General features: G+C 73.1%; 55 protein-coding genes (1 of these 55 only partly in view). 16 read left to right on the forward strand and 39 right to left on the reverse strand.

What is annotated here, in order from left to right:
* Positions 1 to 12 precede the first annotated feature (12 nt).
* The 4 genes from ACFYUZ_RS25140 (at position 13) to ACFYUZ_RS25155 (ending at position 3,620) form a co-directional block, all read left to right on the forward strand.
* The gene (locus tag ACFYUZ_RS25140) at positions 13 to 642 is read left to right on the forward strand and encodes a type III effector protein (protein ID WP_389312758.1); all 630 of its coding nucleotides are present in this window, start codon (positions 13 to 15) and stop codon (positions 640 to 642) included.
* A 181-nt stretch (positions 643 to 823) separates the two neighbouring features.
* Positions 824 to 1,237: an SsgA family sporulation/cell division regulator gene (locus ACFYUZ_RS25145; protein ID WP_389312760.1), complete on the forward strand. Its 414-nt coding sequence runs from the start codon at positions 824 to 826 to the stop codon at positions 1,235 to 1,237.
* Between the two features lie 220 nt (positions 1,238 to 1,457).
* A complete protein-coding gene (locus ACFYUZ_RS25150; RefSeq protein ID WP_389312762.1) occupies positions 1,458 to 2,060 on the forward strand; it encodes a TIGR03086 family metal-binding protein in 603 nt (200 codons plus the stop codon).
* Positions 2,061 to 2,363: 303 nt separating this feature from the next.
* Positions 2,364 to 3,620 (forward strand): extracellular solute-binding protein, encoded by a 1,257-nt coding sequence (locus ACFYUZ_RS25155; RefSeq protein WP_389312764.1) that lies wholly within the window; start codon positions 2,364 to 2,366, stop codon positions 3,618 to 3,620.
* Between the two features lie 4 nt (positions 3,621 to 3,624).
* Here the strand turns inward: ACFYUZ_RS25155 and ACFYUZ_RS25160 are convergent, their stop codons facing one another.
* The 12 genes from ACFYUZ_RS25160 to gvpO form a co-directional block, all read right to left on the reverse strand.
* Positions 3,625 to 4,512, reverse strand: a complete 888-nt coding sequence (locus tag ACFYUZ_RS25160) for an SDR family oxidoreductase (protein WP_389312766.1) — start codon at positions 4,510 to 4,512, stop codon at positions 3,625 to 3,627.
* Positions 4,513 to 4,587: 75 nt separating this feature from the next.
* Positions 4,588 to 5,211, reverse strand: coding sequence for a flavodoxin family protein (locus tag ACFYUZ_RS25165; RefSeq protein WP_389312767.1), 624 nt, complete (start codon positions 5,209 to 5,211; stop codon positions 4,588 to 4,590).
* Between the two features lie 88 nt (positions 5,212 to 5,299).
* Complete coding sequence (locus tag ACFYUZ_RS25170; protein ID WP_389312769.1) at positions 5,300 to 7,435, reverse strand: SpoIIE family protein phosphatase; 2,136 nt, start codon at positions 7,433 to 7,435, stop codon at positions 5,300 to 5,302.
* 144 nt (positions 7,436 to 7,579) lie between these two features.
* The gene (locus ACFYUZ_RS25175) at positions 7,580 to 7,891 is read right to left on the reverse strand and encodes a MarR family transcriptional regulator (RefSeq protein WP_389312771.1); all 312 of its coding nucleotides are present in this window, start codon (positions 7,889 to 7,891) and stop codon (positions 7,580 to 7,582) included.
* A 158-nt stretch (positions 7,892 to 8,049) separates the two neighbouring features.
* The gene (locus ACFYUZ_RS25180; protein ID WP_389312773.1) at positions 8,050 to 8,436 is read right to left on the reverse strand and encodes a gas vesicle protein K; all 387 of its coding nucleotides are present in this window, start codon (positions 8,434 to 8,436) and stop codon (positions 8,050 to 8,052) included.
* Positions 8,426 to 8,668 (reverse strand): gas vesicle protein, encoded by a 243-nt coding sequence (locus tag ACFYUZ_RS25185; RefSeq protein ID WP_389312775.1) that lies wholly within the window; start codon positions 8,666 to 8,668, stop codon positions 8,426 to 8,428. Before ACFYUZ_RS25185 ends, ACFYUZ_RS25180 begins: the two co-directional genes overlap by 11 nt.
* Positions 8,655 to 9,554 carry a GvpL/GvpF family gas vesicle protein gene (locus ACFYUZ_RS25190; protein WP_389312777.1) on the reverse strand — a complete coding sequence of 300 codons (900 nt, stop codon included), beginning with the start codon at positions 9,552 to 9,554 and terminating at the stop codon, positions 8,655 to 8,657. Before ACFYUZ_RS25190 ends, ACFYUZ_RS25185 begins: the two co-directional genes overlap by 14 nt.
* The gene (locus ACFYUZ_RS25195; RefSeq protein ID WP_389312779.1) at positions 9,551 to 10,033 is read right to left on the reverse strand and encodes a gas vesicle protein; all 483 of its coding nucleotides are present in this window, start codon (positions 10,031 to 10,033) and stop codon (positions 9,551 to 9,553) included. The genes ACFYUZ_RS25190 and ACFYUZ_RS25195 overlap by 4 nt, the downstream gene beginning before the upstream one ends.
* Positions 10,034 to 10,084: 51 nt before the next feature.
* Positions 10,085 to 10,333 (reverse strand): gas vesicle protein GvpG, encoded by a 249-nt coding sequence (locus tag ACFYUZ_RS25200; RefSeq protein ID WP_389313176.1) that lies wholly within the window; start codon positions 10,331 to 10,333, stop codon positions 10,085 to 10,087.
* 46 nt (positions 10,334 to 10,379) lie between these two features.
* Entirely contained in the window at positions 10,380 to 11,093 is a 714-nt protein-coding gene (locus ACFYUZ_RS25205) for a GvpL/GvpF family gas vesicle protein (protein WP_389312781.1), read from the reverse strand.
* A 2-nt stretch (positions 11,094 to 11,095) separates the two neighbouring features.
* Positions 11,096 to 11,554 carry a gas vesicle structural protein GvpA gene (locus ACFYUZ_RS25210; RefSeq protein WP_389312783.1) on the reverse strand — a complete coding sequence of 153 codons (459 nt, stop codon included), beginning with the start codon at positions 11,552 to 11,554 and terminating at the stop codon, positions 11,096 to 11,098.
* Positions 11,555 to 11,581: 27 nt separating this feature from the next.
* Complete coding sequence (gene gvpO, locus ACFYUZ_RS25215) at positions 11,582 to 11,941, reverse strand: gas vesicle protein GvpO (protein ID WP_389312785.1); 360 nt, start codon at positions 11,939 to 11,941, stop codon at positions 11,582 to 11,584.
* Between the two features lie 201 nt (positions 11,942 to 12,142).
* Between gvpO and ACFYUZ_RS25220 the strand changes: the two genes are divergently transcribed.
* Both ACFYUZ_RS25220 and ACFYUZ_RS25225 read left to right on the forward strand, forming a co-directional pair.
* Positions 12,143 to 13,123: a histone protein gene (locus ACFYUZ_RS25220; RefSeq protein ID WP_389312787.1), complete on the forward strand. Its 981-nt coding sequence runs from the start codon at positions 12,143 to 12,145 to the stop codon at positions 13,121 to 13,123.
* Positions 13,124 to 13,127: 4 nt separating this feature from the next.
* The gene (locus tag ACFYUZ_RS25225) at positions 13,128 to 14,243 is read left to right on the forward strand and encodes an SRPBCC family protein (RefSeq protein WP_389312789.1); all 1,116 of its coding nucleotides are present in this window, start codon (positions 13,128 to 13,130) and stop codon (positions 14,241 to 14,243) included.
* Between the two features lie 94 nt (positions 14,244 to 14,337).
* Here ACFYUZ_RS25225 and ACFYUZ_RS25230 read toward each other — a convergent pair whose 3' ends face one another.
* Complete coding sequence (locus ACFYUZ_RS25230) at positions 14,338 to 14,511, reverse strand: CsbD family protein (protein ID WP_389312791.1); 174 nt, start codon at positions 14,509 to 14,511, stop codon at positions 14,338 to 14,340.
* 282 nt (positions 14,512 to 14,793) lie between these two features.
* The gene (locus ACFYUZ_RS25235) at positions 14,794 to 15,060 is read right to left on the reverse strand and encodes a GlsB/YeaQ/YmgE family stress response membrane protein (RefSeq protein WP_190155997.1); all 267 of its coding nucleotides are present in this window, start codon (positions 15,058 to 15,060) and stop codon (positions 14,794 to 14,796) included.
* Between the two features lie 320 nt (positions 15,061 to 15,380).
* Between ACFYUZ_RS25235 and ACFYUZ_RS25240 the strand changes: the two genes are divergently transcribed.
* Together ACFYUZ_RS25240 and ACFYUZ_RS25245 are read left to right on the forward strand one after the other, a co-directional pair.
* Positions 15,381 to 16,580, forward strand: a complete 1,200-nt coding sequence (locus ACFYUZ_RS25240) for an NAD(P)/FAD-dependent oxidoreductase (RefSeq protein WP_389312792.1) — start codon at positions 15,381 to 15,383, stop codon at positions 16,578 to 16,580.
* An 18-nt stretch (positions 16,581 to 16,598) separates the two neighbouring features.
* Entirely contained in the window at positions 16,599 to 17,558 is a 960-nt protein-coding gene (locus tag ACFYUZ_RS25245; RefSeq protein ID WP_389312794.1) for a sigma-70 family RNA polymerase sigma factor, read from the forward strand.
* Between the two features lie 24 nt (positions 17,559 to 17,582).
* Here ACFYUZ_RS25245 and ACFYUZ_RS25250 read toward each other — a convergent pair whose 3' ends face one another.
* The gene (locus ACFYUZ_RS25250) at positions 17,583 to 18,770 is read right to left on the reverse strand and encodes an aromatic amino acid transaminase (RefSeq protein WP_389312796.1); all 1,188 of its coding nucleotides are present in this window, start codon (positions 18,768 to 18,770) and stop codon (positions 17,583 to 17,585) included.
* Complete coding sequence (locus ACFYUZ_RS25255; protein WP_389312798.1) at positions 18,763 to 19,770, reverse strand: DMT family transporter; 1,008 nt, start codon at positions 19,768 to 19,770, stop codon at positions 18,763 to 18,765. Before ACFYUZ_RS25255 ends, ACFYUZ_RS25250 begins: the two co-directional genes overlap by 8 nt.
* Positions 19,771 to 19,928: 158 nt before the next feature.
* Between ACFYUZ_RS25255 and ACFYUZ_RS25260 the strand changes: the two genes are divergently transcribed.
* The 3 genes from ACFYUZ_RS25260 to ACFYUZ_RS25270 all read left to right on the forward strand — a co-directional run bounded on the left by ACFYUZ_RS25260 (position 19,929) and on the right by ACFYUZ_RS25270 (position 25,846).
* Positions 19,929 to 20,417, forward strand: coding sequence for an Lrp/AsnC family transcriptional regulator (locus ACFYUZ_RS25260; protein ID WP_389312799.1), 489 nt, complete (start codon positions 19,929 to 19,931; stop codon positions 20,415 to 20,417).
* Between the two features lie 87 nt (positions 20,418 to 20,504).
* A complete protein-coding gene (locus tag ACFYUZ_RS25265) occupies positions 20,505 to 23,879 on the forward strand; it encodes a pyruvate carboxylase (RefSeq protein WP_389312801.1) in 3,375 nt (1,124 codons plus the stop codon).
* A 167-nt stretch (positions 23,880 to 24,046) separates the two neighbouring features.
* Entirely contained in the window at positions 24,047 to 25,846 is a 1,800-nt protein-coding gene (locus ACFYUZ_RS25270) for a SpoIIE family protein phosphatase (protein WP_389312803.1), read from the forward strand.
* A gap of 89 nt (positions 25,847 to 25,935) precedes the next feature.
* On the opposite strand, the gene ACFYUZ_RS25275 is transcribed toward ACFYUZ_RS25270, so the two are convergent.
* The 3 genes from ACFYUZ_RS25275 to ACFYUZ_RS25285 all read right to left on the reverse strand — a co-directional run bounded on the left by ACFYUZ_RS25275 (position 25,936) and on the right by ACFYUZ_RS25285 (position 29,971).
* Positions 25,936 to 27,105, reverse strand: coding sequence for an esterase-like activity of phytase family protein (locus ACFYUZ_RS25275; protein ID WP_389312805.1), 1,170 nt, complete (start codon positions 27,103 to 27,105; stop codon positions 25,936 to 25,938).
* Between the two features lie 138 nt (positions 27,106 to 27,243).
* Positions 27,244 to 28,845: a M4 family metallopeptidase gene (locus ACFYUZ_RS25280; protein ID WP_389312807.1), complete on the reverse strand. Its 1,602-nt coding sequence runs from the start codon at positions 28,843 to 28,845 to the stop codon at positions 27,244 to 27,246.
* Positions 28,846 to 28,990: 145 nt separating this feature from the next.
* Positions 28,991 to 29,971, reverse strand: coding sequence for a LysR family transcriptional regulator (locus ACFYUZ_RS25285; protein ID WP_389312809.1), 981 nt, complete (start codon positions 29,969 to 29,971; stop codon positions 28,991 to 28,993).
* A 268-nt stretch (positions 29,972 to 30,239) separates the two neighbouring features.
* Here ACFYUZ_RS25285 and ACFYUZ_RS25290 point away from each other — a divergent pair, with 268 nt between their 5' ends.
* The 4 genes from ACFYUZ_RS25290 to ACFYUZ_RS25305 all read left to right on the forward strand — a co-directional run bounded on the left by ACFYUZ_RS25290 (position 30,240) and on the right by ACFYUZ_RS25305 (position 34,918).
* The gene (locus ACFYUZ_RS25290) at positions 30,240 to 30,860 is read left to right on the forward strand and encodes a carbonic anhydrase (RefSeq protein ID WP_389312811.1); all 621 of its coding nucleotides are present in this window, start codon (positions 30,240 to 30,242) and stop codon (positions 30,858 to 30,860) included.
* Between the two features lie 8 nt (positions 30,861 to 30,868).
* Entirely contained in the window at positions 30,869 to 31,513 is a 645-nt protein-coding gene (locus ACFYUZ_RS25295; RefSeq protein ID WP_389313178.1) for an L-threonylcarbamoyladenylate synthase, read from the forward strand.
* Between the two features lie 230 nt (positions 31,514 to 31,743).
* A complete protein-coding gene (locus ACFYUZ_RS25300) occupies positions 31,744 to 33,291 on the forward strand; it encodes a FadD3 family acyl-CoA ligase (RefSeq protein WP_389312813.1) in 1,548 nt (515 codons plus the stop codon).
* Between the two features lie 13 nt (positions 33,292 to 33,304).
* Positions 33,305 to 34,918, forward strand: coding sequence for a flavin-containing monooxygenase (locus ACFYUZ_RS25305; protein WP_389312815.1), 1,614 nt, complete (start codon positions 33,305 to 33,307; stop codon positions 34,916 to 34,918).
* Between the two features lie 72 nt (positions 34,919 to 34,990).
* Here ACFYUZ_RS25305 and ACFYUZ_RS25310 read toward each other — a convergent pair whose 3' ends face one another.
* The 10 genes from ACFYUZ_RS25310 to hsaA (ACFYUZ_RS25355) form a co-directional block, all read right to left on the reverse strand.
* Entirely contained in the window at positions 34,991 to 35,905 is a 915-nt protein-coding gene (locus ACFYUZ_RS25310) for an alpha/beta hydrolase (protein WP_389312817.1), read from the reverse strand.
* Complete coding sequence (locus tag ACFYUZ_RS25315; RefSeq protein ID WP_389312818.1) at positions 35,902 to 36,666, reverse strand: glucose 1-dehydrogenase; 765 nt, start codon at positions 36,664 to 36,666, stop codon at positions 35,902 to 35,904. Before ACFYUZ_RS25315 ends, ACFYUZ_RS25310 begins: the two co-directional genes overlap by 4 nt.
* Positions 36,666 to 37,436: a glucose 1-dehydrogenase gene (locus tag ACFYUZ_RS25320; protein WP_389312820.1), complete on the reverse strand. Its 771-nt coding sequence runs from the start codon at positions 37,434 to 37,436 to the stop codon at positions 36,666 to 36,668. The genes ACFYUZ_RS25315 and ACFYUZ_RS25320 overlap by 1 nt, the downstream gene beginning before the upstream one ends.
* A gap of 8 nt (positions 37,437 to 37,444) precedes the next feature.
* On the reverse strand, positions 37,445 to 39,124 hold the full coding sequence (locus ACFYUZ_RS25325) for an FAD-dependent oxidoreductase (protein WP_389312822.1): 1,680 nt from the start codon (positions 39,122 to 39,124) through the stop codon (positions 37,445 to 37,447).
* A 233-nt stretch (positions 39,125 to 39,357) separates the two neighbouring features.
* Complete coding sequence (locus ACFYUZ_RS25330; protein ID WP_389312824.1) at positions 39,358 to 40,227, reverse strand: MaoC/PaaZ C-terminal domain-containing protein; 870 nt, start codon at positions 40,225 to 40,227, stop codon at positions 39,358 to 39,360.
* Positions 40,227 to 40,715 carry a flavin reductase family protein gene (locus ACFYUZ_RS25335; RefSeq protein WP_389312826.1) on the reverse strand — a complete coding sequence of 163 codons (489 nt, stop codon included), beginning with the start codon at positions 40,713 to 40,715 and terminating at the stop codon, positions 40,227 to 40,229. Before ACFYUZ_RS25335 ends, ACFYUZ_RS25330 begins: the two co-directional genes overlap by 1 nt.
* Entirely contained in the window at positions 40,703 to 41,596 is an 894-nt protein-coding gene (locus tag ACFYUZ_RS25340; protein WP_389312828.1) for a VOC family protein, read from the reverse strand. Before ACFYUZ_RS25340 ends, ACFYUZ_RS25335 begins: the two co-directional genes overlap by 13 nt.
* 26 nt (positions 41,597 to 41,622) lie before the next feature.
* Positions 41,623 to 42,492, reverse strand: coding sequence for a 4,5:9,10-diseco-3-hydroxy-5,9,17-trioxoandrosta-1(10),2-diene-4-oate hydrolase (hsaD, locus tag ACFYUZ_RS25345; protein WP_389312829.1), 870 nt, complete (start codon positions 42,490 to 42,492; stop codon positions 41,623 to 41,625).
* A 12-nt stretch (positions 42,493 to 42,504) separates the two neighbouring features.
* The gene (gene hsaA, locus ACFYUZ_RS25350) at positions 42,505 to 43,671 is read right to left on the reverse strand and encodes a 3-hydroxy-9,10-secoandrosta-1,3,5(10)-triene-9,17-dione monooxygenase oxygenase subunit (RefSeq protein ID WP_389312831.1); all 1,167 of its coding nucleotides are present in this window, start codon (positions 43,669 to 43,671) and stop codon (positions 42,505 to 42,507) included.
* Between the two features lie 118 nt (positions 43,672 to 43,789).
* Positions 43,790 to 44,959, reverse strand: a complete 1,170-nt coding sequence (gene hsaA, locus ACFYUZ_RS25355; RefSeq protein WP_389312833.1) for a 3-hydroxy-9,10-secoandrosta-1,3,5(10)-triene-9,17-dione monooxygenase oxygenase subunit — start codon at positions 44,957 to 44,959, stop codon at positions 43,790 to 43,792.
* A gap of 182 nt (positions 44,960 to 45,141) precedes the next feature.
* Here hsaA (ACFYUZ_RS25355) and ACFYUZ_RS25360 point away from each other — a divergent pair, with 182 nt between their 5' ends.
* On the forward strand, positions 45,142 to 46,020 hold the full coding sequence (locus ACFYUZ_RS25360) for an IclR family transcriptional regulator (protein WP_389312835.1): 879 nt from the start codon (positions 45,142 to 45,144) through the stop codon (positions 46,018 to 46,020).
* Here the strand turns inward: ACFYUZ_RS25360 and ACFYUZ_RS25365 are convergent.
* The 10 genes from ACFYUZ_RS25365 to ACFYUZ_RS25410 all read right to left on the reverse strand — a co-directional run.
* Entirely contained in the window at positions 46,004 to 46,477 is a 474-nt protein-coding gene (locus ACFYUZ_RS25365; protein ID WP_389312836.1) for an SRPBCC family protein, read from the reverse strand. The genes ACFYUZ_RS25360 and ACFYUZ_RS25365 overlap by 17 nt on opposite strands.
* Before the next feature lie 109 nt (positions 46,478 to 46,586).
* Positions 46,587 to 47,363, reverse strand: a complete 777-nt coding sequence (locus tag ACFYUZ_RS25370; RefSeq protein WP_389312838.1) for an SDR family oxidoreductase — start codon at positions 47,361 to 47,363, stop codon at positions 46,587 to 46,589.
* Positions 47,364 to 47,376: 13 nt separating this feature from the next.
* Complete coding sequence (locus tag ACFYUZ_RS25375; RefSeq protein WP_389312839.1) at positions 47,377 to 48,423, reverse strand: 2Fe-2S iron-sulfur cluster-binding protein; 1,047 nt, start codon at positions 48,421 to 48,423, stop codon at positions 47,377 to 47,379.
* Positions 48,416 to 48,718 carry a ferredoxin gene (locus ACFYUZ_RS25380; RefSeq protein ID WP_389312841.1) on the reverse strand — a complete coding sequence of 101 codons (303 nt, stop codon included), beginning with the start codon at positions 48,716 to 48,718 and terminating at the stop codon, positions 48,416 to 48,418. The genes ACFYUZ_RS25375 and ACFYUZ_RS25380 overlap by 8 nt, the downstream gene beginning before the upstream one ends.
* A gap of 1 nt (position 48,719) precedes the next feature.
* A complete protein-coding gene (locus ACFYUZ_RS25385; RefSeq protein ID WP_389312843.1) occupies positions 48,720 to 49,874 on the reverse strand; it encodes a Rieske 2Fe-2S domain-containing protein in 1,155 nt (384 codons plus the stop codon).
* 26 nt (positions 49,875 to 49,900) lie between these two features.
* Positions 49,901 to 50,923 carry a 4-hydroxy-2-oxovalerate aldolase gene (gene dmpG, locus ACFYUZ_RS25390; protein WP_389312845.1) on the reverse strand — a complete coding sequence of 341 codons (1,023 nt, stop codon included), beginning with the start codon at positions 50,921 to 50,923 and terminating at the stop codon, positions 49,901 to 49,903.
* 12 nt (positions 50,924 to 50,935) lie between these two features.
* Positions 50,936 to 51,847, reverse strand: a complete 912-nt coding sequence (locus ACFYUZ_RS25395; protein ID WP_389312847.1) for an acetaldehyde dehydrogenase (acetylating) — start codon at positions 51,845 to 51,847, stop codon at positions 50,936 to 50,938.
* 7 nt (positions 51,848 to 51,854) lie between these two features.
* Complete coding sequence (locus ACFYUZ_RS25400) at positions 51,855 to 52,637, reverse strand: 2-keto-4-pentenoate hydratase (RefSeq protein WP_389312849.1); 783 nt, start codon at positions 52,635 to 52,637, stop codon at positions 51,855 to 51,857.
* A 677-nt stretch (positions 52,638 to 53,314) separates the two neighbouring features.
* Positions 53,315 to 54,226, reverse strand: coding sequence for an SDR family oxidoreductase (locus tag ACFYUZ_RS25405; RefSeq protein WP_389312851.1), 912 nt, complete (start codon positions 54,224 to 54,226; stop codon positions 53,315 to 53,317).
* A 39-nt stretch (positions 54,227 to 54,265) separates the two neighbouring features.
* Positions 54,266 to 54,312: the 3' portion of an SDR family oxidoreductase gene (locus tag ACFYUZ_RS25410; RefSeq protein ID WP_389312853.1), read on the reverse strand. 730 nt of this gene lie beyond the right edge of the window; only the last 47 of its 777 coding nucleotides appear in the window; its start codon lies off the right edge, out of view; it ends in the stop codon at positions 54,266 to 54,268.

Genomic DNA, 54,312 nt, shown 5'->3' on the forward strand with positions numbered 1-54,312 from the left:
AGGGAGATGCCCATGACCACGGCCGACCGACCGGAACAGTCCGGCGACGACGCGCAGAGCCCGGCGTCGTTCCTCGCCGCCGCGGCGGCTCTCCGGGCCATAGACGAGGCCCTGCAGGCCGCTCGGCACACGGCCCCCCGCGGCGGCGAGACCCCTGCCGTCGGCACGGACCAGGCCCTGGCCTCGCTGCTGCTGCTGCGGCAGGTGCGCGAGGAGCTCGCCGGATGGGAGACCGGCTTGATCGAGACCGCCCGCCACGCGGGCGCCAGCTGGGCCGACCTCGCCCACCCCCTCGGCGTCGCCAGCCGCCAGGCCGCCGAGCGCCGCTACCTGCGCAACCGGCCCGGACCGGTGGGAACGACCGGCGAGCAACGCGTCCAGGCCACCCGCGAGCGCCGCGCGGCCGAGCGCACCACCGCCACCTGGGCCCGGCGCAACGCGGCGGACCTGCGCAGCATCGCCGGCCGGATCACCGCCCTCACCGACCTGCCGACAGCGGCCGAAGTGCCGCTGAGCCGACTCCACACGGCCCTCGCCCACAACGACCCAGCGGAGCTCGTCGACCCCCTCGCCGCCACCCGCCCCCATCTGACCGCCCATCCCGAACTGGCGGCGCGGCTCGACGGTCTGACGCCCCCTTGAACCCGCCGGGGCCCACCTCGCGCGGGGCCCCGACGGGGTCCGGGAGGGCTCGGGTGCGGATCTTCTCCACAGGATCGCGACAGGGTCATCGCATCCGCCTCACGAAGGCGAGGAGTAAGGAGGGATCGAGGGGTGAGGAGCACACCACACCCGCTTCCGACGCACGAAGCCGGAGAACCTCATGTTTCAGTCGCCCCCCGCGGTGAAGACCTTCACGCGGAGCATGTCCATGGACCTGCTCACCCCGGACACCACGGTCCGGATCAACACCACTCTCGGCTACACCTCCCGCAATCCCCATGCGCTGAGCATCACCTTCCATCTCCTGGATCCCGATCCCGTCGTCTGGCACCTGGACCGGGAGATGATCGTCATCGGCTCGCTCGCGCCGACCGGTGACGGGGAGGTCCATCTGCGGCCCGCCGCCGACGGCATGCTGCTGCTCCGGCTCGGTCCCGCCGGGCACCGCGCCGACGTCCTGGTGGACGCGAACCGGCTGACCGCCGTGGTGCGGGAGACGTTCGCCCTGGTCCCCCAGGGCACGGAGGAGCACCACATCGACTGGCGCCCCCTGCTCGCCTCGCTCGGGCGCTGACCGCCGACCGGTGCCGGTCCCCGATCCGGCCGACGGTACGACCCCTGGGCCGTCCGGAAGAAGACGGCCGTCATCCGCTTGTCCCACGAGGTCGGAGTCGGGCAGGACGTCGTCCGGGATCCCGTGGTCGCGGCCCCGGGCAGGTCCGCGGTACGGCGGGGCCCGAAGCGCGCCGGGGCGTGGAGCGATGAGTTTCAGGCGCCTCGGCGGTCCACCCCGCATGGAGAACACCACACGCACGGAGCCCATCGACCTGGGGGCGGCCGCCGAGCGCGTCGCCCGGCTCGCGGAGGGCATCGACGACGAGCGGCTCGACGATCCGACGCCCTGCCCCGAGTACGCGGTACGGGAGGTGCTCGCCCATGTCGCCGGGCTCAGCGTCGCCTTCCGCGACGCGGCCCGCAAGCACGTCGGGCCCACCACCGCCACGCCGCCCGGCTCGTTCCGTCCGGTGCTGACGGAGGACTGGCGGACGGCCCTGCCGCGGGCGCTGGGCGAACTGGCCGCCGCCTGGCGGGAGCCGGGCGCCTGGGAAGGGGACACCCAGGCGGGCGGGGTCCGCCTCCCGGCCGCCGTCATGGGCCGGGTCGCGCTCGACGAACTGCTGGTCCACGGCTGGGACCTGGCACGGGCGAGCGGTCAGGCGTACGAGGTGAGCGAGGAGGAACTCAGGGTCTCCGAAGCCCTGCTGACCCCGGCCGACGACTCCTCCGACGAGGGCTTCTTCGGCCCCGTCGTCGCGGTGCCGGACACCGCGCCCCTGTTGGACCGCGTGATCGGCCTCAGCGGCCGTCGGCCCGACTGGCGTCCGGCCCCGTCCTGACCCGGAAGACGGGTCCCGGGCCGGGCGCCCCTCCGGCGGGCCGCGCGTCGAAGGCCGTGGCGCGCGGCCGTTCGCCCTGGCGTCAATGCTCCTCACCGGAGTCACGGTGGACTTGGTGGAAGGTTCTACGCGCGTCGGAATCGGCGCCCTCATGGGGGAAGACACCAGGGGGGATCCGCCTGGTTGGAGCTATGGCACAACCGTCGAGTAGGGGGCGAAATATGCCTCTGGCCAGGAGAGAATTCCGGACGCACTGTCCAAAAAGATCAAGAGGGAAGATCCGTGCGACCGAGAATCTCCGGCATGACCGCTTCAGTGGCCGCATTCGGACTGCTGAGCTCACTCGCCACCGCCTGCGGCTCGTCCGAGAGCGCCGGGACGACGCTGCGCCTGGTGGCCCCCGAGTACGGGGACAGCCCGGCGACCAGCTCCAAGGCGTACTGGGACAAGCTGACCGCCGCCTTCACCGCCGCCCACCCCGGCAAGAAGGTCGAGGTGACGCTCTACCCGTGGGCCGACGTCGACCGTGAGGTCACCCGCATGGTCAAGGAGGACAACGCACCGGACGTCGCTCTGATGGGCGCGTACTCCGACTTCGCCGCGGAGGGCCGCCTCTACCCCGCCGACGAACTGCTGTCGATCAGGGCGGAGGCGAACTTCCTGCGGCCGCTCGCGGCGGCGGGCTCGGTCGACAACACCCTGTACGGGCTGCCCTTCGTGGCCAGCAGCCGGCTGCTCTTCTACAACAAGGAGCTGTTCGACAAGGCCGGGGCCAAGCCGCCCAAGACCTGGTCGGACCTGAAAGAGGCGGCCGAGGCCCTGAAGAAGCAGGGCGTGCTCTATCCGTACGCCCTGCCGCTCGGCCCCGAGGAGGCGCACGCCGAAGCCCTGATCTGGGAGCTGAGCAACGGCGGCGGGTACACCGACATCAGCGGCCAGTACGCCATCGCCTCCGAGCAGAACACGGCGACGTTCCGCTGGATCAAGGACAACCTGGTCGTGCCCGGCCTGACGGGCCCGGTCCCGCCGGCCAAGCTCGACCGGCAGGACGCCTTCGACGCCTTCCTCCGCGGCGACGTCGGCATGGTCAACGGCTACCCGTCGCTCCTCCACGAGGCGAGGGCCAAGGGGATGAGGGTCGGCACCCTGAGCATGCCGGTGTCGGACACGCTGGAGGACGGGAGGACCCCGCCGGCGGCGGGCGTCGCCGACTGGATGATGGCCTTCAAGCGGGACGGCAACCGCGAACTCGTGGGCTCGTTCCTGGACTTCGTCTACGAGGACAAGAACCTCAGCGAGTTCGCGGGGCGCTACCACCTGTTGCCGTCGACGGTGTCCGCCGCCGAGGCGTCCCAGGGCGCGCAGGCCGATCCCGCCACCGAGCAGTTCCTGGACGCGCTGAACAGCGCGCAGCTCTACCCGGTCGATGAACCGTCCTGGCTGCAGATCAGCAACACCATCAAGCGGAACATCGGCAAGGCCGTCGCGCCGTCCGCCGACCCGAAGACCGTGCTGGAGGACATCGCCCAGCAGGCCCGGGAGGCCACGCGGCAGGAGTAGCGGCTCAGGGAAGCGGCGTCCCGCCCGTGGCGTTCACGATCTCCCCGGTGATGTAGCTCGCCCGGGGCGAGGCCAGGAAGACGTACGCGGGAGCCATCTCCGCCGGCTGGGCCGGACGTCCCAGCGGCGACTGTTCGCCGAAGTGCTTCGTCTCCGGCATCGTCGCGGGGATCAGCGGGGTCCACACCGGCCCGGGGGCGACCGCGTTGACCCGGATGCCGCGTTCCGCGACCATCTGGGCGAGGCCGTGGGTGAAGGAGATGATGGCCGACTTCGTCATCGCGTAGTCGAGGAGATGGGGGCTGGGCTGGTAACCCTGGACGGACGTGGTGTTGATGACGCATCCGCCGCGCGGCATGTGGGCCAGCGCCCGTCGGGTGAGCCAGAACATGCCGTACAGGTTGGTCTTCATCACCCGGTCGAACTGCTCCGTGGTGATCGCCTCGATGCCGTCGGGCTGTGACATCTGGTACGCGGCGTTGTTGACGAGGAGGTCGACGCGGCCGAGTTCGCCGACGGCGCGGTCGATCAGGTCGGCGCACTGCCGCTCGTCCCGGACGTCGCACGGCACGGCGACCGCGGTGCGGCCCGCTGCGCGGACCAGGCGGGCGGTCTCCTCGGCGTCGGCCTCCTCCTCGGGCAGATGCGTGAACACGACGTCCGCGCCTTCCCGTGCGAACGCCAGGCACACGGCCCTGCCGATCCCGGAGTCGCCCCCGGTGACGATCGCCGCCCTGTCGGTCAGCAGGCCGTGGCCCTCGTAGGAGTCCTCGCCGTGGTCGGGCCGCGGCTCCATGTCCTCGGTCGAGCCGGGGTGCCGCTGGTGCTGGTCGGGCTGGGGCGGAGCGGGGTGGCGGGTGGTGGGGTCGGCGGGGGCTCGCCGGTCGGACATCGCAGGTCCCTTCGTGCGGTCGTGCGCACGGGGCCGCGAGCGGCACCGTGCGCGGTCGTGGTCTCGGGCTCCAGGTCAGGAGGAGGGGTACGGAGCGCTCCGGAGGAGCCGGGCGAGGTGGGCGGTGTTGGCGGCGAGGGTCGCCGTCGTGGCCTCGGTCTTCTCGGGGGTCTTCTCCAGGTCCTGGTAGTCCGTGCCCTGCATGGCTTCGCCGACCCAGTAGGTGACGGCGTTGGGGGCGAGGGAGAAGCCCACGTCGTCGAGGCCCTGGAAGAGGTCCGCGCTGACCTTGTGGGCGCCGTCCTCGTTGCCGACGACGCAGACGGCGGCGACCTTCCCGTAGGTGAGCATGCGGCCCTCGTCGTCGGACTCCGAGAGCTCGGCGTCCAGGCGTTCGAGGACCCGCTGGGCCACGCTGGAGGGATGCCCGAGCCAGATCGGGGTGGACAGGATCAGGATGTCGGCGTCCAGGACGGCGGAGCGGATGGCCGGCCACTCGTCGCCCTCGCCCATGTCGGTCTTCACGCCGGGCTTCACGTCGTGGTCGGCGATCCTGATGGCCCTCCCCGTGACTCCGTGGCCGGAGAGCTCGTCCAGCACCTGCTCCGCCAGCAGCTGGGAGCTGGAGGGAGCGGGCGAAGGGGACAGCGTGCACACGAGCGCGACGGCACGGAGCGGGGCCTTGTCGTTGGCAGTCATATCCCCCGGCTACCCGCAGGACGCGGACGAATCCTCCGTATCCCCCGCCAATGCCCCGTACGGCTGCACGCGGCCCTCGCGAAGGCCGTCACCCGGGCCGCGGGGTGGTGCGCAGCAGGAGCACGGCGATGTCGTCGGTGTAGTGGGCGGTGGGCCGGGCCCGGTGCAGGAGCGTGTCGATCAGCCGGTCGAGGTCCTGTCCGCCGTGCTCGGCGAGGTGGACGGCCAGGTCTCCGGCCATCCGCTCCGGATCCACACCGGGCGCTTCGACGAGGCCGTCGGTGTAGAAGGCGAGCGTCGCTCCGGGGCCGAGGGGCAGCGTGGTGACGGGGTAGGAGAGGCCGGGGTCGATGCCCAGCAGCGGACCGGGGTCGAGTTCCACCGCGCGGGCCTGTCGGCCGGGGATGTGCAGCAGCGGGGGCGGGTGGCCCGCGCTGGCCAGGACGGCCTCCTGACGGGCGAGGTCGATGTGCGCGTACGTGCAGGAGACGAGGAGATCGGTCTCGAGGTCGGCCAGGACGTGGTTGGTCCGGGCGAGGACCTGCCCGGGCGGCCCTCCGGCGGTGGCGTGGATGGCGGTGCGGACCTGCCCCATGAGGGCGGCGGCCGCCGCGCTGTGGCCCTGGACGTCGCCGATCACCGCCGCGGCGGTGGTGCCGTCGAGGCGGATGACGTCGTAGAAGTCGCCTCCGATGTCCATCCCGTGGCTGGCGGGGAGGTAGCGGGCCGCCGTGGCCAGGCCGGGCAGGGAGGGCAGCCGGTGCGGCAGGAGGGCCTGCTGCAGGCCGTGGGCGAGGTCCCGGGCGGCGTCGTAGAGACGGGCGCGGTCCAGGGCCTGGGCGATCAGGCCGGCGAGGGAGGTCAGCACGGCCCGCTCGTCGGCGCTGAACTCGTGGGGCCGGTCGTAGGAGAGGATGCAGCAGCCGACGGGCCGGCCCGAGACGATCAGCGGCAGGAACGCCCATGCCTGCTTGCCACTGATCCGTGGCGCCCGGGGGTGGCGTCGCGCCATCTCCTCCTGGTCGGCGAAGAACGACGGGGCCCCGTCGGCCAGGGCCTGTCCGGCGGGGGTGAGATCCGTGTCGAGGGGGAGGCCGTCCAGCCGGTCGATCGTCTCCTGGTCGTATCCGTGGTGTCCGGTGATCTTGAGTCGTCCGGCGTCGGCCGCGGACAGCACCAGACCGTCGGCGCCGAAGGCGGGCAGCACCTGGTCGGAGACGAGCTCGACGACGTCGCGGACGGCGACCGTCTCGGTCAGGGCCGCCGCCAGGTGAACCAGCTGGTAGAGGCGTCCGACCTGCGCCGTACCGGAGGAGGTGGAGGCGGAGGGGGCGGGCCGGGGCGCGGCGGCGGCCTGGGGCCTGCCGGGCGCGGTCGCGTCGGCGCGGGTGATGCGGACGCTGATGCCGCTGGCGTCCGGGTAGAGCTGGAAGCGCAGCCAGGTCGACGGGGGGCGCAGGGACGCGAAGGCGACGGGATCACGGCTGATGACGGCGGTGCGGTAGCAGTCCTCGGCCACCGTGTCGTCCAGCCAGGGCAGGGACTGCCAGGGGCGGGTGCCGAGCAGTCGCCCGGCTTCGAGGCCGAGCAGCGACGCCGCCTCGGCGGTGAGGAAGGTGATCCTGCCCTCCAGGTCCAAGCCGAGGGCTCCCTCGGGCAGGCGCTCGGCGTAGTCCGCGGCGGCCCGGGACGGCCGGTCTCCGTACGGGCGGGCGGGCGGGGCGAGCGGAACGAGGCGGGGCTGCTCGGGAAGGGAGAGCGGCACGGTGACCTCGTCCAGGACGCGGGCCGTGCGCCGGGCGGCGGAGGCGATGTGGCCGCGCTCGCGGCGGGAGGCCTCGGCGGGGTGGCTGGCGGGCCAGAGGAGGAGGAGCGCTCCCCGGCAGCGGTCGCGCCCGGCCAGCGGGGCCGCGGCGAGGGCGAAGCGGTACGGCAGGCTGGCGGCCGCTCGGGGGTAGGTGCGGGCCATGTCGTTCTGCGAGCCCACCCACACCAGGCGGTTCTCGCGGACCGCGTCGCTCACCGGGACGGGCGCGTTCAGCGACACTCTCCGCCACGGCCACGCGACTTCCAGGGGCACGCCGCAGAGCGTCGTCATGGCCAGGATCCGGGCGGCCTCGTCGAGCAGGTAGACGGCCCCGGCGGAGGCCCCGGTGCGCCGGACCGTGTCGGCCAGCGTCTCGTCGAGCAGTCTGGTCCCGTCCGGATCCTCGGGCCCGTCCATCCGCCGCACCTCGCCTCCTCCGCCCGTACCCCGCGACGTCTCCGAGCGGTTGCGCGGGTGCCGACCGTCACGACCGTCGGGCGGACGGGGACGTCCCGACACGCCCGTATACCGACCATACGCCGGATGCGTCCCCTCACCAGGTCACGCCTCCCGGTCATCGCCCGGCACCAGGCCCGCGGGCCGGCGCCCGGCACCGGCGGCCCGGCGCTTCCCCGCGTCGGGCGGGGTCGGCCGCGGAAGCGTCGGGAGGCAGTCGATCTCGTACCGGGCCTCCGCGGGGTGACGGAAGAACGCGTGGCGGGCGACCTGGTGGTGGTTGCGCCGCCCGTGCCGGGAGCGGGTCAGGCAACCGGCACCCTCCAGATCGCTCACGACGGCCCGCACGGCCCGTTCGGTCACGCCGCACCCCGCGGCGAGATCCCGCAGGCGCGCCTCGGGGTCGCGCGGGATCATGACCAGCACCCGGGCGTGGTGGGCCAGGAACGTCCGGCTCGTCCGCGGCGCACGCCGCTCCGACAGGTACCCATCACGAACCGCGATTCCCGTTTTGCGATGCCTGTTTCCGCCTTCCGTCACCGGGACGCCGGGGGTCGCCCAGGACTCGGGAGCGCTCAGGACTCGGGGGGCGGGAGCAGGGGGCCGAGAGGGCCCAGGTCCAGATTGAGGTCCTCCAGGCTGAAGCCGTGCTGGGCGCACAGCTCGGTCATGCGGTCGTGGAGGGCCAGCAGGGTCGCGCCGAGTTCCTCTTCCTGGCCCTCGGTGAGGCCGCCTGCGTCGACACGGCGCAAGGCCTGGCGCTCGATGAGCTGACGGAGGAGCTCGACCACGGTCAGGACCAGCTTGACCAGGTCCTCCTCGACCGTGTCCGAGCCGGTGCGGATCCGCCGCGCGGGCGGCTGCCGGGTAGTGCCGGCGTCGGCCGGCGGGGCGGGCAGGAGCCGTACGGCGTCGGCCATCGCCTCGCCGACGGCCCGCACGTCGGGGGTCTCACGGCCCATCGAGCTCACCCCCGACCCGCCCTGCCGGGCGCGGGGCTGCGAGGTCGCCGACCGATTCGCTGACGGAGCTGACGAGGGCGCGGAGGGAGATCCGCACGAGGTCGATGTCCGCGATGGACAGGACGATGTCGCCGGTGATGACGACGCCTCCGGCGAGCAGCCGGTCGAGGAGGTCGACGAGCGCGACCTGTCGGCCCGGCAGGGCGGGGTCGTGGCGGTCAGCGGGGCTCATGACCGGGACCGGGCGGCGGGGGCTCAAGGGGCGGGGCTTCGGCGTCCGGGGCTTCGGGGATCGGAGCTTCGGAGGCCAGGGCTTCAGGGGTCGGGAGAAGGGCGGTGAACGAGTACGGGGCCCAGGGACCGGTCATTTCCAGCAGGATTCCGGGGAGGTCCTCCGCCGTGGCCTGGACCGCCCTGCGGAAGGCGTCGGCTTCGGCGTCGGGCACCAGGAAGGCGCCGTTGACCACGTTCTCCCCGGCCGAGGCGGCGGTCAGCGGGCCGCTCTGCGGTGGATGGGCGACGTGGTCGGCCGCGTACCGCCGGGCGATCTCGGCTATCCGGTCGGCCGCGGTCCTGGCCTGCCGGTAGTGGTCCTCGTGGGCGTCGCGCTGGGCTCGGCGGGCCTGGAGGTAGGCCTTGCCGGGGCTGCCGGAGGGCGCCGTCTCCGCGCTGTCCGGGGCGGCGGCGGGGCGTACGTAGATCTTGACGCCGTACTCGGTGTGGGCGGCGAGCCGGGCCAGCTGGGTGGCGAACTCCTGGCTCTGGCTCTGCAGGGCCCGCATGGCGCGGGTGTGGTCCTGGTAGAGGGTGGCCATGCGCAGGGGCAGGACGGTGGTGCGGGCGGCGAGGGTCTCGATGACCCGGTGGTGGGCGCGCGCGGTCTCCTCCAGCCAGCGCAGGTCCTCGAAGCGGGCGGGGAGCACCGCTTCCTCGAAGTCGGCGCGGGGGACGTCGCTGACGGCGAAGGCGACGGGCCCGGTGCCGTCGGGGACGGGGGCGAGGAGGGTGACCCGGCTGCCGGCCACCCCGGTCAGGGTGGGCAGGACGTCGTCCAGGGCGGGCGTCGGGGGTGTGACGGCGTAGACGTAGGTGAGCGTCTCCTTGGCGGGTCCGTTCATGTCCCGGTCCTCCGCTTCGTCGCACGGCGGGCCGGCGGGGCCTCGTCCTCGGTCCCCTCCTCGGTGCCGACCGCGTCGGGGGCCGGTTCGGAGCCGGTCGTGAGCCCGTCGCGGCGCAGTCGCGCGATCTCCTCCCGCAGGCGCCGGTTCTCGGCGGCGAGCGAGGCGGCGTCGTCCTGGGGGGAGGCGTCCAGGCGGGAGGAGTCGCGGCGGGACGGATCGTGGCGGGAGGAGAGGGACGGATCGTACTCCCACCAGTCGATGCCCATCTCCTTGGCCTTGTCCACGGAGGCGATCAGGATGCGCAGTTTGATGGTGAGGAGTTCGATGTCGAGCAGGTTGATGCGGATGTCGCCGGCGATGACGATGCCCTTGTCCAGGACCCGCTCAAGGATGTCGGCGAGACTGCCCGAGGAGCTCGGCGGATAGCCGGCCATCGGTCGATCGGCGCCGAACCTGCGGGCGAGGGGGTCGGTCACGAAGGTTCGCCTCCCACTGTCTGCCGTCGAGCTCGATTCGGGGTCGTCCGGTCAGGGGCCGCCCCTGCGGTACCTCTCGATCTCCTGGAGGCGGTCGATCAGGAGGTCCTCCTCGTGCTCGAAGGTCTCCTCGTCGATCTCGCCCGCCAGCAGCCGCCGTTCCAGTTCGGCGAGCCGGGCCATGACCGGTGCCGGGTCGTAGTACTCGGCCTCCGCCTCCTCCGCGACGCGCTGGGCGACCCACACCGCCCCGCGGACCGGGGCCAGCGGCAAGGTGACGAGTTTCCCCAGCAGTCCCATCGCGCTCACTTCTCCCTCGCTTCCTCCGCCCGGGCGCCGACGTGCCCTACGACATGAAGCTGTAGGGGGGCAGCGGCCCGGTCAGCCGGACCTCGACGCCGTCGCCGCGGTTCCCCGTGCGCTCGTCGAGGGCCTTCAGAGCCCCTTCGTCGTCCCGCCGCACGAGCAGGGACAGGGCGAGGAAGTCGTCGCCGCCGACGGGGTGGACGACGTACTCCCGCCCCAGCGGCGCCAGGGAGGAGAGCAGCGCCTCGGCCGCGTTCGCACGGCGCTGTTCGACCTCTTCGGCGACCATGCGCCCCAGCTCCACGGGCAGCCGGGGGTCCTCGGAGCCCTGGCGGATCGCGTCGTTGAGCTGACGCGCCTCGGGCAGGTCCTCGAGGATCTCCCGGAGCAGGAGGTCCTCCGCCCGGGAGGCCCTCACGTGGTACTCGGCGCAATCGGCGACGCGCTCCAGCGCCGCACTGTAGAAGTCCTCCTTCTCTTCGAGCGCCCGCACGACGGCGTCCTCGTCGGGGGCGGTGTAGCCGAACCGCAACGGCAGCGGGGTGCCGTCCTCCATCAACCGCTCCTGGACCGCCTGGTGGGCGGCCACGTCCCGTCGCTTCGGACGGATCTCTCCCTCGATGTCGCTCACCACGGCGCGCAGCCCGTCCGTGGACAGGACCCGCACCGTCGCTCCCTCGGAGCCCACCCCCGTCATTCCCTCGACCCGGCAGGGGTGCTCGCGCGTGGTCACCGCGTAGACGTAGACGGCCATAGTCATTCCCTCTCGCGCCGCGCCGTCCGCCGCGCCGGCTTCCGGCGTCGAGGAGCCTCCTGCTCCTCCTGCTCCTCGTCGTCCTCGTCCTCGTCCCCCCGGCCGGACAGCGACTGGGTGACGGCCTCCATCGCGCCGCTGAGGGCGCCCTTGGCCTTGCCCCGGCTACCGCCCTCGACCATCTTGTCCATCATGTCCGGAAGCTGCGTGGGCGCCTTGCGGCCGGATTCCAGGTCGAGGCGGTTGCACGCCTCCGCGAAGCGGAGGTACGTGTCGACACTGGCCACGACCACCCGGACGTCGATCTTGAGGATCTCGATTCCGACCAGGGAGACGCGTACGAACGCGTCGATGACCAGCCCGCGGTCGAGGATGAGCTCCAGGACGTCGTAGAGGCTGCCCGTACCGCCTTGGCCACCGCGACCGGGACTTCCGCTCGCTCCCTGCGGCATCACCGTCATGACGTTTCCCTTCGCGGTCCGGCCGCCTCAGCGGCCGGGCCGGTCGATCATGCCCCGGCTGTACCGCCGGGTGCGTTCGTAGGAGATCAGCTCGCCGGACGCGTCCAGCTCGACCCGGTAGCTGCCCATGACGCTGGTGGTCTCCGGGACGCGTTCGAGCTCGACCACCTCCACCACCGCCTCCCAGCCCTCGTCCGTGGGCTTCAGGGAGGTCACCGACTCCGGGGGCCTGCCGAGCAGTTCCGAGAGCTGCTCGGCCGCGGCCCGCAGCGCCGCCGCCGCGCCCTGCCTGCGGGAGGCCGCCTTGCGCGCGGGCCTGGTGGACCGCGGCGTGTCGTCGTCCCGTGCGGGACGGCGTCGCCGACGTTCTGGGTCCGGTGTGGTCATCTGATTCCTTCGTGAATCGGACTTCCCTTCGCCCCACGCGTCTCCCCCGGGGCCTCCACCCCCATTCCACCTCAAGAGAATTTTCTTCGCATACCCCCGCATATCCGGCGCGGTGTCGAGCACCCACCAGATGAGGCCCCGAGCGTCGGGGCCGGCCGTCACCTGACGTCGGCCACCCATCACCTGGGAAGGACGAGGCTGATGGAGGACACGACCAAGATCGCCCTGGCAGCCGCCGTTGCGGGAGGCTACATACTGGGGCGGGCGAAGAAGGGCCGCATGGCCCTGTCGCTCGCGACCTACATCGCGGGCCGCAAACTCGATCTCCAGCCCGGGCAGCTCGTGGCACAGGGGCTGCGGAAAATCGGGGAGATGCCCCAGACCGCCGAGCTCGGCCAGCAGCTCCGGGGCGAAGCGCTCCAAGCAGGCCGCAAGGCCCTCACCGCAGCCGCCAACCGTCAGCTCTCCGGCCTCGCCGACTCCATCCACCAGCGCACGCTCGACCTCGGTCGTCGCGGCGAGGAGTCCGACGAGGAGGACGAGGCGTACGAGGAGGAGCCGTACGAGGACGAGGACGAGGAACTCGACGAGGAGCCCTACGAGGAGGACGAGGAGGCGGGCCCGGACGAGGCACGGGGCGAGGAGGAGGAAGAGGAAGAGGAAGAGGAACCCTACGACGAGGAGGAGGAGCCGGAGGAAGAGGACGAGGAGGACCGGGAGCCCGAGGACGAGGAGGAGGAGGAGGACGAGACACCCCCTGAGCGGTCTCGCCGCGAGAGCTCACGGACGTCCACGACGGGCCGCGGCTCCCCCGCCCGCCGCTCGGCGCCCCGCAAGAGCACCGCGAAGAAGCCGGAGCCGGCGACCGCCAGGAAGACAGCGGCGAAGAAGACCGCGTCGGCCGGGAGCCGGGGCACCGCCAAGAAGAGCGCGCCGGCGAAGAAGACCACGGCTTCGCGCGGAGGCGGCACGGCGAAGAAGGCGCCGGCGAAGAAGACCGCCTCCTCCGGAAGCCGCACCGCGGCGAAGAAGACCACGTCGTCCCGGCCCCCCGCCAAGAAGGCGGCGGCAAAGAAGACCCCGGCGAAGAAGACCACCGCGCGCAAGCCGGCGGGCGGCAACGCCGGGAAGACCACGGCGGCGAAGAAGACGACGGCGCGCAAGCCGTCTACGCGGAGGTAGCGCCATGGCCAGCGATCGTGAACGCTCGGCGTCGAACTCCTCCTCCCCCATGGACCAGCTGTTCGACGAAGTCGGCGAATACCTGCGGGCGCAGGCGGACCGCCTGGCCGACAAGGCCGTGGACAAAGTGGAGGACCTCACCGGCCAGCTCTCCGAGGTGGCGGAGAACGGGGGATCCCTCGCCGGTCTCGGAGGCCGTCTCCTCAAGGGCGACTCGCCCCTGAAGGCCGTCGCGGGCACCACCTTCGACAGCGTCAAGGACAAGGTCAAGGACATCGGCGGCGGACTGCTCGGCAAGAAGGGAGGCAGGTCCCGCAAGAGCGGATCCAAGCCGACGCACATCTGCGAGTCGATCGACATCGGCGTCCCGCTGCGCACCGCGTACGACCAGTGGACGCAGTACGAGGACTTCAGCACGTTCGCCAAGGGCGTGCGCAGTGTCTCCCAGGGCGACGACACCACCTCCGACTGGAAGGTCAAGGTGGGTCCCTCCACGCGCAGCTGGAAGGCCAGCGTCCAGGAGCAGGTACCGGACGAACGCATCATGTGGAGCTCCGACGGCCCCAAGGGCACCACACGGGGATGTGTCAGCTTCCACGAACTGGCTCCGGCCCTCACCCGTGTGCTCGTGATCGTCGAGTACTACCCCTCCGGCCTCTTCGAGAAGACGGGCAACATCTGGCGCGCCCAGGGGAGGCGGCTGCGCCTGGATCTCAAGCACTTCGCCCGTCACGTGACCCTCTCCCAGGATGAGCCGGACGGCTGGCGGGGCGAGATCCGCGACGGCGAGGTGGTGCGCAGCCACGAGGAGGTCGTCGAGGAGGAGGAAGCCTTGCAGGACCAGGACCAGGACCAGGACCAGGAGCAGGACCAGGACGAGGACCAGGACCAGGACGAGGACCAGGAGCAGGACGAGGAGGAGTCCTCTCAGGACCAGCCGGAGGAGTACGAGGACGAGGAGTACGACGACGAGGAGGAGGGCGACGAGGAAGCGGGGAACGACGGCGAGGACGAAGGGGAAGACGAGTACGAGGACGAGGACGAAGGAGAGGGCGAGTACGAGGACGAGGGGGACTGGGACGAGGAAGAGGATCGCTCCGGCAGTCGGACGAGGCGCTGAGGCGAGACGAGGCGCTAGGCGAGAAAAGAACAAGAAAGGAGGCTGCCGTCCTTCGAGGACGGCAGCCTCCTTCGTCGACGCCTCGGCCGGGCATTCAGTGCTTCATCGTGTCCTTGGCCTTCTGCCCTGCCTGCTTGGCGTCCGCGGCCGCCTGTTCGGCCCTGCCCTTCATCTCCATGCTCTCGTTGCCGACGGCCTTGCCGGTGGCCTCCTTCACCTTGCCCTTCATTCCCTTGCCGACGTTCTTGGCCTTCTTGCCAGTGGCCATTTCCGTTCACCTCCGACATCTTGTCGTCTTCCCCGACCTCCCCGACTCAGGACGCCCCCAGGGGCGACCACGCCTCCAGCCGCAGCCGTCTCGGCAGCAGGGCCCACAACGTGGTGCGCACCATTCGGCCGGCCATCCACCGCCCGCCACGAGCCGTCATCCGCATCCCCCACCACGACGCCCGCACGGCGCCGCGGCACGCCACGGCGTGGGGCGTCCAGTGGGCGAGCCCGCGGCGACGGCCCCACGTCCGGCGATGCCACTTCCGGCCCACGGCGGTCCTCAGGAGTGTCGTCTGCCGGCCACCAGCCGGTAGAGGAGCAGGAGGATGACGGATCCGACGATGGCGGCGATCCAGGTGGAGAGCTCGAAGAAGCCGTCGATGGAGTCGACACCGAAAATGACCTTTCCGAGCCACCCTCCCAGAAGGGCGCCGGCGATTCCGATCAGTATCGTCACGATGCAGCCGCCGGGGTCCCTGCCCGGCATCAAGGCTTTCGCGATGATTCCGGCGAGCAGACCCAGCAGAATCCAGCCGATGATTCCCATGGGGTTCCTTTGTCAGGGCACCAATCTTCTGTAATCCGTCTGCGCAGCCCAGCCGATGCCAAACATGGAAGCCACATAAATCTGAAGCGTCGACGAGTACCGAAACCCCAGGTGGCGGCGGCCTCCGGCCGGAGCGGGGCCGGCCCGGCCCCCTGGCGGGACGTCCCTCGGTCGGGCCGCGCGGGTGCCGCTCCCGAGGAGGGCCATGGCGCCGGACGCCGGGGCGAGAAATGTGACCCAGGTCACAGAGGATTCCTGTCAGGAATCGGCGCGCTGTTCCGCTCAAGTCACGGAAGCAAGCGAACCGACGGGAGCATCACATGAAGCACCGCATCGTCGTCCTCGGAGCCGGGTACGCCGGGGCCTACGCGGCCGGGAACCTGGCACGGCGGCTGTCCCCCGCGGACACCGAGATCACCGTGGTCAACGCCGTGCCGGAGTTCGTCCAGCGGCTGCGGCTGCACCAGCTCGCGGCCGGACAGGAGATCGCGGCGCCGAAGCTCGCCGACGTCTTCGCGGGGACCGGGGTACGGCTGCGCGTGGCCCGGGTCACCGCGATCGACCCCGACCGCCGGGCCGTCACCGTGGCCGACGCCGACGGCGGCGGCGAGCTCGGCTACGACACGCTCGTCCACGCGCTCGGCAGCCACGGCGACGACCACCGCGTCCCCGGCGTGGCCGAACACGCCTTCGACGTCGGTTCACGGCCCTCGGCGCTGCGGCTGCGCGCACGCCTGGACGGCCTGTGCGGGCGGGAGGAGGGCGGGAACGTCCTGGTCGTCGGCGACGGGCTGACCGGCATCGAGACGGCCACCGAGATCGCCGAGTCCCGCCCCGGCCTGTCGGTCACGCTGGTCGCCCGCGGCGAGCTGGGCGCCCGGCTCTCCGCCGGAGCCCGCGACCACCTGCGCCGGGCCTGCGACCGGCTCGGCGTCACCGTCCTGGAGCACGCCGAGGTCGAAGCCGTCGAGGCCACGCGGGCGCTGTGCGCCGACGGCGCCGTCCTGGCGTCCGACGCGACCGTGTGGACGGCCGGATTCGCGGTCGGCCCCCTCGCGGCCGCCGGCGGGCTCGAGGTCACCGGGGACGGCCGGATCGTCGTCGACCGCGCCATGCGGTCGGTCTCGCACCCGGACGTCCACGCCGTCGGTGACGGCGCCCACGCCGTCGGCGACAACGGCCGGCCGCTGCCGATGTCCTGCGCCTCGGCGGGCTTCACCGCCATGCAGGCCACGGCCGCGATCATGGGACGCCTGACGGGCCGCAGGGTCGCGCACACGAAGCTGGAGTACGCGGGCAACCACATCAGCCTCGGGCGCCGGGACGGGATCCTGCAGCTGGTCGACGACGAGGGGCTGGCGAAGCCGGGGTACCTGGGCGGTCGGAAGGCCGCGCGGTTCAAGGCGGGCGTCCTCGGGATGTCCCTCTGGACCACCTCGCACCCGACCTTCGGCCTGCCCAGGCGCAGGCACCGCCTCGTCGCCGCGCCGGACCCGTCCGGCGAGAAGGCGTTCGCGTAGCCGCCCGGGACGGTCTCCATGGACAGCACCGCCACGGACCGCTTCGACACCGGCCGCTTCGAGGCCGGCCGCGCGCGACTGGCCTCGCTGGCGTACCGGCTCCTCGGCTCCGCCGCCGACGCGGAGGACGTCGTGCAGGACGCGTTCCTGCACTGGCAGGCCGCCGACCGGCGGCGGATCCAGGTGCCGGAGGCGTGGTTGACCAAGGTCGTCACGCACCTGTGCCTGGACCGGCTCCGCTCGGCACGGGCCCGTCGCGAACGGGCCGTCGGCGCCTGGCTGCCCGAACCGCTCCTCGACGGCGACCCGATGCTCGGCCCGGCCGACACCTTCGAGCAGCGCGAATCGGTGTCCCTCGCCGTGCTGACGCTCATGGAGCGCCTGTCGCCCCTGGAGCGGGCGGTCTACCTCCTGCGTGAGGCGTTCTCGTACAGCCACGCCGAGATCGCCGGGATCCTGGACGTCACCGAGTCCGCGAGCCAGCAGCACCTGCACCGGGCCCGGAGCCGGATCACCGCCGCGCGCCGCCGCGGCGGCGCCGACGAGGTCGACCCGGCGTCGGCGCGCAGGATCGTCGAGGAGTTCCTCGACGCCGCCTCCTCGGGCCGCACCGAACGCCTCGTCGCGCTGCTCACCGACGACGTGACCGCGGTCTCCGACGGCGCGGGCCTGACCGAGAGGCTGCTGCGGTACGACACCCCGCGGCGCGTCGCCGCCGTCGCACGGGCCGGCTTCAGACCCACTCCCGCGAAGCGGCGGCTCGCGGGCGGTACCCCCTCCGTCCACCACGCGCTCGTCAACGGTGCTCCCGCCCTGCTCTTCGTCCTCGGCGACCGGGTGATCGGCTGCGTCACCTTCGACGTCGTCGGCGGCAGGATCGCGACCGTGCGCGGCATCGCCGCGCCCGCCCGTCTCGCCCGCCTCGGCGAGGCCTGGGGGCGGCGCGCACCGGACGCGCCGCTCCTCGCCCGGTGGTGACCGGCCCCGCCGCCCCGTGGAACGTCAGACGGTCCCGGTGGCGGCCGGGGCCCGCAGGGCGTCGGCGATGCCTCGGGCCAGGAACGGGATCCGGTGCGCGGGCACGCCCGCGATGTTGACGCGGCCCGCGGTCGTGCCGTAGATGCCGGACCGGCGGCGCATCCGGAGCATCCCCTCGGGGGTGAGGGGCAGCATCGAGAACATGCCCTTCTGGCGCCCGAGGGCCCTCGCCGCCTCCTCGTGGCCGAGGGCGCCCAGGTGGGCGACGAGGTCCGTCCGGTTGGCCGTGATGCGGTGGCGCATCGCGTCGAGTTCGGCGAGCCAGGCGGCCTTCAGCCGCTCGTCCTCCAGGACGGTGGCGACCACGGCGGCGCCGTGGTCGGGCGGCATGGAGTAGAGGGTGCGGGCGGCGTTCTGGAGGGCGGTCTCCACGTGCCGGAGCGCCCGCGCCGAGGAGCCGACGACGACGGCGCAGCCGGTGCGGTCGCTGTAGAGGCCGAAGTTCTTGGAGCAGCTGACGGCGATCAGCACCTCCGGGAGGCGTTCGGCCAGCATCCGGGTGGGCCGCAGGTCGGCGTCGAGGCCGTCGCCGAGGCCGTGGTAGGCGAGGTCGACGAAGGGGACCCAGCCGTTCGTCGCGGCGAGGCCGGCGAGCTCCTCCCAGGTCTCGGGGGAGGGATCCACCCCGGTGGGGTTGTGGCAGCAGCCCTGCAGCAGGACCACGTCGCCGGGTCCCGCCCCGCGAAGGTCCTCGAGGAGTCCCGTGGCGTCGAGCCACCGGTAGGTGCGGACGGTGAGGCCCGCGCCTTCGAGGATGGGGCGGTGGTTGACGTACGCGGGGTCGCTGATCCACACGGTGGTGCCGGGGCGCGTCTGCCGCACGAGGTCGGCGAGGAGGCGCAGGGCGCCGGTTCCGGCCACGGTCTGGACGGCCGTCGCCCGCGCGATGAGGGCCTCGGTGCCGAGGACGGTGGTGAGCATGGCCCGGTTGAAGGCGGTGTTGCCCGACAGGCCGAGGTACTCCTTGGAGCCGGAGCGTTCCGCCAGGCGCATCTCGGCCTCCTTGACCGCCGCCATGACGGGGGTGACCCCGGTGTGGTCGCGGTAGACGCCGAGGACGAGGTCGAGTCGCTCGGGTCGCGGGTCGGCGGCGTACTCGGCGGTCAGGTCCCAGAGCGGGTCGGCGGGCGGGGCGGGGAGGAGCTCAAGCATCGGCGGAGACCTCGGTTCGGGGGCGTCGGCGGCCGTTGGCGAGCGCGACGCCGAGGGTGATGAGGGGGACGCCGACCGCGACGGGCAGGGTCGGCGACTCGTCGAGGAGGGGCATGGCGAGCAGGACGACGGCGACCGGGCTGAGGCTGCCGACGACGGAGCTGCGCTCCGGGCCGAGCCTGCGGATGGCGAACGCGTACATCAGCCCGGCGCAGAGGCCGACGCCCAGGCCCTGGACGACGAGGAAGAGCGCGATGTCGCCGCCGGCCGCGTGGGCGAGGCCGGTGGGCAGGACGCCGGTCAGCGCCAGCAGCGCGATGACGGCGAAGGAGGGCAGGCAGAGCAGGCCGATGGACCCGATCGGGTCGAGGTCCACCTCGCGCAGGCCCACGGTGTAGAGGGCCCACAGGCCGCTGGCGACGAGCAGCGTGCCCGTCCCGAGCAGGACGTCCGCGTCGAGGGCCGCGGTGTGACGCCAGACCAGGGCCACGACGCCGGCCACGATGAGGGCGAGGCCGGCCGCCTGGGTGCCGCGCGGGGCGCTCTTGCCGCCCGCGACCATGAGGGCGGAGACGAACAGCGGGACCATGCCGGGCACGATCGCCCCGACGAACGCGGCGGAGGTCAGCGAGCCGCCGTACATGGCGGCGAGGAAGAACGGGACCCCCGCCCCACAGACGATCTTGGCCGCGGGGGCGAGCCGGACGGCGGCCAGTCGGCGCCTGCGCCGCCACAGGGCGGGCGCCAGGACCACCAGGGGCACGCCGAAGCGCAGCAGCGCGGCGTCCGCGGGCAGCAGCGTGGAGGCGCTCAGGGCGCGGGCGCTGAGCGCGAAGGCGGCCCAGATCGCCACGGTGAGGAGCAGGGCGAGCATGCCCACGGCCTGTGGGGAGGGTCCTTGGAGCCGGCCGGTACGGGGCCCCTCGTCGTGCCCGTGGGGCGGAGTGCGCGTGTCCCGCGCCTCCTCCGTCGTCGCCCCCACCGTTCGTGTTGCGGCCACCGGCCGTTCCTCCCTCTCGAAGCCGTGCGGGCGGAGCCGATGCCCGGCTCACCCCCAGGAAGCAACGCTAGGGCTTCGGGCGGGGCAGGCGATTGCCAGTTATGCCCCTCAGGCATAGCGTGGGGGCAGAATCTGCCAAGTTCCGTAAAGGAGAGTCGATGGACGCCGTGGACTTCCAGATCGTCCATGAGCTGCAGTCGGACGGCCGCCTGTCGAACCAGGACCTCGCCGACCGGATCAGGCTGTCCCCCTCCCCCTGTCTGCGCCGGGTGCGCCGGCTGGAGGAGTCGGGGCTGATCGGCGGCTACACGGCCACCGTCGACCAGGTCGCCTTCGGGCTGCCGATCACCGTCTTCGTACGGATCCGCCTGGAGCGGCACACGGCCGAGGCGGTGAACGTGTTCGAGCAGCACGTCGGCCTCATCGACCACATCCAGGACTGCTATCTGATGGCCGGCAGCAGCGACTACCTGCTCAGGGTGGTGATCGAGAGCCTGGAGGCGTACGAGGCGCTCGTCCGCACCCGGATCCACGCCATCCCGGGCATCGCGTCGATCGAGTCGAGCTTCGCCTTCGGCAGCGTCAAGCAGTCCAGGGTCTATCCGCGTCCGGGCGCCCCGTCGAAACGGGGCATCGAGGCGCGGTGATCCATGTCGTCGCCACGGGATCTTCAGCAGGCCGCGGCGGAGCCCGTAGCGTTGCCGTGACGAGCCGGGCACGGTGAAGGGATCAGAATGTTCCGCAAGGTGCTGGTGGCCAACCGCGGGGAGATCGCGATTCGCGCGTTCCGCGCCGGCTACGAACTGGGGGCGCGCACGGTGGCCGTCTTCCCGCACGAGGACCGCAACTCACTCCACCGGCTGAAGGCCGACGAGGCCTACGAGATCGGTGAGCCCGGTCATCCGGTACTGGCCTACCTCTCGGTGCCGGAGGTCGTCCGGGCGGCCCGTCTGGCCGGCGCCGACGCCGTCTACCCGGGCTACGGGTTCCTGTCCGAGAACCCGGAGCTGGCGCGCGCCTGCGAGGAGGCGGGCATCACGTTCGTGGGCCCGTCCGCGCAGACCCTGGAACTGACCGGCAACAAGGCGCGCGCGGTGGCCGCGGCCCGCGAGGCCGGCGTGCCCGTGCTCGGCTCCTCGGCCCCCTCCACCGACGTGGACGCACTCGTGGCGGCCGCCGAGGGGATCGGCTTCCCGGTGTTCGTCAAGGCCGTCGCCGGAGGCGGCGGTCGCGGCATGCGGCGGGTCGAGGACCCGGCGGCGCTGCGCGAGTCCATCGAGGCGGCGTCCCGCGAGGCCGAGTCCGCCTTCGGCGACGCGACCGTCTTCCTGGAGAAGGCCGTCGTCGACCCGCGCCACATCGAGGTGCAGATCCTCGCCGACGGCGAGGGCGGGGTCATCCACCTGTTCGAGCGCGACTGCTCGCTGCAGCGCCGCCACCAGAAGGTGATCGAGCTCGCGCCCGCCCCGAACCTCGACCCGGCGGTGCGCCGGCGGATCTGCGACGACGCCGTGCGGTTCGCCCGCCGGATCGGCTACCGGAACGCGGGCACCGTGGAGTTCCTCCTCGACCGGGACGGCAACCACGTCTTCATCGAGATGAATCCGCGCATCCAGGTCGAGCACACGGTGACCGAGGAGGTCACCGACATCGACCTGGTGCAGTCGCAGCTGCGCATCGCCGCCGGGGAGACCCTCGCCGACCTCGGCCTGACGCAGGAGTCCGTCGTCCTGCGCGGCGCCGCCCTGCAGTGCCGCATCACCACGGAGGACCCGGCCAACGGCTTCCGTCCCGACACCGGCATGATCAGCGCCTACCGCTCCCCGGGCGGCTCCGGCATCCGGCTCGACGGCGGAACCACCCACGCCGGTACGGAGGTCAGCGCCCACTTCGACTCGATGCTGGTCAAACTGACCTGCCGGGGACGGGACTTCGGGGCCGCCGTCGGCCGGGCCCGGCGCGCGGTGGCCGAGTTCCGCATCCGGGGCGTGTCCACGAACATCCCCTTCCTCCAGGCCGTGCTCGACGACCCGGACTTCCGGGCCGGGCGGGTCACGACGTCCTTCATCGAGCAGCGGCCGCACCTGCTCACCGCCCGCCACTCGGCCGACCGCGGCACGAAGCTGCTCACCTACCTCGCCGACGTCACCGTGAACAAGCCGCACGGTCCGCGCCCCGAGCTCGTCGCCCCGGTCACCAAACTGCCCCGGCTGCCGGCCGGGCGGCCGCCCGCCGGCTCCCGGCAGCGGCTGGCCGAGCTCGGCCCCGAGGGCTTCGCGCGGAGCCTGCGCGAGTCGCCGACCCTCGGCGTCACCGACACCACCTTCCGCGACGCCCACCAGTCGCTGCTCGCCACCCGCGTCCGCACGAAGGACCTGCTCGCCGTCGCCCCGGCGGTCGCGCACACGCTGCCGCGGCTGCTGTCCCTGGAGTGCTGGGGCGGCGCCACCTACGACGTCGCCCTGCGCTTCCTCGCCGAGGACCCCTGGGAGCGGCTGGCCGCGCTGCGCGAGGCCGTGCCGAACATCTGTCTGCAGATGCTGCTGCGGGGCCGCAACACCGTGGGCTACACCCCGTACCCGACCGAGGTGACCGACGCCTTCGTGCAGGAGGCCGCCGCCACCGGCATCGACATCTTCCGGATCTTCGACGCGCTCAACGACGTCGACCGGATGCGGCCCGCCATCGACGCCGTACGGGAGACGGGGACGGCGGTCGCCGAGGTCGCGCTCTGCTACACGTCCGACCTCTCCGACCCGGCGGAGAAGCTGTACACGCTGGACTACTACCTGCGGCTCGCCGAGAAGATCGTCGCCGCGGGCGCGCACGTCCTCGCGGTCAAGGACATGGCCGGTCTGCTGCGCGCCCCCGCCGCGGCGAGGCTGGTCTCCGCGCTGCGCCGGGAGTTCGAGCTGCCGGTGCACCTCCACACCCACGACACGGCCGGCGGCCAGCTCGCCACGTACCTCGCGGCGGTCCAGGCCGGGGCGGACGCGGTGGACGGCGCGGTGGCCTCCATGGCCGGCACCACCTCGCAGCCCTCTCTGTCGGCGATCGTCGCCGCGACCGACCACTCCGAGCGGCCCACCGGCCTCGACCTGGGGGCGGTCGGCGACCTGGAGCCGTACTGGGAGAGCGTCCGCAAGGTCTACGCCCCCTTCGAAGCGGGCCTGGACTCGCCGACGGGACGCGTGTACCACCACGAGATCCCGGGCGGGCAGCTCTCCAACCTGCGCACCCAGGCCGTCGCGCTCGGCCTCGGCGACCGGTTCGAGGACGTCGAGTCGACGTACGCCGCGGCGGACCGGATGCTGGGCCGGCTGGTGAAGGTCACCCCGTCGTCGAAGGTGGTGGGCGACCTCGCGCTGCACCTCGTCGGCGCCGGGGTGGCGCCCGAGGACTTCGAGGCGGCCCCGAACCGGTACGACATCCCGGACTCCGTCGTCGGCTTCCTCCACGGCGAGCTGGGCACGCCGCCCGGCGGCTGGCCCGAGCCGTTCCGCACCAAGGCGCTGGAGGGCCGCGCCGGTCCCAGGCCGATGCGGGAGCTCACCGCGGAGGACCGCACCGGCCTGGCCGAGGACCGGCGCGCCACGCTGAACCGCCTCCTCTTCCCCGGCCCGACGCAGGCGTACGAGGCGCACCGCCAGGCGTACGGCGACACCAGCGTGCTCGACAGCAAGGACTTCTTCTACGGGCTGCGCCCCGGGAAGGAGTACGGCGTCGACTTCGGTCCCGGCGTGCGGCTGCTCATCGAGCTGGAGGCGATCGGCGAGGCCGACGAGCGCGGCATGCGCACGGTGATGTCCACCCTGAACGGCCAGCTGCGGCCGATCCAGGTGCGGGACAAGGCCGCGGCCGCCGGCCTCCCGGTGACCGAGAAGGCCGACAGGTCCGACCCCGGCCACGTCGCCGCGCCGTTCGCCGGCGTGGTCACGCTGGCCGTCTCCGAGGGCGACGAGATCGAGGCCGGCGCGACGGTGGCGACGATCGAGGCGATGAAGATGGAGGCCTCGATCACCGCCCCGAGGAGCGGGCGGGTCTCCCGTCTGGCCATCACCCGGATCCAGCAGGTGGAGGGCGGCGACCTCCTCGTCGAGATCGGCTGAGGCGGCGGACGGCGGGGGAGCCGCCGGGGCGCCGGAAAGGCGTCCCGGCGGCTCTCGTACCGCCGGCGCCTCCTGTCCGCCGGGGGTGCCGGGCAGGAGGCGCGAAGAGCGTTTCCGGTGCACACTGGGCACCAAAGTGGCGTCGAGTCCTGTTGGGGGCCGAAAGAGTGAACGGCGGCAGCGGCGGACGGCGCCTGCCCGGCCGCGGCTCGGCCGGGCGGGACCCGGCGGGACGCCGCGCTGCCGGGGAGAACACCCGGTTCCGCAGGGGCAGGGGCGTCATGCCGCCCGACCGGTTCACCATGCGCAGCCGGCTCGCCTGGCTGAACTCCGCCACCTCCCGGATCGGCACGACCCTGGACCTGGAGCGCACCGCGCAGGAACTCGCCGAGTTCACCGTGCCCCGCTTCGCCGACGGGGCGGCCGTGGACATCCTGGAGAGCGTCCTGCGGGGCGACGAGGGCTCCCGGTGGACGGAGCCGGGCATCCCGCCCCTGCGGGCCACGGCGCTGTGCGCCATCGAGGAGCTCTCCTCGCTGGAGCCGACGCCGGTGGGCGAGACCTTCGTCCACGCCGAGCAGCCCCACGAGACGCTGCTCCACCGGTACTGCCTCCGGCAGGGCAAGCCGATCATGCTGAGCCGCATGCGCGACGAGGACTTCCTGCGCGTCGCGCCCACCGCGAGCGCGGCCGCCAAGATGCGGGCCGCCGGGGTGCACAGCTACCTGGCCGTGCCCCTCATCGCCCGCGGACTGCTCCTCGGCAGCGCCGACTTCGTCCGCGCCCCCGGGACTCCCCCGTTCTCCACCACCGACCTGGCGCTGGCCGAGCAGCTCGCCTCCAAGGCGGCCGTCTTCATCGACAACGCCCGGCTGTACGGGCGCGAGCGCGAGCACGTCGTCTCCCTGCAGCGCAGCCTGCTGCCCCGCGTGACCCCGAAGACACCGGGCCTGCTGGTGCACGCCGAGTACGCGCCCTCGGCGGCCCACCACGGGGTGGGCGGGGACTGGTACGACGTGATGGCGCTGCCCGGCGGGCGGACGGCCCTCATGGTGGGCGACGTGATGGGGCACGGGCTGCCGGCCGCCGCCACCATGGGGCGGCTGCGGACCGTCGCCCGCACCCTCATGACCCTGGACACGGCGCCCGAGCGGATCCTGGCGCGGCTGGACCTGGCCACCCGCGACCTGGAGGACGAGCAGGTCGCCACCTGTCTCTGCGCCGTCTACGACCCCGCCGACTCCACGTACACGCTGGCGAGCGCCGGGCACCTGCCGCCGCTGCTCCTCGACGGGCAGGGCACCGCCGAGTTCGTCCCGGTCCCGATCGGCGCGCCGCTGGGGGCGGGGGTGATCCCGTACGACCCGCTGCGGCTCCGCGTCCCGGACGGCGCCCACCTGGTCATGTACACGGACGGGCTGGTGAAGTCCCGCGAGGAGGACGTGGACGCCCAGCTGGACCGGCTCCGCTCGGCGGCGCTGGAGCTGACCCCCGAGGCGCTGGAGCAGGGCGGTCTGGTGGAGTGCGCTCCGGCCGCCGCCGCCCGCTTCGACGAGGCCGTGCTCCTGGTGACGGCGGACTCCCCGCTCCCGGCCGGGGACCTGCGGGTGTGGAAGCTGCCGCATGACGGACGGGCCGCCTCGGTCGCCCGGGGCCTCGTCACCGGGCAACTCGCCGCGTGGGGGCTGGCGGAGCTGGCCGACGTGTCCGAGCTCGTCGTCTCCGAGCTGGTCGGCAACGCGCTGCGGTACGGGAACGGCCCGGGCGAGCTGCGGTTGCTGCGGGGCGAGCGGCTCGTCGTGGAGGTCTCGGACACCGGCCCCGACCTGCCCCAGATCCAGCACGCGGACCTCAGCGACGAGGGGGGACGGGGGCTTCAGCTCATCAACATGCTGTGCCGCAGATGGGGTTCCTGTCGCACCGTCACCGGCAAGGTGGTCTGGGCGGAACAGAACATGCCCTCCTGAAGCGGGCCCGGCGGGTACCGGAGGACGGGTCGCCGGGAGACCGCCGGTGACCGGCCCGCCGGGGCGTGCCGGTCACCGCTCGCGCCGGGTCAGCGGACGGCGAGGGCGACGACCTGGGTGACCGCCTCCGTGTCGAAGTTGTCGTCGCTGACCAGGATCAGCGACCGCTCGCCGGACGGCAGGACCGGTCCCCAGGTCATGCCCTCGGTGTTGTCGACGGTGGAGAGGCCGAGGGTGTCGAAGTCCGCGACGAGCGTCTTGCGCATCGCCGCCACGGGCTGCCCGGCCAGGGACTCCAGCGCCCGCACATCGGTCGCCCCGCGCGTGGTGGCGTCGTAGAGGCGGATCTTGTATCCCGAGCCGGCGACCCAGGTGCGCTCGAGCACGAGGTAGCGCTCGGGGTCGTCGGGGAAGGCGAGGATCGAGGGGACGCCGGTGTCCGGGCCCCAGGGGCTGGTCGGGTCGGACGCGGCGAAGATCTTCTCGACGGGGTACGCGAACTGTCCGAGCACCCGGCCTCCGCGCGTCTGCTGCGTGACCCGGACGAGGGCGCCGTGCTCCAGGTCGGGCACGGGGCCGTCCTGGATCAGCGGGCCTTCGACCGCGCTGGTCACCACGCGGCCGTGGGAGCCGAAGGTGATGGCCTCGACCGCCTGGTTCCGGCGCGGGCCGCGCTCCTCCATGGTGATCTCGTAGTTCGCCGGCAGTCGCAGCCGGCCCAGGTAGGCGCCGGTGGGGCCGGCGAACTGGACGGACGGCTGGATCACCGGTCCGGCGCCGACCGCCTTGGGCCGGTCGCCCTCCTGCGCCCACCAGTAGTCGCAGCTGCGCGGGTCGACCCGGATCTCCTCGGGGTCGACGGCCTTGCCGTCCCCGACGGACGGCGACGGGTAGACGGAGCCGTCCGGCTGGAGGAAGGGGTGGGTGCCGGTGAAGTCCACGGAGTGCACGCCGGCCGCGTCCACGTCCAGCTCGGCGGTGTAGAAGCGGGCGGGCTGCAGGGAGGAGCGGTCGTCGCTGATGAACACGTACTCGCCGGTGCACCGGTTGCGGTCGACACCGGAGAAGCCGCCGACCGTGGTGCCCTGGAAGTCGAGCTTGTGCGGGACGATTCTCTCACCGAGCAGGCGGGCGTGGGCGGCGCGCTCCGACGGGCGGCCCTCTCCGCCGGGTTGAGCGGCCACGGCCACGGCGGGGGCCAGCGTCGACGTCAGCAGCAGGGCCGCGGCGAGCGTCCGGCGCGTCAGGGAAGATCTCATGTCGATGATCTTGCCGTCACCCGGTGTGACGGCGCAGTCGCCCGATCGGGTGTTCCTGTCGGCGGGACGCGCCCGGGCCCCGCCGTGACGGCGGGGCCCGGGCGGGCGGTCGGACCGGTCAGCCGGGACGACGGTGCGTCAGAGGACGTTGACCCCGGTCCAGGCGGCGGCCACGGTGGCGTACTCGGGGCTGGTGGCGCCGTACAGGTCCTTCGCCGCGTTCAGGGTCGCCGTGCGGGCGCCCTTGTAGTCCGTGGTGGAGGTCATGTAGACGGTCAGCGCCCGGTACCAGATGGCGGCGGCCTTCTGGTTGCCGATGCCGGTGACGGTGGAGCCGTTGTACGTCGGGCTGTTGTAGGTGACGCCGTTGATCGTCTTGCTGCCGCTGCCCTCGCTGGCGAGGTAGAACCAGTGGTTGCCGACGCCCGAGGAGTTGTGCACGTCGAGGCGGCCGACGGACTTCGACCAGTAGTCGGCGGAGCGGCCGTCGAGGGAGGGCTTGTCCATGCGGCGCAGCCACGGCGGGGTGGACTGGTCGCTGAAGAGGTAGTCGGGGGTGTCGATCGCGTTGTTCGCGTACCACTCGACCATCGTGCCGAAGATGTCGCTGGTGGCCTCGTTCAGGCCGCCGGACTCGCCGCTGTAGCGCAGGTTGGCGGTGGCGGAGGTGACGCCGTGGGTCATCTCGTGGCCCATGGTGTCGAGGTCGACCTGCTCGGGGTCGACCGTGCCGTTGCCGTCGCCGGTCATCATGCAGAAGCAGGCGTCCGACCACTGGGCGTTGTCCCAGTTGGTGCCGACGTGGACGAAGACGGTGGCGCCGCGGCCGTCGTTCTTGATGCCGTTCCGGCCGAAGGTGCTCTTGTAGTAGTCGTACGTCTTCGCGGTGTTGGCGTGGGCGTCGACGGCGGCGGTGGAGCGGTCGGTGGAGAACTTCCGGCCGTCGCCCCAGATGTTGTCGGCGTCGGTGAACAGGGTGCCGGAGGAGCTGTTCAGGGACGAGGACGAGACGTTGCGCGCGTCCTTGGTGATGTGGCCGCGGGTCGGGTCGATCAGCGCGAAGGTGCCGTTGGCCTGCTGGGTGGTGTCGAGGGTGATGTCACCGGTGTACTCGGAGTGGCCGGTGCCGGTCGACTCGTGCTCGGAGTCGTAGTTCTCGATCGCGGCGCCGGTGGTGGCGTCGGTGACGAAGACCTCGCCGTGCGGCTGGCCCTTGTCGCCCAGGCCCTGCACGGTGGTGCGCCAGGCCAGGCGGGGGGCGCCGTCGGCGGCCCAGACGATCAGCTCGGGCGTGGACCTGGCGCTGCGCACCAGGCCGTTGGCGCGCTTGAGGGCGCCGGCCGCGGTTCCCTTGGCGTCCGTCGCGGGGGTGACGGAGGCGAGCGCGACCTTGCGGGCCTTGGCGTGGGTGGAGCCCTTGAGGGAGCCGTCGGCCTTCTGGTGGACGACGAAGTCGCCGCCGACGACGGGGAGGCCGCGGTAGGTCCGGTCGAAGCGGACGTGCTGGGTGCCGTCGGCGTCGATGACGACGTCCTTGACCTGGAGCGCCTGGCCCGCGCCGAAGCCGAAGACGTCGGCGTGCCGGGTCACGTTCGCCTCGGCCCGGGATATCGCCGTGTCGCGGGCGGAGTTCCCGTGCCGGCCCGCGTCGGGCTGCGAGTACGCGGGTACGGCCACCGCGCCCGTGGTGATGACGGCGGCGGCGACCATCGTGGAGAGGGCAAGGAGAGGACGGGACATGACGGGGTGTTCCTTCGCTCGTCGTGGGGGGTGACGACGTCCTTGGACGTTGACGCGAAGTGTTCACCAGGTGACATGTTCCTGACGTGATCCCATCTGGGATATAGCCCCGGAGTTATAGGGGGCGCACGACGAGGTCCGGCCGTCAGCCGTCCGCGCCGAGCGCGAACCCCTCGCCGCCGTCCTCCCACCAGGCCAGGTACCGCGGCCGCTGGCGCACCAGCGACAGGTACTCCGCGAGCAGCCGCTCGGCCACCGCGTCGGCGAGCTCCCGCGGAACGGACTCCGGGTTCCAGGCCAGCTGCAGCCGCCGGTGGAACGGGACGTCCACGAGCGGCCGCTGCACGGTGCCCTGGGCGGGCACCTCGGCGCTCGGCCACACCCCGCAGACGGCGCGCCGGCCGGCGACCAGGATCTGGGCCACGGACAGGTCCGGCGTCACGTGCGCGATGCGCGGGGTGAACCCCGCCGACTGGCAGGTGAGATGGAGGTACGCGTGCACCCCGCTCTCGTCGGCCTCCGGCATGACCCACTCCTCGTCGCGGAGGTCGCCCAGGCCGACGCTCTCCCGGCGCGCCAGCGGATGGTCCTCGGCGAGCAGGACGAAGACCGGCTCGCGCACCAGCGTGCGCGTCACGACCGACTCGCCGACCGGCAGCGGGAAGCCGGGGAACTCGCCGAACACCGCGATGTCGCATTTCGACTGGCTCAGCGCCTTCACGAGGGTATGCACCGAACGGCGGGCGTCGATGGCCAGCCGGCTCTCCGGCACGAGCTCGAAAAGGGCGGATATGAGCAGCGACACCAGGGGGCCGGCCGTGCCGCCCGCCCGTAGCGGCGCGACGGTCCCGCTGTTCGTCTCGGCGGCCGATCGCGCGTGCTCGCGCAGCCGGTCGAAGCCGACCACGAGGTCGCGTGCGCAGCGCAGGACGTACTGGCCGTGCTCGTTCGGCTTCACGCCCTCGGCGCTGCGGACGAAGAGCGGGCCGCCGAGCTCCTGCTCGATCCGTTTCAGTTGGGCGCTGGTGGCGGGCTGGGAGAGCTGCAGGCGTGCGGCGGCCCTGCGGATGCTGCCGGCCTCGGCGACGGTGAGCAGGACACGGAGGTGCCGGAACTCGAGGTGCATGAACTTTCCCCGCTCAGGGCGGAGGGCCCTGTGCACCCCCCGTGACCAGCAGAACCAGCTGCCCGAGGGGCATGGTCACCAAGACTCCGACGGACGCTCCGGGGCGGCAACCACGGGAGGGCAAAATCTACGTGGGCATGCCACGGTTTCGCATCGGCACCGCGCCGCCGGACCGCGCACCGGCGAGGCGCCACCCCCGGAGGCCCGCTTCCGCCGCCCGGGGGACCGGCCGGGAATCGACCGAGGACGGCTCGTTACAGTGGGTGCCATGCCTCGCACCTCGCCTTCGGTCGCTCTCGACGCCATGCTCGCCGGCAACCGCCGCTTCGTCGCCGGGACCCCGGACCACCCCAATCAGGACGCCGCCCGCCGCGCGCAGCTCGCCCCCGGACAGGAGCCGTTCGCGGTCATCCTCGGGTGCTCCGACTCGCGGCTCGCGGCCGAGATCATCTTCGACCAGGGACTCGGCGACCTCTTCGTCGTACGGACCGCGGGCCATGTGCTGGGGGCCGAGGTCCTGGGCAGCGTCGAGTACGCCACGAGCATGCTCGGTTGCCGACTGGTCGTCGTCCTGGGACACGACTCGTGCGGCGCCGTCGCGGCGGCCCGCGCCGCGGTGGAGGACGGACTGCCGGCGGCCGGATTCGTACGGGACGTGGTGGAGCGGGTGACGCCGAGCGTCCTGGCGGCCCGCGCCGCCGGTCTGAGCGAGGACAGCGACATCATCGACGAGCACATAAGGCACACGGTGCAGCTGCTCATGGACCGTTCCCGCGTCCTGTCGGAGCAGGTGCAGACGGGCGAGGTGGCGGTCGTGGGACTGGCCTACCAGCTCGCCGAGGGCAACGCCCGGCTGGTGACCTCGCACGGTGTGGAGAGCACGGAGTGAACGACCCCATGGCGCAGCGGTTCGACTGCGCGGACCCGTCGGCCCGCCGGGCCGGCATCGACGCGGCGGTGACCGCCCTCGGACGGGGGCGTCTCGTCGTCCTCCCGACGGACACCGTCTACGGCATCGGCGCCGACGCGTTCGACCCCAAGGCCGTCGCCGGTCTGCTGGCCGCGAAGGGGCGGGGCCGGCACAAACCCTCCCCCGTGCTCGTCGGCTCCAGGGCCGCGCTCGACGGTCTGGTCGCGGAGCTGCCGCGGAAGGCCGAGGAGCTGATCGAGGCCTTCTGGCCGGGCGGTCTGACGCTGGTGCTCCGCCACCGGCCCTCGCTCTCCTGGGACCTGGGCGAGACCGGCGGGACGGTGGCCGTGCGGATGCCCGATCACCCCCTCGCGCTGGACCTGCTGGCCGCGGCCGGCCCGATGGCCGTCTCCAGCGCGAACCTCACCGACCGGCCCTCACCGGAGGACTGCGACGCGGCCTTCGGGATGCTGGGCGACTCCGTGGCCGTGTACCTCGACGGGGGCCGGACCGCCGGGCCGGTGTCGTCGTCGATCGTCGACCTGACCGGCGACGCCCCGGTCCTCGTCCGGGAGGGCGTCCTGTCCGCCGCCGAGCTGGCGAAGGTCGTCCCCGATCTGGTCGTGCCCTGACCCCTCCCCCACCACCGCACCGCCGTTCCCGTTCCCGGGGGCGGCGGTGCCGTCGTTCCACGGGGCGGACGGTCCCGCGGCGGAAGAAACGTGGAAGTCCCGTCACCTTCCCGGTGAGCGGGAACCTCCCCCTGCGCCGGGGCGCCCCTCCCTGTCAGGCTCCGATCCGCTGTGGTTCCACCGCCCGCGCCCCGCCGGGGGGCGGGGCAGCAGGGAGGACGTGACAGATCATGAGGGGCGCGCAGACCATCGCCGGGCTCGCGGACTGGGCGGCGGAGCGGTACGGGGATGAGGAGGCCCTCGTCTTCGGCGAGGAGCGCTGGACGTTCGCGGAGCTCCGCGAGCGGGTGGACCGGGCGGCACGCGCGGTGATCGCGCAGGGGGTGCGCCCCGGCGACTCGGTCGCCGTGTGGGCCCCCAACAGCGCGCGCTGGGTGGTGGCCGCGCTCGGCGCGGTGGCGGCCGGCGGGGTGCTGGTCCCGGTGAACACCCGCTACAAGGCGGCAGAGGCCGCCGACATCCTGCGCCGCTCCCGGACCCGGCTGCTCTTCACCGAGCACGACTTCCTGGGCACGGACTACCGGGCGCTGCTCGCGGCCTCCGGGGAGGAACTCCCGCTCCTGGAGCGGACGGTGACCCTGCACTCGGCGGACTGGTCGCGGTTCCTGTCGGCGGCGGACGGGGTGACCGCGGAGGAGCGGCTGGCCCGTACCGCCGCCGTGCGCCCGGCCGACACCGCCGACGTCCTCTTCACCTCCGGCACCACCGGCCGCCCCAAGGGCGTGCCCGCCACCCACGGGCAGAACCTGCGCGTGTACGACGCCTGGGCCCGTACGGTCACCCTCCGGCGCGGCGACCGCTACCTCCTCGTCAACCCGTTCTTCCACACCTTCGGCTACAAGGCGGGCGTCCTCGCCTGTCTGCTGCACGGGGCCACGATCGTCCCGGAGCGGGTCTTCGACGCCGATGCCGTGCTCGGCCGGATACGGGACGAGCGCATCTCCGTCCTGACCGGCGCCCCGACGGTCTTCACCTCGCTCATCCACCATCCCCGGCGCGAGGCGTACGACCTGACCTCGATGCGGATGGCGGTCACGGGCGCGGCGAACATCCCCGTCACGCTCATCGAGGAGATCAGGACGTCCCTCGGCGCGCGGAGCGTCAACACGGCGTACGGGCTGACCGAGTCGACGGGCGTGGTCGCGATCTGCCCTCCGCACGAGTCGCCGGAGACCCTGGCCCGCACCTCCGGGGCGGCCCTGGAGGGCACGGAGCTGCGCGTCGACGCCCCGCCCGGGGAGCCGGGCGAGATCCTCACCCGCGGCTACCACGTGATGCACGGCTACCTCGACGACCCCGAGGCCACCGCCCGGGTCGTCGACGCGGAGGGCTGGCTGCACACGGGGGACGTCGGGGTGCTCGACGAGCGCGGGTTCCTGAGGATCACCGACCGGCTCAAGGACATGTTCGTCGTGGGCGGGTTCAACGTGTACCCGGCGGAGGTGGAGCAGGTGCTGCGCGGCCACCCGGCCGTCCGGGACGCGGCGGTCGTGGGCGCGCCGGACGCGCGGCTCGGGGAGGTCGGCGTCGCGTACTGCGTACCGGCGGGCGGGGCTCCGGTCGACGCGGCCGAGCTGACCGCGTACACGCGTGAGCGGCTGGCCAACTTCAAGGTCCCGCGCGCCTTCCGCTCCGTGCCGGCGCTGCCGCACAACGCGGCGGGCAAGGTCGACAAGAAGGCGCTGCGACGGTCGGCGGCGAACACCACCACTCGATGAGGAGAGTACGAACGTGAAGGACAGCATCACCGAGTCCGTCGACGTGGTCGTCGTCGGAGCGGGCGTCACCGGTCTGTACGCCGTGCACAAGCTGCGCGGTCTCGGCCTCGGCGTGCGCGGCTTCGAGCGCGGGGACGACGTGGGCGGCGTCTGGTACTGGAACCGCTACCCCGGCGCCCGCTGCGACGTGGAGTCCGTGGACTACTCGTACTCCTTCGACGAGGAGCTCCAGCAGGAGTGGGACTGGAGCGAGAAGTACGCCGCGCAGCCGGAGATCATCCGCTATCTGCGTCACGTCGCCGACCGCTTCGACCTGCGCCGCAGCTACACCTTCGCGACCTCGGTGACCTCCGCCGAGCTGGACGAGGACACGCTGCGCTGGACGGTCCGCACGGACGGCGGCGAGGTGGTGTCGGCCCGGTACTGCGTCTTCGCCGTCGGCTGCCTCTCCAGCACGCACGTCCCGGACATCCCGGGGGCCGGGGACTTCACCGGCGCCACGTACCACACCGGTGCCTGGCCGCACGAGGGCGTGGACTTCGACGGGCTGCGCGTCGGCGTGATCGGCACCGGCTCCTCCGGCATCCAGGCCGTCCCCCTGATCGCCGAGCAGGCGGCGCACCTCACCGTCTTCCAGCGCAGCGCCAACTTCAGCATCCCGGCGGGGAACGCGCCCCTGGACGAGGAGACGCGCCGCCGGCAGAAGGCCGGCTACGCCGAGCGGCGGCGGCTCTCGCGGCTCAGCGGCGGCGGCTCGCCCCACGCGGCGCACCCCTCGCCGACGTTCGCCGTCTCCCCCGAGGAGCGGCGGGCCGCGTTCGAGGAGCGCTGGGAGCTCGGCGGCGTCCTGTACTCCAAGACGTTCCCCGACCAGCTCACCGACCGCGCGGCGAACGACGAGGCGCGCGCCTTCTGGGAGGAGAAGGTCCGCGCGCTCATCGAGGACCCGGCCGTCGCGGACCTCCTCGTGCCGACGGACCACCCGATCGGCACCAAGCGGATCGTCACCGACTCGCACTACTACGAGACGTTCAACCGCGACGACGTGCGCCTCGTCAGCCTGCGGGAGAACGCGATCGAACGGATCGACCGCACCGGGATCGTGCTGGCCGACGGCAGCCGGGTGGAGCTGGACGCGATCGTGTTCGCGACCGGTTTCGACGCGATGACCGGGGCGATCGACCGGGTGGACGTCCGGGGGCGGGGCGGGCGGAGGCTGAAGGAGGCGTGGAGCGGGGGCCCCCGCACCTATCTGGGCCTGGGCGTCGACGGCTTCCCGAACCTGTTCAACCTCACCGGGGCCGGAAGCCCGTCCGTCATGGCCAACGTCGTGCTCTGCGCCGAGCAGCACGTCGACTGGCTCGCCGACTGCCTGCGCCATCTGGACGAGCACGGCTACCGCGCGATCGAGGCGACCGAGGAGGCCGTCGAGCAGTGGGTGGCGCAGTGCCGCGACCGGGCGGCGGCCACGCTGTTCCCGGCGGCGAACTCCTGGTACCTGGGGGCCAACATCCCCGGGAAGCCCCGGGTGTTCATGCCGTTCATCGGGGGCTTCGGGGTGTACGGGGAGATCATCGCGGACGTCGCGGCCTCGGGGTACAAGGGGTTCACGCTGATACGGGACTGATGCGGGCCGATGCGTGAAAGCGCCCCGCCCCCACCGGATCAGGTGGGGGCGGGGCGCGGACGCGTCCGGCGGTCAGCGCGGGGCGAGCGCCTCGCGCAGGGCGGCGAAGGCGGCCTCACGGGCCTCGGCCGCCGCGGGCAGGGCGCCCGCCATGGAGAGGAAGCCGTGGAACATCCCGGCGTGGTGGCGGGCCCGCACGGGGACGCCCGCGGCGGCGAGGGCCTCCGCGTACGCCAGGCCGTCGTCCCGCAGGGGGTCGAAGCCGGCGGTGACGACCTGGGCCGGCGGGAGTCCGGACAGGTCGGCGCCCGCCAGCGGGGCCGCGTAGGGGCTGGTGCGGTGGGCCGGGGCCTGCAGATAGCCGTCCCAGTACCAGCGCAGGTGGTCGGCGGTGAGGAAGTAGCCCCGGGCGTTCTCCCGGTGCGAGGGACGGGAGCGGGTGGGGTCGAGCATCGGGTAGTAGAGCGCCTGGCAGGCGATCTCGGGGCCGCCCCGGTCGCGGGAGAGCAGGGTGAGGACGGTGGCGAGGTTGGCGCCCGCGCTGTCCCCGGCGACGGCGATCCTCCTCCCCGGGTGGTTCTCCGCCGCCCACAGCAGGGCCGTGTAGGCGTCCTCGGGGGCGGCGGGGAAGGGGTGCTCGGGGGCGCGCCGGTAGTCGACGGAGACGACGACCGCCTCCGTGGCCAGGGCGAGGGAGCGGCAGAAGTGGTCGTGGCTGTCGAGGTCGCAGAGGACGAAGCCGCCCCCGTGGCAGAAGACGATCACGGGGGCGGTCTCGTGGACGGCCGGGTCGTAGACGCGTACGGGCACGCCGTCGGCGTCCTCGTCCGTGACGCGGGCGACGGGCGGTGGGGGGACGGCCGGCCTCGGGCGGGCGGCGAAGAAGGCGCGCACCTCGGCGATGTCCGTCATCTCCGTCGCCAGCGGGGGGAAGCCGGCGGTGGCCAGGTCGATGACCGCCTGGACCTCGGGGTCGGGCCGGTTCACGTGTCGGCTCCTTTCGGGGTGAGGGCGGGCATGCGGCCGGCCGACGCGCCGCCGTCCACCGCGAGTTCGGCGCCGGACAGGTAGGAGGAGTCGTCGGAGGCGAGGAAGGCGACGAGGCGGGCCACCTCCTCGGGCTCCCCCACCCGCCCGAGGGGCGCGGCGGGGTGGTCCTTGGTGCCCAGGTGGGCGGTCATCGCCGTGGCGATGGCCCCCGGGTGGACGGAGTTGACCCGGATGCCGTCCGGGCCGAGCTCCAGGGCGGCCGTCCTGGTCAGGCCGCGCAGCCCCCATTTCGCGGCCCCGTACGCGCCGTGTCCCCAGATGCCCTGGAGGCCGGCCTGCGAGGAGATGTTGACGACGGACCCGCCGCCGCTCTCCCGCATCGCTCCGGCGACGGCGCGGACGCCGAGGAACGGGCCGATCAGGTTGACGCGGAGGATCGCCTCCAGACGGGCCGGGTCCTCCTCGGTGATGGGCGAGGTGGAGTAGATCGCGGCGTTGTTGACGAGGACGTCGAGCCGGCCGAAGGCGTCCAGGGCGGCGGCCACGGCGGCCTCCCAGGACCGCTCGTCGGTCACGTCGTGGCGTACGAAGCGGGCGGCGGCGCCGAGCGAGGCGGCGGTCGCCTCGCCCTCCGCCTCCAGGACGTCGGTGAGGACGACCTTCGCGCCGAGGGCGGCGAACAGGCGGGCCTCTGCCTCGCCCATGCCGCGTGCCGCGCCGGTGACCAGCGCGACCTTTCCTGTCAGGTCGACGGGCATCAGGGGTTCTCCTCGATCGGTCGGAGGGTCGGGCCGGTCGTCCAGCCGCCGTCGACGGCCAGTTCGGCGCCCGTGACGTAGGAGGCGGCGTCGGAGAGCAGGAAGGCGACCGCCCGCGCGATCTCCCGGGGCTCGCCGACCCGCCCCATCGGTGTGTCCGGGTACTTGCCCTCGCCCCGCTCGATGCCCACGTGGGCGGTCATCGGGGTGTGGATCATGCCGGGATGGACGGAGTTGACGCGGATCCGGTCGGCGCCGAGCTCCACCGCGCCGAGCTTGGTGAGCCCGCGCACGCCCCACTTGGCGGCGCCGTAGCCGGCGGTCCGGGCCAGGCCCATGAGACCGGCCGCGGAGGAGACGTTGACGATGGACCCGCCGCCGCTCTCCCGCATCACCGGGATCACGGCGCGCATGCCGAGGAAGACGCCGGTGAGGTCGATGTCGACGACGCGCCGGAAGGCCTCGGCCGTCTGCTCCTCCAGGAGGTGGGAACCGCCCGAGATCCCGGCGTTGTTGACGAGTCCGTCCACCCGGCCGAACGTGGCGGCCGCGAAGTCGACGACCTCGCGCCAGTCGTCCTCGGAGGTGACGTCGTGGCGGAGGAACCGGGCGTGGCCGCCGAGCTCCCCGGCCGTGGCCCGCCCCTCCTCCTCGCGCACGTCGGTGAGGACGACCCGGGCGCCGGACTCGACGGCCGCCCGGCCGGTCTCCGCGCCGATCCCCCGCGCCCCGCCGGTGATGATCACCGTCCTGCCCCGCAGGTCCGTCACGGGGCCGCTCACCGCGCCCCGGCGGAGCGCGTCCGGGCGATGTGGTCGGCCGCGAGCCAGCTGAAGGTCATGGCGGGGCCGATGGTCGCGCCGGGGCCCGGATAGGTCTCGCCCATGACGGCGGACGAGACGTTGCCGGAGGCGTACAGGCCGTCGATGGGCGTGCCGTCCTCCCGCAGGACGCGGGCGGTCGCGTCGGTGACCAGGCCGCCCTTGGTGCCGATGTCGCCGGGGTGGACGGGGATCGCGAAGTAGGGGCCCTTCTCCAGCGGCGCCAGGTTGGGGTTGGGCAGGGTGGGGTCTCCGTAGTAGCGGTCGTAGACGCTGTCGCCGCGGTGGAAGTCCTCGTCGCGGCCGGCGCGGGCGAAGCCGTTGAAGCGGTCCACGGTGGCCCGCAGCCGCTCCGGGGCGACGCCGATCCGGCCGGCCAGTTCCTCGACGGTCGCGGCCTTCCTGACGAAACCGCTCTCCAGCCACGGCTTGGGGAACGCCTGTCCCGGGAAGAGGCCCATGAAGATGTAGCGGGCCCTGGCGGTGGCGTCGAGGATCAGCCAGGACGGCACGGTGGTCGCCCCGGGCCTGTCGTTGGCGTACATGGCGTCGACGAACTCGTGGTACGGGGCGGCCTCGTTGGCGTAGCGCTCCCCCACCGCGTTGACGATCACCATGCCGGGAACGCCGCGGTCGGCGACGAGGAAGAAGGGCCTGCCCTCGGGAGGCACCACCGAGGGCGCGCCCCAGACCCTGTCCATCAGGTCGGTCGCGGCGCCGAGGGCCACGGCCGGCTCCAGGGCGTCGCCGGTCTGTCCGTCGGAGGCGGAGCTCCACTCGGTGGAGGTGGGCGCCGGCAGGTGCTTCTCGCGGAGCCGCTGGTCGTGGGAGAAGCCCCCGGAGGCGAGGACGACGCCGCCGGTCGCCCGGATGCCCAGCTCCCGGCCGTCCCTGGTGATCCGGACGCCGGTGACCCGGCCGTCCTCCTCGACCAGGCCGGTCAGCGGGGCGGAGAGCCACAGGTCCGCGCCGAGGGCGTCGAGCGAGTGCCGCATGCGGGCGATCAGCGCCTCGCCGAGGGAGAGCAGCTCCTTGCCGGTGAGCTTCGCCCCGACCGCCTGGGCGCCGACCTTGACGGCGGTGCGGCGGCCGGCCCAGGTGCGTGCCACCATGTTCAGCTGCCGGAAGTCCTTCGAGGTGATGGTGAGGCCGTAGGTGGGCAGCCCGGCGCGGCGCATGGTGGCGCGCTGTTCGGGGCCGAGCTTCCTGAAGTCGAAGATCTGGGGTTCGACGGAGCGGCCCTGCGGGTAGCCGCCGAGCCGCTCGGGGTAGTAGTCGGAGTAGCCGGGGGTGTAGACGAACCTCACGGCCGTGCGGTCGTGGAACTCCCTCACCATCTGCGGTCCGTGGGTGACGTAGGCGTCCTTGCGCTCGGCGGGGACCCGGTCGCCGACCGTGGCGTCCAGGTAGGCGCGGGCCTTCTCGGGCGTGTCGCCGAGGCCGGCGGCGTCCAGGTGGAAGTTGTTCGGGACCCAGATCGCGCCGCCGGACAGGGCGGTCGAACCGCCGTAGACGTCGGTCTTCTCCACCACCAGGGCGGTCAGTCCGCGCAGTCGGGCGGTGATGGCCGCGGCCATGCCGGCGGCGCCGGAGCCGACGACCACCACGTCGTACGTGTGGTCCCACTGGTCGTTCATGCGGTTCTCCCTGGTCGTGTCAGGGCCTGTCTGACCATTCGCGTCGGATCAGGCCGGGTCGTCCGGTGCGTGCGATCGGCGTGCGGCCGGGGACGCCCTCGTAGCGGAGCTACTTGGGTGCATCGGCCGTGCGGCGAGCGTGCGTGCCGGGCGGGCCGGACCCGGCGCGAATGGTCAGGCAGGCCGTGTGGGTCGGCGGCCGGGGCGGGCCGTCCCCCGCCCCGGCCGCCGGGTCATCGCGCGGTGATCCGCGCGTCGGTGAGGACCGGCGCGTCCTCGCGGTCCGCGGCCGTGGCCGTCAGCAGGTAGCCGTCGGGGGTGTCCCAGACGCGCAGCCGCAGGGTCTCGCCGGGGAAGAAGACCCCGGCGAAGCGGGTGCGGCAGGCGGCGACCGCGCTCGCGTCGCCGCCGAGGAGGCGGTCGGTGACGGCCTTGACCGCCATCCCGAAGGTGCAGAGGCCGTGCAGGACGGGGCGGTCGTGGCCCGCCCGCCGGGCGGTGGCGGGATCGGCGTGCAGCGGGTTCCAGTCGCCGGTGAGCCGGTAGAGCAGGGCCTGCTGACGGAGCGTCGGGATCTCGGCCACCAGATCGGGCTCGCGGTCGGGGGCGGGGAGGCGATCGGAGGGCCCTCGGTCGCCGCCGAAGCCGCCCTCCCCGTGGACGAAGATCTGGTTGCGCTGGGTGATCAGCGGCTCGCCGTCCTCGCCGAGGAGGACGGACTCCTGGACGATGACGGCGGCCTTGCCCTTGTCGTGCACGGCCGCGGCGCGGGTGACCGCGGTCGCCCGGGCCGCCGCGGGCAGCGGGCGGTGCACGGTGATCTCCTGGCCTCCGTGCAGCACCTTCGCCAGGTCGATGTCGACGCCGGGCAGGTCGAAGACCTGGAAGCCGACGCCGCCGGTCCCGCCCGCGACGACTCCGAAGGTGGGCAGGACCTGGAGGCCCCGCTCGTGTCCTTCGTAGGTGTAGCGCAGTTCGCGCGGGTCGGTCTCGGGGACGCCCGCGCCGAGGGCGAGATGGTAGAGCCGTACGTCGCGCTCGTCCCACCCGACGTCGGTGCGCACCGGCGGCGCGGAGGTCGCCTTCTCGACGTCGAGGGGCATCAGAAGGCTCCCACGGCGTAGCGGCTGCGGAAGAACAGCAGCGGCCGGCCGTCCTCTCCGGCGTCGAGCGCCACCACCTGCGCGGTGACCAGGTGGTGGTCGCCGGCCTCGTAGACCGCGTCGAGTTCGCACTCCACGTGGGCGAGGGCTCCGTCGATGCGCACGGTGCCGTGCTCGCCCGCGCTCCAGGGGACCCCGGCGAACTTGTCGGGGCCGCTGCGGCCGAGCGCGGCACAGGTGGCCTGCTGGTCCTCGGCGAGGATGTTGACGCAGAAGCGGCCCGCGCGCTCGATCCTCGGCCAGCTGGTGGAGTTCTTGCCGACGGCCAGCATGACCAGCGGGGGGTCGAGGGAGAGGGAGGCGAAGGACTGGCAGGCGAAGCCGACGGGCTCCGTGCCGTCGGCGTCGAGCGTCGCCACCACCGTGATGCCGCTGGCGAAGCGGCCGAGCACGTCCCGGAACTCGGAGGGCGGTATCAGCCGTTCCACTGGTGGCCCCAGAAGCTGTCGGCGGTGATCTCCTTCGCGACCCAGGTGGCGGGGTCGACGACGAGGCCGTCCCAGCCGTACTCGACCTGGAAGCCGCCGGGGGCCTGGGCGTAGAAGGACACCATGCGGTCGTTGGTGTGGCGGCCGAGGCTGGAGGCGATGGGGATGCCGGCGGCGTGCATGCGGTCGAGGCCGCGGCCCACGTCGTCGAGGGTCTCCAGCTCCACCATGAAGTGCACGATGCCGGGGGGCAGCGCACCCGGGTAGAGGCCGAGGCTGTGGTGGCGGCGGTTGGGACTGAGGAAGTGCATCCAGTGGAAGTCCCGCTGCTCGGTGGCGGTCGGGACGGCCTGGGGCGGCAGCTTCATCGAGTCGCGCAGCTGGAAGCCGAGCAGGTTCTCGTAGAAGTCGAGCGCGGCCTCGATGTCCGGCACGGGGAGCACGACGTGGCCGAGGCCCAGGTCGCCGGTGACGAAGCGGTTGCCGTACGGGGTGCCGAGCGCGGTGTGGTCCTGTGCCTGGCCCCAGTAGATCTCCAGCGGGTTGCCGCCCGGGTCCGTCACGTGGATCAGGCCCTGGACGCGGCGCTCGGCGAGCTCGGCGGGGTCGGCGGCCTTGACGGCGACGCCGGCCTCCTCCAGCTCCTCGGCGGCGCGGGCGAGTGCGGCGGCGTTCGCCACCTCCCAGCCTGCGGCGAGGAGCCGGTCGCTCTCGCCCGCCTGGATGACGATGCGGTAGGCGCGGTCGTCCAGGCGGAGGCAGAGGGTGTCCTCGGTGGTGCCGGATGCCTCCACCATGCCGAGGACGTCGAGCGCGTAGCGGCGCCACTCGTCCAGGGTGGTGGTCTCCAGGCGCAGGTAGCCGAGAGCGCGGATGTCCATGGTGTGCACCCCTTCTGTGGAGGGTCTCAGTGGGAGAAGAAGTCGACGGCGAGGCGGTTGAACTCGTCGGCCCGCTCGGTCTGGGCCCAGTGGCCGCAGTGCGGGAAGACGTGCAGACGCGCGTCGGGGATGGTCTTGAGGGCGACGAGCGCGCCGTCGAGGGGGTTGACGCGGTCCTCGCGGCCCCAGGTGAGGAGCACCGGGTGGGTGATCCGGTGGGCCTCGCGCCAGAGCATCGTGTCCCCGACCCAGGCGGGGTCGGCGAACGAGGCTCCCATCCGGGCGCTGCCGAGCCGGGTCTCGGGGTCGGTGGCCGAGGCCCAGCGCTCCTCGACGAGTTCGTCGGTGACGATGGACTGGTCGTACGCCATCACACCGAGGAAAGCGCGCAGTTGCTCCTTGGTGGGTTCGGGTGAGGCGTTGAACTCGAAGAGCCGCTTGATGCCCTCGGTCGGGTCGGGGGCGAAGAGGTTGACGGAGACTCCACCGGGCCCCATCAGGAGGAGCTTGCCCACCTTGTCCGGGTGGTCGAGGGCCATGCGGACGGCGGTGCCGCCGCCGAGGGAGTTGCCGACGAAGTGCGCCTTTTCGATGGCCAGTTCGTCCATGAGGGCGGCGACGGCGTCCGCGCTGAAGCTGAAGTAGTCCTTGTCGAGCTCCGGCTTGTCGGAGCGGCCGAAGCAGGGCTGGTCGACGAGGAGCGTGCGGAAGTGTTCGGCGAAGACGGGGAGATTGCGGCCGAAGTTGCTCCAGGCGGAGGCGCCGGGGCCGCCGCCGTGCAGCATGATCACGACGGGGGCGTCGGGTCGGCCGGCGGGCGCGGCCTCGTGGTGGTGGAGGGTGAGCCCGGCCGCCTTGGCGGTGCGGGAGGTCGACTCGTAAGTGAGCTCTGCCATCGTCAACGCCTCTCAGGCCATGGTGTCTTGGATGTCGATGCCGAGCGCGCTCTGCCCGTACATGACCAGGGCCCGCTCGGGGTCGTTGGCGGCGTGGCCGCGGCCGGTGCGGGCGTCGCGCCAGGCGCGCTGGACGAGGCCGGGGCCGGTGCGCATGGCGCTGCCGCCGGAGTTCTCCATCAGCAGGTCGACCGCCGCGACGGAGCGTTCGGTGGCGAGGACCTGGTCGCGGCGGGTGCGGGTGCGCAGCTCCATCGGGATCTCCTCGCCGCGCTCGGCGAGGGCGTACATCTCTCCCATGTTGCGGGTCAGTTGCAGCCAGCTCGCGTCGATGTCACTGGCCGCGCGGGCGATCCGGACCTGTGCGAAGGGGTCCTCGGCGACCTTCTGCCCGTACGAGACGCGGAACCGCTGCCGGGTGGCCTCGGCGTACGACTCGAAGGCGCCCTCGGCGATGCCGACGATCGGGGTGGAGATGGTGGTGGTGAACACCCCGGCGTACGGCAGCCGGTACAGCGGCTCGGGGTTGACCTCGTGGCCGGGGACCTCCAGCGCGGTGACCGGGCCGAAGCTCAGGGCGCGGTGGTCGGGGACGAAGACGTCCTCGACGACGACGTCGTTGCTGCCGGTGCCGCGCAGGCCGACGGTGTCCCAGACGTCGTCGATCCGGTACTCGGACCGGGGGACGAGGAAGGTGCGCATGTCGACCGGGTTGCCCTCGCCGTCGGTGACGATGCAGCCGAGGAGGGCCCAGCGGGCGTGGTCGCAGCCGGAGGAGAAGTGCCACCGGCCGGAGAGCCGGAAGCCGCCGTCGGCGGCGGTGGCCTTGCCGGTGGGGGCGTACGAGGAGGCGATGCGGGTCTTGGGGTCCTGCCCCCACACCTCCTGCTGGGCGCGGGGGTCGAAGAGGGCGACGTGCCAGGGGTGGACGCCGACCACGGAGGCGACCCAGCCGGTCGAGCCGCACGCCTTGGCGATCTCCTTGACCGCCGTGTAGAAGACCACCGGGTGGGCCGCGCGACCGCCGAAGGCCTTGGGCTGGAGCAGCTGGAAGAAGCCGGTGTCCTCCAACTCCTTGACGGAGGTGTCGGGCACGCGTCGCAGCGTCTCGGCCTCGGCCGCGCGGTCGCGCAGGGCGGGAGCGAGGTCACGGATCGCTGCCAGGACGTCATCGGCCATGGGGCATCCCCTTTCGGGTCGTGGTGGGGGAATGCCAGGACCGTACGGCGTGCCGTGCGGCAGCGAAATGCGCTGCTCCCACTGAGCGGGAACCCTCATGCGGGAGGGCTCCGGCGGGTCAGAGCATCGGGTCGTGGACGTCCATGCCGAGGGCGTCCTGGGCGTAGAGGACCAGGGCCCGTTCCACGTCGTTGGCCGCCTGGCCGCGGCCGGTGTGCAGGTCGCGCCAGGCCCTCTGCAGGACGTCGTCGCCCACCCGCAGCGGCCCTCGGCCGGCGTTCTCCATGAGCAGGTCCACGGCGGTGATGGCGCGTTCGGTGGCGAGCGCCTGGTCGCGGCGGGTGCGGGCCCGCAGCTCCATCGGGATCTCCGCCCCGTCGCGCGCGACCGCGTACAGCTCCGCCATGTTGCGGGCGAGCTGCAGCCGGGCGGCGTCGATCTCGCCGGCGGCGCGGGCGATGCGCACCTGGGCGAAGGGGTCCTCCGCGGTCCGTCGGCCGGGCTCGGCCCGGAGGCGCTCGCGGGCGGCGGTGATCTGGTCCTCGTGGGCGCCTTCGGCGATGCCGACCATCGCGGTGGAGATGGCGGTGGTGAAGACGGCCGCGTACGGCAGCCGGTACAGCGGCTCGGGGTGGACCTCGTGCCCGGGGCAGCGCAGCACGGTCACCGGGCCGTAGCCGAGCGCCCGGTGGGCGGGGACGAAGGCGTCCCCGACGAGGATGTCGTTGCTGCCGCTGCCGCGCAGCCCGACGGTGTCCCACACGTCGTCGACGCGGTAGTCGGCGCTCGGCACCAGGAAGGTCAGCATGTCGACCGGGCGGCCCTCGCCGTCGGTGACGAGGCCGCCGAGCAGGGCCCAGCGGGCGTGGTCGCAGCCGGCGGAGAAGTGCCACCGGCCGGAGAGCCGGAAGCCGCCGTCGACGGCGGTGACCTTCCCGGTGGGGGCGTGGGAGGAGCAGATCCGGGTGGATTCGTCCGCGCCCCAGACCTCCTCCTGTGCCCGGGGGTCGAACTGGGCCACGTACCAGGGGTGGACGCCGAGGACCGACGCCGCCCAGCCGGTCGATCCGCAGGCCTTGGCGATCTCGTGCACGGCGGCGTAGAAGACGGCGGGGTCGGCGGCGAGTCCGCCGTACGCCCCGGGCCGGAGCAGCCGGAAGAAGCCGGCGGCCTCCAGTTCCTCGACGGAGGCGTCGGGCAGCCGGCGCAGGGCCTCCGCCTCGGCCGCGCGCTCGCGCAGGGCGGGGGCGAGGGCGCGGACCGCCGCGAGAACGTCGTCGTCGCGCATGGGTGCCCCTCTCGGATTCCGGTCCGGTCGTACCGTGACGAGAAGGAACCTACGCGTTACTGTTCCGAGACGGAACTCCCCCTTCCCAGCGCCCGTCATCCTCTGGCAATCTCCACGCAATACCGGAGATTACGGACTGGGCCCAGGGCCATTCGGCTGTGCTGTCCGTGTGGGAGGTGTCGATGACGACCCATGCTGTCGAGGCTGTCGAGGCCGGGACGCCGCCTCTGTCCCTGCTGGAGAAGGCGGCGAAGGTGCTGAGCGCCTTCGAGAGCGCGGGGCCCCGGCTCACCCTCACCGAGGTGGTGCAGCGCTCGGGCATCCGCCGCTCCTCCGCGCACCGCATCCTCGACCAGCTGGTGCAGCTGCGCTGGCTGGAGCGCGAGGGCCGGGACTACCGGCTCGGCATGGGAATGCTGGAGCTCGGCGCCATGGCCTCGCACCACAACCGGCTCCGCCGGGCGGCGCTGCCCCATCTGCACGCGCTGCACGAGTCCACCGGCCATCTGGTGCACCTGACGGTGCTCGACGGCTCCGAGGTGGTCTATCTGGAGCGCATCGGCGGTTCGGACGACTCGGTCGTGCCCTCGCGCACGGGCGGGCGGCAGCCGGCGTACTGCACGGCCTCGGGCAAGGCGATCCTGGCCTTCGGGGACGAGGCGCCGGTGGAGCAGGTGATCCGGGACGGGCTGCGGGCCCGCACCCCGCGCACCATCACCCGCCCCGAGTCCTTCCGCCGTGAGCTGGCGATGACGCGGGAGCGCGGCGTGGCCTTCGACCACGAGGAGGGGTACCGGGGGGTGTTCTGCGTGGCCGCCCCGCTGCGCGGCGCCGGCCGGGCCGTCGCCGCGATCTCGGTGAGCGGCCACGGCGTCCACCGGGAGATGGAGCGGCTGGCCCCGGCCGTGCGCGGCTGCGCGCGGTCGGTGTGGCAGTCGATGTTCGGCCCGGGACGGCAGCCGGAGAAGCGGGCTCAGCCGGTCGGCGCGGGACCCGTGGGGCTTCCGCGGCCCTCGATGGACGACATGATGGCCTGGCTGCGCTTCAGCGACTGGATGTGAAGCGCGCCCGCAGGGCGGCGAGGCCGGTGCCGTACGTGCCGTCCCCGAAGACCGACTCCACCCGGGGCACGACGTCGTCCGTGCTCCGGTAGGCGGCCGACCACCGGACCTCGGCACCGTCGGGGTGCGGGCGCACGGCGAGCGTCGCCACGTAGTCGTGGACCGGGAGCATGACGGGGTCGAGGAGGGTGTAGCGGTACGAGCGGCCGGCCGCGTCACGGTCGAGCAGGCGCTCCCGGGCGACGGCCTCGCCGTCGACGGCGAAGACCCTGACGGTCCCGGGGACGGCGGGGTCGCCGCCGTCCTCCAGGGTGGAGGGCGGGACGTGGGGATGCCAGTCGGCGAGGGCACCGAAGTCGCCGATGAGGGCCCACACGGCGTCGGGGGCGGCCGGGACGACGGCGGAGCGTTCGAGCGTACGGGGGTTCACGGGCGTCTCCTCGTTACGGGCGTTCACGGGCGTCTCCTCGTGACGGATACGGGTGCGGGTACGGGTACGGGTGTGCGGCGAGGGGCACCCGCACGGGTGCCCCTCCAGGCGGTGCCAGGTGTCCTCGTACGGGTCGTCACCAGGTGCGGTCGCCGCGCAGGACCGCGTCGGCGCCCCCGTCGGCGAAGACGACCTGCCCGGTCACGAGGGCGTTCTCGGGCGAGGCCAGCCAGGCGATGAGCGGGGCGATCTGCTCGGGGCGGGCATGGCCGTGGAGCGGCATCGGCACGCTCCGCTCGACGAGCCCCCGCATCTCGGGGTCGTCGAGCAGCGGCCGGGTCAGGGGCGTGACGACCACGCCGGGGGCCACGGCGTTGAGCGGGACGCCGTCGCCGGCCCAGGCCCCGGTGGGGGCGGCGCGCCGGACCCAGCGGGAGATCGCCGCCTTCGACGAGGAGTAGACGAGGTGTCCCTCGCCGCGGTCGACGGCCGCCCGGGAGGCGGCCACCGCCGCCTCCTCGTCCCCGGCGAGCGCGGCGTCCACGATCGCGGGGTCGACCGGGTGGACGGAGTCGACGGATCCGACGACCACGGCCCGGGGATCGGTGCCGGCGACGAGCAGCGGACGCAGTCCGTCGAGCGTGGCCACGGCACCGAAGTGGTTGACCCTGACGGTGAGGGGGTCGAAGTGGGCGACGCCCGCGCAGGAGACGACGGCGTCGAGACGGCCGCCGGTCAGCTCGCGTGCCCGGGCGACGAGTTCGGCCCGGCCCTCGGCGGTGGACAGGTCGGCGTGGATGTCGCCGTCGGCGAGGTCGGCGCCGATGACGGTGTGACCGCGCTGCCGCAGGAGGTCGGCGGTGGCCTTGCCGATGCCGGAGGCGGCTCCGGTGACCAGGCAGGTTCGGGACATGACGGTCTCCTCGTCAGGAATAGGTGATCTCGACCCGGTCGGTGAGGGGCAGGGCCTGGCAGGCCAGGACGTATCCCTCGGCGATGTCCTGGTCGTCCAGGACGTCGTTGCGGAGCATCTTGACCTCGCCGGCCACGACCCGGCAGGTGCAGGCGCTGCAGGCGCCCTCCTGGCAGGAGTACGGGGCGTCCACGCCCGCGGCGAGGAGCACGTCGAGCAGGGGCGCCGTCGGCGGCCAGGCGACCGTGCGGGTCTCGCCGTCGAGCTCGACCTCGGCGGTCGTGCCGCCCTCGGCCGCCGTGTGCCGCGGCACCTCAGGGGTGTCGAAGACGTCCGCGCCGAGGGAGAAGAACCGCTCCCGGTGGATGCGGTCGCCGGGCGCGCCGAGCGTGCGCAGCGCCTGCTCGACGGCGTCCATGAGCGGCTGCGGTCCGCAGACGAAGGCCTCGCGGCCGGCGTAGGGCGCGAGCGCGGCGGCCAGCCGGTCCACGGAGGGCAGGCCCTGGAGCGACTCCAGCCAGTGGAGCACGAGCAGCCGGTCCGGGTGGGCCTGGGTCAGGGTGCGCAGTTCGTCGCGGAAGACGACCGAGGACTCGTCGCGGTTGGCGTACAGCAGCACCACTCCGCCCCGGCCGTCGGCCAGGGCCGACTTGGCGATCGACAGGACCGGTGTGATGCCGCTGCCTCCGGCGACGAGCAGCAGGTCGTCGTCGAGGGAGTCCGGGGTGAAGGTGCCGGCCGGGGGCAGCACCTCCAGCTCGTCCCCGGCCGCCAGGCGGTCGCAGACCCAGTTGGAGCCGTATCCGCCGGCGACCCGTTTGACGGTGATCTTCAGGGGCTCGCCGGTGTGGGGCGAGCTGGCGAGGGAGTAGCAGCGGGCGGCCGGCCTCCCGTCGGTGCCGGGCAGCTTCAGGGTGAGGAACTGCCCGGGGCGGTACGTGAAGCGGTCCGCGCTCTCCGCCGGTGCCTGGAGCACCAGGGAGTGCGCGTCGGCCGTCTCGGCGATGACCTCGACGACGCGCAGCCGGTGGGTGCGAGAGCTGGTCGTGGGCTCAGGCATCGTCGGCCTCCGTGGTCGCGGTGCCTGCCGTGCGGGACTCCGGGGTGCCGGACTCCGGGCCGCCCGGCGCCAGGGTGCCGACCGTCAGGTCTCCGTCCTCGACCGCGCGGTCGATGCTCGCCCGCAGGGCCCGGCAGGTCCGCATCCGGGCGGTGGTCACGCCCGGGCGCACCCGGTCGCGGAACTCCGCGCAGGCGACGGCGGCGTCGGCCGTCCACTGCACGGAGGTGTGGGCGACGCTGAACTTCTCGCACAGGACCTGGTTGCCGCAGGCCGCGCACTCCACCGCTCGCATGTCAGGCTCCGCTTTCCGTCTCCGCCGCGCGGCGCGCGAGGTTCTCCTCGACCTCGGCGCGCCATGCCGTGTTGGCGCGCCGGGTGTCGATCTCGAACTCGAAGCGGCGGGTCATCTCGTCCTTGACGTCGGCGACGTCGACGTAGAACTGCTCGTACCAGCGGCGCAACTGGTAGACGGGACCGTCCTCCTCGGTGAGCAGGGGGTTGTCGATCCGGGTCTTGTTCCGCCAGATCTCCACGTCCTGCTCGAAGCCGACGGTGGCGCCCTCGGCGGTGAGCCGTGCGGCGTCGGCGGCCTGCTCGTCCGTCATTCCGGGGAGCCGCTTCACGATCGCCCCGTACTGGAGCAGGAAGCTGTTCTCGTCGATCGGGTAGTGGCAGTTGATCAGGACGATCTCCATCTCCGCGCCGCCGCCGACGTCGCTGTAGAGGTGGTCGATCATGTAGGAGGGGCCGTGGTAGGAGGCGTCGGAGCGCAGGCGGCCGGAGCTGAGGGTGCCCAGATCCATGTCCCCGCGGGGGCTGCTCTCCATGTACTGGGTGGCGACGTGGCCGTCGAAGACGTTCTTGAAGTACTCGGGGAAGGCGTAGTGGACGTAGTAGAAGTGCGCCATGTCCACGACGTTGTCCACGATCTCGCGGCAGTTGGCGCCCTCGACCCGGAGGGTCTTCCAGGTCCAGTCGCTCCACTGGTCGGCGTCGGGGCCGTGGATGCCCGCGATCTCGGGGACGGTCACCTCGGGGGGCGGCGGGTTGCCCTCGGGGTCGTGCCAGACGAAGAGCTGCTCGTTCCGCTCCAGTGAGGTCCAGGCGCGGGTCCTGGCGCGCGGGGGGACCCGGCGGGCGTACGGGATGCCGGCGCAGCGGCCGTCGCCCGACCAGCGCCAGTCGTGGAAGGGGCAGGCGACGGCGTCGCCCTTGACGCTGCCCTGGGCCAGGTTGCCGCCCATGTGGGGACAGTAGGCGTTCAGGACGTGCAGCAGGCCGTCGTCCTGGCCCTGGAAGACCACCAGCTTGGTGCCGAAGGCCTCGATCTCGTGCGGCTTGCCGTCCTTGAAGGCGTCGGCGAGGCCGAGGCAGTGCCAGCCACGGGCGAACCGCGTCGGCGGCCTGCCCGCGTCGATGACCCGGACCTCGTCGTTGAGAGCAGTCATCTGGTCCCTCCTGGTGTTCTGTCGGTTCACTTCTGTGCGGCGAGTTCCACGGCGATGTCGATGAGCTGGTCCTCCTGGCCGCCGACCAGGCGGCGCTCGCCGGCGCGCAGGAGGATCTCGGCGCCGGAGACGCCGTAGCGCTCGGCCTGCCGGTAGGCGTGCTTGAGGAAGCTGGAGTAGACGCCGGCGTGGCCCATCAGGAGGGCGAGCCGGTCGAGCCGGCACTCGTCGTCCATGACGGGGCGGACCACGTCCTCGGCCGCGTCGATGATCTTCAGTACGTCGACGCCGGTACGGATGCCCATCTTGGCGCAGACGGCGACCAGGGCCTCGACGGCGGTGTTGCCCGCGCCGGCGCCGAGCCGGCGGGTGGAGCCGTCGATCTGCAGGGCTCCGGCCTTGACCGCGGCGATGGAGTTGCCGGTGCCGAGGGCCAGGTTCTCGTGACCGTGGAAGCCGACCTGGGCGTCGTCGCCGAGCTCGGCGAGCAGGGCCTCGACCCGGGCGGTGACGTCGTCCATGACCATGGCGCCGGCCGAGTCGACGACGTACACGCACTGGCAGCCCGCGTCGGCCATGATCCTGCCCTGCCGGGCCAGCTTCTCGGGGGTCGTGGAATGGGCCATCATCAGGAAGCCGACGGTCTCCAGGCCCATCTCCCGGGCGAGTCCGAAGTGCTGGTCCGCGATGTCGGCCTCGGTGCAGTGGGTGGCGATGCGGCAGATGCCTGCGCCGTTGCCGTGGGCGGCCCGGATGTCGTCCTTGACGCCGAGCCCGGGGAGCATGAGGAAGGCGATCCTGGCCCGCCGCGCGGTGTCGACCGCGACCTTGATCAGTTCCTGTTCGGGCGTCTTCGAGAAGCCGTAGTTGAAGGAGGATCCTCCGAGGCCGTCGCCGTGCGTCACCTCGATCACGGGGACGCCGGCGTCGTCGAGGGCGGCCACGACGGACCGCACGTCCTCGGCGGTGAACCGGTGGCGCTTGGCGTGCGAGCCGTCGCGCAGCGAGGAGTCGGTGATCCGGATGTCGAGGGTGTCCGAGTAGGGCATGCGGTGTGCTCCTTACGCGCCCGGCGCGAGGAGCGCCTTGGCGAACTCCTCGCCGACCTTGGTGGCGGCGGCGGTCATGATGTCGAGGTTTCCGGCGTAGGGCGGCAGGTAGTCGCCCGCCCCCTCCACCTCCAGGAAGATCGCGACGCGGGCGGTCCCGCCGTTCTCCGGGCTCGGGTCGTCGAACTGCGGCTCGGCGCGCAGGCGGTAGCCGGGGACGTACGAGGCGACCTGCTCGGCGATCTCCTTGACGGAGAGGGCGATGGCGTCCCGGTCGGCGTCCTCGGGGATGGCGCAGAAGACGGTGTCGCGCATGATGACGGGCGGCTCGGCCGGGTTGAGGATGATGATGGCCTTGCCGCGCCCGGCGCCGCCGATGGTCTCGATGCCGCGCGAGGTGGTGCGGGTGAACTCGTCGATGTTCGCGCGGGTTCCGGGGCCGGCGGAGACGGAGGCCACCGAGGCGACGATCTCCGCGTACGGCACGGGGACGACGCGCGAGACCGCGTACACCATGGGGATGGTGGCCTGGCCGCCGCAGGTGATCATGTTGACGTTGGGCCGGTCGAGGTGCTCGCGGAGGTTGGCGGGCGGGACGACGGCGGGGCCGACGGCCGCCGGCGTCAGGTCGACGGCCTTGATGCCGAGCTCCGCGTAGCGCGGGGCGTTGGCCCGGTGGACGTAGGCGCTGGTGGCCTCGAAGACGATGTCGGGCTTCTCGTCCTGGGCGAGCAGCCGGTCGACGCCTTCGTGACTGGCCTCAAGACCGGCGCGGGCGGCGCGGGCGAGGCCCTCGCTCTCGGGGTCGACGCCGATCATCCAACGGGGTTCGACGTGTTCGGAGCGCAGCAGCTTGTACAGCAGGTCGGTGCCGATGTTGCCGGAACCGACGATGGCGGCGGTCGCCTTTGTCTTGATGGTCATGATCACCTCAGATGAACGAGAGGGAGACGGAGCCAAGGCCGGTGAACTCGGCGGTGAAGGTCGCCCCGGCCGCCACGTCGACGGCCCGGGTGCACGAGCCGGGCAGCACCACGTGCCCCTTCTTCAGCGGCACGCCGAAGCGGGCGACGGTGCGGGCGAGCCAGGCGACGGAGCGGACCGGGTCACCGAGCACGGCGTCGCTGCGGCCCTCGGCGAGGAGCTCGCCGCCGGCGGTCAGCCGGGCGTCGATCGCCGTGAGGTCGAGCTCGCGGGGGTCCCGGCCCTCCCCGATGACGTATCCGGCGGAGGAGGCGTTGTCCGCGATGGTGTCGGCGATGGTGATCCGCCAGTCCCGGATCCTGCTGTCGATCAGCTCCAGGGCGGGCACGACGCGTTCGGTCGCGGCGAGGACGTCCGCCGGGGTGCAGGTCTCCCCCGGCAGGTCGTCGCCGAGGACGAAGCCGACCTCGACCTCGACGCGGGGGTGACAGTAGCGGGCGGCGCGGACGGGGATCTCCGGCCGGAGCTCCATGTCGTCGAGCAGATGGCCGTAGTCCGGTTCGTCGACGCCCATCATCCGCTGCATGACCGGCGAGGACAGGCCGACCTTGTGACCGCGCACCTCCGCCCCGGCCGCGAGGCGGTGGCGGATGTTGACGAGCTGGATCTCGTACGCGTCCTCGGTGCCGATGCCGGGGAACGCCTCGGTCAGCGGGGCGATCGGCGTGACGTGCTGTTCGGCGGAGCGGAGCAGCTCGGCCGCCTCGTGTCTCTGGCGGTCCGTGAGCATGGCGGGTCCCTCCTGCGGGGCGGTTGGGGCTGTCCGGGGAGGCTAGGACGGGGCCGGGGGCGCCTGGGAGCGCCAGTTCCCGGTGAGCGGGAAAGCCCACCGCCCGTTGCGGCCTGCGCCCAATGGCTTGACGCCCGCCCCGTTGCGGGCTGCGCCCAATGGGACGGTGCCCCGCCTCGTTGCGGGCTGCGCCCGCCGGGCGGTGCCCACTCCCGCCTCCGTTGTGGGCAGTTGTTCCGCTGGGGCGAGGGGGTCCCCCCTGCTCGAGCGAAGCCGAGAGCTTGGGGGAGGGTGGGCACAACGGAACGGCGCCCTTGCCGGCGCCAGAGGCTCAAGCGCCTGAACCCGCACCCGCAGGTACGGCGCACACGTGGTGCGGGTCCAGGCACGGAGCGCGGGGCGCCGCTGAAGGGCGCCGTCCCGTGTGCCCACCCGTCCCGCCCAGCGGGACGATTGCCCACACGGCGGGCACCAGGGGGCACCGCCCCGCCGGGCGCAGCCCACACGGCGGTGGGCCAGGGCACCGCCCGGCGGGCGCGGGCCCGCACGGGCCCACCGGCGGGGCGGGGGCCGCACGGGGCGGGAGCGCCACACCCGCCAGGGGCGAGGGCCCCACAGGCGGAGCGCGCCGCGTGCCAGCCTGGAGCGCGCCGCGTGGGGGCGCTCGCGCCGTGGGGTCAGTTCGTGCCGTAGACCGGCTGCGGGGGTTCCGAGGCCGCCAGGAGCTTCAGGGTCGTCTCGCCCGCCTCCGCCGGCGTCCAGCGCGCCCCCTTGTCGGCCGTCGGGCCCGGCCGCCACCCCTCCATGACCGTGATCCGGCCCGCCTCGGCCTCGAAGACCCGTCCCGTGACGCCGGCCGAGGCCGCGGAGCCGAGCCAGACGACGAGGGGGGAGACGTTCTCCGGGGCCATCGCGTCGAAGCCGCCCCCCGGGGGCGCGGCCATCGTCTCCGCGAAGGTCTGCTCGGTCATCCGGGTGCGGGCCGCGGGGGCGATCGCGTTGACCTGGACCCCGTACCGGCCCATCTCGGCCGCGGCGACGAGCGTGAGGCCGACGATCCCGGCCTTGGCGGCGGCGTAGTTGCCCTGCCCGACGCTGCCGAGCAGCCCCGCGCCGGAGCTGGTGTTGACGACGCGGGCGACGGGCTCGCGTCCGGCCTTCGTCTCGGCCCGCCAGTGCGCGGCGGCGTGCTGGAGCGGCAGGAAGTGGCCCTTGAGGTGGACGCGCATGACGGCGTCCCAGTCGTCCTCGCCGAGGTTGACCAGCATCCGGTCGCGGAGGAAGCCGGCGTTGTTGACGAGGGTGTCGAGGCGGCCGAAGGCGTCCAGCGCCGCGGTGACGAGTGAGGCCGCGCCGTCCGTCGTCGCGATGTCGCCGCCGTGGGCGACCGCCTCCCCGCCGGAGGCGGTGATCTCGTCGACGACCTGCTGGGCGGGCCCCGCGCCGCCTCCGGTGCCGTCGAGGCCGACGCCGAGGTCGTTGACGACGACCTTGGCGCCCTCGGCGGCGAAGGCGAGCGCGTGCGCGCGGCCGAGGCCTCGGCCGGCGCCGGTGACGATGACGACGCGTCCGTCGCACAGTCCAGTCATGGTGGGTGCCTTTCGGTGGGTTCGGTGGGTTCGGTGGTCTCAGTGGTTGACCGTCGCCGCGTCCAGGAAGGCGGGACGTTCCCCGC

It is taken from the genome of Streptomyces sp. NPDC004266, assembly GCF_042874095.1.
Lineage (GTDB): Bacteria > Actinomycetota > Actinomycetes > Streptomycetales > Streptomycetaceae > Streptomyces.

Bases quoted from the DNA above. Each gene is read 5' to 3' on its own strand.
- ACFYUZ_RS25140 (WP_389312758.1), top strand. From the start codon at position 13: ATGACCACGGCCGACCGACCGGAACAGTCCGGCGACGACGCGCAGAGC.
- ACFYUZ_RS25145 (WP_389312760.1), top strand. From the start codon at position 824: ATGTTTCAGTCGCCCCCCGCGGTGAAGACCTTCACGCGGAGCATGTCC.
- ACFYUZ_RS25150 (WP_389312762.1), top strand. From the start codon at position 1,458: ATGGAGAACACCACACGCACGGAGCCCATCGACCTGGGGGCGGCCGCC.
- ACFYUZ_RS25155 (WP_389312764.1), top strand. From the start codon at position 2,364: ATGACCGCTTCAGTGGCCGCATTCGGACTGCTGAGCTCACTCGCCACC.
- ACFYUZ_RS25160 (WP_389312766.1), bottom strand. From the start codon at position 4,512: ATGTCCGACCGGCGAGCCCCCGCCGACCCCACCACCCGCCACCCCGCT.
- ACFYUZ_RS25165 (WP_389312767.1), bottom strand. From the start codon at position 5,211: ATGACTGCCAACGACAAGGCCCCGCTCCGTGCCGTCGCGCTCGTGTGC.
- ACFYUZ_RS25170 (WP_389312769.1), bottom strand. From the start codon at position 7,435: ATGGACGGGCCCGAGGATCCGGACGGGACCAGACTGCTCGACGAGACG.
- ACFYUZ_RS25175 (WP_389312771.1), bottom strand. From the start codon at position 7,891: ATGATCCCGCGCGACCCCGAGGCGCGCCTGCGGGATCTCGCCGCGGGG.
- ACFYUZ_RS25180 (WP_389312773.1), bottom strand. From the start codon at position 8,436: ATGGGCCGTGAGACCCCCGACGTGCGGGCCGTCGGCGAGGCGATGGCC.
- ACFYUZ_RS25185 (WP_389312775.1), bottom strand. From the start codon at position 8,668: ATGAGCCCCGCTGACCGCCACGACCCCGCCCTGCCGGGCCGACAGGTC.
- ACFYUZ_RS25190 (WP_389312777.1), bottom strand. From the start codon at position 9,554: ATGAACGGACCCGCCAAGGAGACGCTCACCTACGTCTACGCCGTCACA.
- ACFYUZ_RS25200 (WP_389313176.1), bottom strand. From the start codon at position 10,333: ATGGGACTGCTGGGGAAACTCGTCACCTTGCCGCTGGCCCCGGTCCGC.
- ACFYUZ_RS25205 (WP_389312781.1), bottom strand. From the start codon at position 11,093: ATGGCCGTCTACGTCTACGCGGTGACCACGCGCGAGCACCCCTGCCGG.
- ACFYUZ_RS25210 (WP_389312783.1), bottom strand. From the start codon at position 11,554: ATGACGGTGATGCCGCAGGGAGCGAGCGGAAGTCCCGGTCGCGGTGGC.
- gvpO (WP_389312785.1), bottom strand. From the start codon at position 11,941: ATGACCACACCGGACCCAGAACGTCGGCGACGCCGTCCCGCACGGGAC.
- ACFYUZ_RS25220 (WP_389312787.1), top strand. From the start codon at position 12,143: ATGGAGGACACGACCAAGATCGCCCTGGCAGCCGCCGTTGCGGGAGGC.
- ACFYUZ_RS25225 (WP_389312789.1), top strand. From the start codon at position 13,128: ATGGCCAGCGATCGTGAACGCTCGGCGTCGAACTCCTCCTCCCCCATG.
- ACFYUZ_RS25230 (WP_389312791.1), bottom strand. From the start codon at position 14,511: ATGGCCACTGGCAAGAAGGCCAAGAACGTCGGCAAGGGAATGAAGGGC.
- ACFYUZ_RS25235 (WP_190155997.1), bottom strand. From the start codon at position 15,060: ATGGGAATCATCGGCTGGATTCTGCTGGGTCTGCTCGCCGGAATCATC.
- ACFYUZ_RS25240 (WP_389312792.1), top strand. From the start codon at position 15,381: ATGAAGCACCGCATCGTCGTCCTCGGAGCCGGGTACGCCGGGGCCTAC.
- ACFYUZ_RS25245 (WP_389312794.1), top strand. From the start codon at position 16,599: ATGGACAGCACCGCCACGGACCGCTTCGACACCGGCCGCTTCGAGGCC.
- ACFYUZ_RS25250 (WP_389312796.1), bottom strand. From the start codon at position 18,770: ATGCTTGAGCTCCTCCCCGCCCCGCCCGCCGACCCGCTCTGGGACCTG.
- ACFYUZ_RS25260 (WP_389312799.1), top strand. From the start codon at position 19,929: ATGGACGCCGTGGACTTCCAGATCGTCCATGAGCTGCAGTCGGACGGC.
- ACFYUZ_RS25265 (WP_389312801.1), top strand. From the start codon at position 20,505: ATGTTCCGCAAGGTGCTGGTGGCCAACCGCGGGGAGATCGCGATTCGC.
- ACFYUZ_RS25275 (WP_389312805.1), bottom strand. From the start codon at position 27,105: ATGAGATCTTCCCTGACGCGCCGGACGCTCGCCGCGGCCCTGCTGCTG.
- ACFYUZ_RS25280 (WP_389312807.1), bottom strand. From the start codon at position 28,845: ATGTCCCGTCCTCTCCTTGCCCTCTCCACGATGGTCGCCGCCGCCGTC.
- ACFYUZ_RS25285 (WP_389312809.1), bottom strand. From the start codon at position 29,971: ATGCACCTCGAGTTCCGGCACCTCCGTGTCCTGCTCACCGTCGCCGAG.
- ACFYUZ_RS25290 (WP_389312811.1), top strand. From the start codon at position 30,240: ATGCCTCGCACCTCGCCTTCGGTCGCTCTCGACGCCATGCTCGCCGGC.
- ACFYUZ_RS25295 (WP_389313178.1), top strand. From the start codon at position 30,869: ATGGCGCAGCGGTTCGACTGCGCGGACCCGTCGGCCCGCCGGGCCGGC.
- ACFYUZ_RS25300 (WP_389312813.1), top strand. From the start codon at position 31,744: ATGAGGGGCGCGCAGACCATCGCCGGGCTCGCGGACTGGGCGGCGGAG.
- ACFYUZ_RS25315 (WP_389312818.1), bottom strand. From the start codon at position 36,666: ATGCCCGTCGACCTGACAGGAAAGGTCGCGCTGGTCACCGGCGCGGCA.
- ACFYUZ_RS25325 (WP_389312822.1), bottom strand. From the start codon at position 39,124: ATGAACGACCAGTGGGACCACACGTACGACGTGGTGGTCGTCGGCTCC.
- ACFYUZ_RS25330 (WP_389312824.1), bottom strand. From the start codon at position 40,227: ATGCCCCTCGACGTCGAGAAGGCGACCTCCGCGCCGCCGGTGCGCACC.
- ACFYUZ_RS25340 (WP_389312828.1), bottom strand. From the start codon at position 41,596: ATGGACATCCGCGCTCTCGGCTACCTGCGCCTGGAGACCACCACCCTG.
- hsaD (WP_389312829.1), bottom strand. From the start codon at position 42,492: ATGGCAGAGCTCACTTACGAGTCGACCTCCCGCACCGCCAAGGCGGCC.
- hsaA (WP_389312831.1), bottom strand. From the start codon at position 43,671: ATGGCCGATGACGTCCTGGCAGCGATCCGTGACCTCGCTCCCGCCCTG.
- hsaA (WP_389312833.1), bottom strand. From the start codon at position 44,959: ATGCGCGACGACGACGTTCTCGCGGCGGTCCGCGCCCTCGCCCCCGCC.
- ACFYUZ_RS25360 (WP_389312835.1), top strand. From the start codon at position 45,142: ATGACGACCCATGCTGTCGAGGCTGTCGAGGCCGGGACGCCGCCTCTG.
- ACFYUZ_RS25370 (WP_389312838.1), bottom strand. From the start codon at position 47,363: ATGTCCCGAACCTGCCTGGTCACCGGAGCCGCCTCCGGCATCGGCAAG.
- ACFYUZ_RS25375 (WP_389312839.1), bottom strand. From the start codon at position 48,423: ATGCCTGAGCCCACGACCAGCTCTCGCACCCACCGGCTGCGCGTCGTC.
- ACFYUZ_RS25380 (WP_389312841.1), bottom strand. From the start codon at position 48,718: ATGCGAGCGGTGGAGTGCGCGGCCTGCGGCAACCAGGTCCTGTGCGAG.
- ACFYUZ_RS25385 (WP_389312843.1), bottom strand. From the start codon at position 49,874: ATGACTGCTCTCAACGACGAGGTCCGGGTCATCGACGCGGGCAGGCCG.
- dmpG (WP_389312845.1), bottom strand. From the start codon at position 50,923: ATGCCCTACTCGGACACCCTCGACATCCGGATCACCGACTCCTCGCTG.
- ACFYUZ_RS25395 (WP_389312847.1), bottom strand. From the start codon at position 51,847: ATGACCATCAAGACAAAGGCGACCGCCGCCATCGTCGGTTCCGGCAAC.
- ACFYUZ_RS25400 (WP_389312849.1), bottom strand. From the start codon at position 52,637: ATGCTCACGGACCGCCAGAGACACGAGGCGGCCGAGCTGCTCCGCTCC.
- ACFYUZ_RS25405 (WP_389312851.1), bottom strand. From the start codon at position 54,226: ATGACTGGACTGTGCGACGGACGCGTCGTCATCGTCACCGGCGCCGGC.